This window comes from Oceanimonas smirnovii ATCC BAA-899, assembly GCF_000381965.1.
GTDB lineage: Bacteria > Pseudomonadota > Gammaproteobacteria > Enterobacterales > Aeromonadaceae > Oceanimonas > Oceanimonas smirnovii.
The window spans coordinates 57,672-105,217 of sequence record NZ_KB908465.1; the positions used below are offsets into that span (position 1 = coordinate 57,672).

42 protein-coding genes (1 of these 42 only partly in view) are annotated in these 47,546 nt (G+C 56.7%); 23 read left to right on the forward strand and 19 right to left on the reverse strand.

Annotated elements, in window-relative coordinates:
- The 4 genes from nagZ to G364_RS0112470 all read left to right on the forward strand — a co-directional run.
- A protein-coding gene (gene nagZ / locus G364_RS0112455) for a beta-N-acetylhexosaminidase (RefSeq protein ID WP_019935480.1) crosses the window boundary here: on the forward strand, nucleotides 1-615 show its 3' portion. Its footprint begins 375 nt before the window's first position; 615 of the gene's 990 nt are visible here — the last part of the coding sequence; the start codon falls outside the window, past its left edge; the stop codon is at nucleotides 613-615.
- Nucleotides 616-758: 143 nt separating this feature from the next.
- Nucleotides 759-2,051, forward strand: a complete 1,293-nt coding sequence (locus G364_RS0112460) for an NAD(P)/FAD-dependent oxidoreductase (protein ID WP_019935481.1) — start codon at nucleotides 759-761, stop codon at nucleotides 2,049-2,051.
- A 12-nt stretch (nucleotides 2,052-2,063) separates the two neighbouring features.
- Nucleotides 2,064-2,681, forward strand: coding sequence for a cob(I)yrinic acid a,c-diamide adenosyltransferase (gene cobO / locus G364_RS0112465; protein WP_019935482.1), 618 nt, complete (start codon nucleotides 2,064-2,066; stop codon nucleotides 2,679-2,681).
- Between the two features lie 8 nt (nucleotides 2,682-2,689).
- Nucleotides 2,690-3,184, forward strand: a complete 495-nt coding sequence (locus tag G364_RS0112470; RefSeq protein ID WP_019935483.1) for a TIGR00645 family protein — start codon at nucleotides 2,690-2,692, stop codon at nucleotides 3,182-3,184.
- Between the two features lie 14 nt (nucleotides 3,185-3,198).
- Here the strand turns inward: G364_RS0112470 and G364_RS0112475 are convergent, their stop codons facing one another.
- The 3 genes from G364_RS0112475 to G364_RS0112485 all read right to left on the reverse strand — a co-directional run bounded on the left by G364_RS0112475 (nucleotide 3,199) and on the right by G364_RS0112485 (nucleotide 4,852).
- The gene (locus G364_RS0112475; protein ID WP_019935484.1) at nucleotides 3,199-3,426 is read right to left on the reverse strand and encodes a hypothetical protein; all 228 of its coding nucleotides are present in this window, start codon (nucleotides 3,424-3,426) and stop codon (nucleotides 3,199-3,201) included.
- Nucleotides 3,427-3,494: 68 nt separating this feature from the next.
- The gene (locus G364_RS0112480) at nucleotides 3,495-3,965 is read right to left on the reverse strand and encodes an HIT family protein (RefSeq protein ID WP_019935485.1); all 471 of its coding nucleotides are present in this window, start codon (nucleotides 3,963-3,965) and stop codon (nucleotides 3,495-3,497) included.
- Complete coding sequence (locus G364_RS0112485) at nucleotides 3,965-4,852, reverse strand: LysR family transcriptional regulator (RefSeq protein ID WP_019935486.1); 888 nt, start codon at nucleotides 4,850-4,852, stop codon at nucleotides 3,965-3,967. The genes G364_RS0112480 and G364_RS0112485 overlap by 1 nt, the downstream gene beginning before the upstream one ends.
- Nucleotides 4,853-4,947: 95 nt before the next feature.
- On the opposite strand from G364_RS0112485, the gene G364_RS0112490 reads away from it, so the two are divergent.
- Nucleotides 4,948-5,448, forward strand: a complete 501-nt coding sequence (locus G364_RS0112490) for a lactoylglutathione lyase family protein (RefSeq protein ID WP_019935487.1) — start codon at nucleotides 4,948-4,950, stop codon at nucleotides 5,446-5,448.
- Between the two features lie 32 nt (nucleotides 5,449-5,480).
- Here the strand turns inward: G364_RS0112490 and G364_RS0112495 are convergent, their stop codons facing one another.
- From G364_RS0112495 to G364_RS0112530, 8 genes are all read right to left on the reverse strand, one after another.
- On the reverse strand, nucleotides 5,481-6,029 hold the full coding sequence (locus G364_RS0112495; protein ID WP_019935488.1) for an NADPH-dependent FMN reductase: 549 nt from the start codon (nucleotides 6,027-6,029) through the stop codon (nucleotides 5,481-5,483).
- A gap of 71 nt (nucleotides 6,030-6,100) precedes the next feature.
- Complete coding sequence (locus G364_RS16565; RefSeq protein ID WP_019935489.1) at nucleotides 6,101-6,280, reverse strand: hypothetical protein; 180 nt, start codon at nucleotides 6,278-6,280, stop codon at nucleotides 6,101-6,103.
- 31 nt (nucleotides 6,281-6,311) lie between these two features.
- Nucleotides 6,312-6,665: a potassium channel family protein gene (locus G364_RS0112505; RefSeq protein WP_019935490.1), complete on the reverse strand. Its 354-nt coding sequence runs from the start codon at nucleotides 6,663-6,665 to the stop codon at nucleotides 6,312-6,314.
- A 19-nt stretch (nucleotides 6,666-6,684) separates the two neighbouring features.
- Nucleotides 6,685-6,984, reverse strand: a complete 300-nt coding sequence (locus G364_RS17560) for a DUF6868 family protein (protein ID WP_425411222.1) — start codon at nucleotides 6,982-6,984, stop codon at nucleotides 6,685-6,687.
- Between the two features lie 285 nt (nucleotides 6,985-7,269).
- Entirely contained in the window at nucleotides 7,270-8,514 is a 1,245-nt protein-coding gene (locus tag G364_RS0112515; protein WP_019935492.1) for a DUF3422 family protein, read from the reverse strand.
- A gap of 178 nt (nucleotides 8,515-8,692) precedes the next feature.
- Entirely contained in the window at nucleotides 8,693-10,141 is a 1,449-nt protein-coding gene (locus tag G364_RS0112520) for an FAD-dependent oxidoreductase (protein ID WP_019935493.1), read from the reverse strand.
- 78 nt (nucleotides 10,142-10,219) lie between these two features.
- Nucleotides 10,220-13,657 (reverse strand): transcription-repair coupling factor, encoded by a 3,438-nt coding sequence (gene mfd, locus G364_RS0112525; RefSeq protein WP_019935494.1) that lies wholly within the window; start codon nucleotides 13,655-13,657, stop codon nucleotides 10,220-10,222.
- The gene (locus tag G364_RS0112530; protein WP_019935495.1) at nucleotides 13,654-14,226 is read right to left on the reverse strand and encodes a PilZ domain-containing protein; all 573 of its coding nucleotides are present in this window, start codon (nucleotides 14,224-14,226) and stop codon (nucleotides 13,654-13,656) included. Before G364_RS0112530 ends, mfd begins: the two co-directional genes overlap by 4 nt.
- A 93-nt stretch (nucleotides 14,227-14,319) precedes the next feature.
- On the opposite strand from G364_RS0112530, the gene G364_RS0112535 reads away from it, so the two are divergent.
- From G364_RS0112535 to lolE, 3 genes are read left to right on the forward strand one after another with little or no spacing between them, the layout of a single operon-like run.
- The gene (locus G364_RS0112535) at nucleotides 14,320-15,531 is read left to right on the forward strand and encodes a lipoprotein-releasing ABC transporter permease subunit (protein ID WP_026344889.1); all 1,212 of its coding nucleotides are present in this window, start codon (nucleotides 14,320-14,322) and stop codon (nucleotides 15,529-15,531) included.
- Nucleotides 15,524-16,204 carry a lipoprotein-releasing ABC transporter ATP-binding protein LolD gene (gene lolD / locus G364_RS0112540; RefSeq protein ID WP_019935497.1) on the forward strand — a complete coding sequence of 227 codons (681 nt, stop codon included), beginning with the start codon at nucleotides 15,524-15,526 and terminating at the stop codon, nucleotides 16,202-16,204. The genes G364_RS0112535 and lolD overlap by 8 nt, the downstream gene beginning before the upstream one ends.
- Nucleotides 16,204-17,445, forward strand: a complete 1,242-nt coding sequence (gene lolE, locus G364_RS0112545) for a lipoprotein-releasing ABC transporter permease subunit LolE (protein ID WP_019935498.1) — start codon at nucleotides 16,204-16,206, stop codon at nucleotides 17,443-17,445. The genes lolD and lolE overlap by 1 nt, the downstream gene beginning before the upstream one ends.
- 48 nt (nucleotides 17,446-17,493) lie before the next feature.
- Here the strand turns inward: lolE and G364_RS0112550 are convergent, their stop codons facing one another.
- A complete protein-coding gene (locus G364_RS0112550; RefSeq protein WP_019935499.1) occupies nucleotides 17,494-18,003 on the reverse strand; it encodes a DUF2062 domain-containing protein in 510 nt (169 codons plus the stop codon).
- Nucleotides 18,003-18,515, reverse strand: coding sequence for a DUF2062 domain-containing protein (locus G364_RS0112555; protein WP_026344890.1), 513 nt, complete (start codon nucleotides 18,513-18,515; stop codon nucleotides 18,003-18,005). Before G364_RS0112555 ends, G364_RS0112550 begins: the two co-directional genes overlap by 1 nt.
- Before the next feature lie 27 nt (nucleotides 18,516-18,542).
- On the opposite strand from G364_RS0112555, the gene G364_RS16570 reads away from it, so the two are divergent.
- The 6 genes from G364_RS16570 (at nucleotide 18,543) to fbp (ending at nucleotide 25,485) form a co-directional block, all read left to right on the forward strand.
- Nucleotides 18,543-20,741: a DNA internalization-related competence protein ComEC/Rec2 gene (locus G364_RS16570; protein WP_019935501.1), complete on the forward strand. Its 2,199-nt coding sequence runs from the start codon at nucleotides 18,543-18,545 to the stop codon at nucleotides 20,739-20,741.
- 27 nt (nucleotides 20,742-20,768) lie between these two features.
- On the forward strand, nucleotides 20,769-22,520 hold the full coding sequence (gene msbA, locus G364_RS0112565; RefSeq protein ID WP_019935502.1) for a lipid A ABC transporter ATP-binding protein/permease MsbA: 1,752 nt from the start codon (nucleotides 20,769-20,771) through the stop codon (nucleotides 22,518-22,520).
- Nucleotides 22,520-23,482 carry a tetraacyldisaccharide 4'-kinase gene (gene lpxK, locus G364_RS0112570; protein ID WP_019935503.1) on the forward strand — a complete coding sequence of 321 codons (963 nt, stop codon included), beginning with the start codon at nucleotides 22,520-22,522 and terminating at the stop codon, nucleotides 23,480-23,482. Before msbA ends, lpxK begins: the two co-directional genes overlap by 1 nt.
- Nucleotides 23,472-23,660: a Trm112 family protein gene (locus G364_RS0112575; protein ID WP_014292329.1), complete on the forward strand. Its 189-nt coding sequence runs from the start codon at nucleotides 23,472-23,474 to the stop codon at nucleotides 23,658-23,660. Before lpxK ends, G364_RS0112575 begins: the two co-directional genes overlap by 11 nt.
- Complete coding sequence (gene kdsB, locus G364_RS0112580; RefSeq protein WP_019935504.1) at nucleotides 23,657-24,409, forward strand: 3-deoxy-manno-octulosonate cytidylyltransferase; 753 nt, start codon at nucleotides 23,657-23,659, stop codon at nucleotides 24,407-24,409. The genes G364_RS0112575 and kdsB overlap by 4 nt, the downstream gene beginning before the upstream one ends.
- Before the next feature lie 62 nt (nucleotides 24,410-24,471).
- Nucleotides 24,472-25,485, forward strand: coding sequence for a class 1 fructose-bisphosphatase (fbp, locus tag G364_RS0112585; protein ID WP_026344891.1), 1,014 nt, complete (start codon nucleotides 24,472-24,474; stop codon nucleotides 25,483-25,485).
- 135 nt (nucleotides 25,486-25,620) lie between these two features.
- On the opposite strand, the gene G364_RS0112590 is transcribed toward fbp, so the two are convergent.
- Nucleotides 25,621-26,910, reverse strand: coding sequence for a citrate synthase (locus G364_RS0112590; protein WP_019935506.1), 1,290 nt, complete (start codon nucleotides 26,908-26,910; stop codon nucleotides 25,621-25,623).
- 409 nt (nucleotides 26,911-27,319) lie between these two features.
- Between G364_RS0112590 and sdhC the strand changes: the two genes are divergently transcribed.
- From sdhC to G364_RS0112635, 9 genes are all read left to right on the forward strand, one after another.
- Complete coding sequence (sdhC, locus tag G364_RS0112595) at nucleotides 27,320-27,709, forward strand: succinate dehydrogenase cytochrome b556 subunit (protein ID WP_019935507.1); 390 nt, start codon at nucleotides 27,320-27,322, stop codon at nucleotides 27,707-27,709.
- Nucleotides 27,703-28,047 carry a succinate dehydrogenase, hydrophobic membrane anchor protein gene (gene sdhD, locus G364_RS0112600; RefSeq protein WP_019935508.1) on the forward strand — a complete coding sequence of 115 codons (345 nt, stop codon included), beginning with the start codon at nucleotides 27,703-27,705 and terminating at the stop codon, nucleotides 28,045-28,047. Before sdhC ends, sdhD begins: the two co-directional genes overlap by 7 nt.
- Before the next feature lies 1 nt (nucleotide 28,048).
- Complete coding sequence (gene sdhA, locus G364_RS0112605) at nucleotides 28,049-29,815, forward strand: succinate dehydrogenase flavoprotein subunit (RefSeq protein ID WP_026344892.1); 1,767 nt, start codon at nucleotides 28,049-28,051, stop codon at nucleotides 29,813-29,815.
- A gap of 12 nt (nucleotides 29,816-29,827) precedes the next feature.
- Entirely contained in the window at nucleotides 29,828-30,544 is a 717-nt protein-coding gene (locus G364_RS0112610; RefSeq protein WP_019935510.1) for a succinate dehydrogenase iron-sulfur subunit, read from the forward strand.
- Between the two features lie 93 nt (nucleotides 30,545-30,637).
- Entirely contained in the window at nucleotides 30,638-33,448 is a 2,811-nt protein-coding gene (gene sucA, locus G364_RS0112615) for a 2-oxoglutarate dehydrogenase E1 component (protein WP_019935511.1), read from the forward strand.
- An 18-nt stretch (nucleotides 33,449-33,466) separates the two neighbouring features.
- Nucleotides 33,467-34,675: a 2-oxoglutarate dehydrogenase complex dihydrolipoyllysine-residue succinyltransferase gene (gene odhB / locus G364_RS0112620; RefSeq protein ID WP_019935512.1), complete on the forward strand. Its 1,209-nt coding sequence runs from the start codon at nucleotides 33,467-33,469 to the stop codon at nucleotides 34,673-34,675.
- Between the two features lie 70 nt (nucleotides 34,676-34,745).
- Nucleotides 34,746-35,912 carry an ADP-forming succinate--CoA ligase subunit beta gene (gene sucC, locus G364_RS0112625; RefSeq protein ID WP_019935513.1) on the forward strand — a complete coding sequence of 389 codons (1,167 nt, stop codon included), beginning with the start codon at nucleotides 34,746-34,748 and terminating at the stop codon, nucleotides 35,910-35,912.
- A gap of 4 nt (nucleotides 35,913-35,916) precedes the next feature.
- Nucleotides 35,917-36,789, forward strand: coding sequence for a succinate--CoA ligase subunit alpha (gene sucD / locus G364_RS0112630; protein ID WP_019935514.1), 873 nt, complete (start codon nucleotides 35,917-35,919; stop codon nucleotides 36,787-36,789).
- Between the two features lie 268 nt (nucleotides 36,790-37,057).
- Entirely contained in the window at nucleotides 37,058-38,722 is a 1,665-nt protein-coding gene (locus G364_RS0112635; protein WP_019935515.1) for a methyl-accepting chemotaxis protein, read from the forward strand.
- 76 nt (nucleotides 38,723-38,798) lie between these two features.
- Here G364_RS0112635 and G364_RS0112640 read toward each other — a convergent pair whose 3' ends face one another.
- The 5 genes from G364_RS0112640 to G364_RS16580 form a co-directional block, all read right to left on the reverse strand.
- Entirely contained in the window at nucleotides 38,799-39,854 is a 1,056-nt protein-coding gene (locus G364_RS0112640; RefSeq protein ID WP_019935516.1) for a transporter substrate-binding domain-containing protein, read from the reverse strand.
- 86 nt (nucleotides 39,855-39,940) lie between these two features.
- Nucleotides 39,941-40,909, reverse strand: a complete 969-nt coding sequence (locus tag G364_RS16880) for a hypothetical protein (RefSeq protein ID WP_019935517.1) — start codon at nucleotides 40,907-40,909, stop codon at nucleotides 39,941-39,943.
- A 35-nt stretch (nucleotides 40,910-40,944) separates the two neighbouring features.
- Nucleotides 40,945-44,640: a toxin VasX gene (locus tag G364_RS0112650; RefSeq protein ID WP_156816510.1), complete on the reverse strand. Its 3,696-nt coding sequence runs from the start codon at nucleotides 44,638-44,640 to the stop codon at nucleotides 40,945-40,947.
- The gene (locus G364_RS0112655; protein WP_040614639.1) at nucleotides 44,630-45,484 is read right to left on the reverse strand and encodes a DUF4123 domain-containing protein; all 855 of its coding nucleotides are present in this window, start codon (nucleotides 45,482-45,484) and stop codon (nucleotides 44,630-44,632) included. The genes G364_RS0112650 and G364_RS0112655 overlap by 11 nt, the downstream gene beginning before the upstream one ends.
- A 1-nt stretch (nucleotide 45,485) precedes the next feature.
- The coding region (locus G364_RS16580) for a type VI secretion system Vgr family protein (protein ID WP_019935520.1) at nucleotides 45,486-47,546 on the reverse strand (2,061 nt) is incomplete at its 5' end.

Sequence of the window (47,546 nt, forward strand, 5' to 3'; positions counted from 1 at the left end):
GAAGTGATTGGGGATCGCAGTTTTGGCCGGGATCCGCAACCGGTGATTGAACATGCCGCGGCTTATATTGCCGGCATGAAAGAAGCCGGTATGGCGGCGGTGGCCAAGCACTTTCCCGGCCATGGCAGTGTGCGTGCCGACTCCCACAAAGAAAGCCCGGTAGACGAGCGCGCGCTTGCCGACATAGAGCAGGCCGACATGGTGCCGTTCAAAACCCTGATTGCACAAGGTGCCATTCAGGGCGTGATGCCGGCCCATGTGATTTATGCACAGGTGAATGACAAGCCTGCCGGTTTTTCCGGGTTCTGGCTGCAACAGGTACTGCGCCGTCAGCTTGGTTTTAACGGACTCATTTTCAGTGACGACCTCACCATGGAAGGGGCTGCCGTGGCCGGCGGCTATGCCGAGCGCGCCGCCCAGGCGCTGGCGGCGGGCTGCGATCTGCTGCTGGCCTGCAACAACCGGGCGGGAGCAATCAGCATTATTGACAGTCTGCCGCATCAGCTGCAGCGGGATCTGTCTTCATTGCGCAAGAAAGACAATGCCGGCCCTGCTCACCTCTATTCCAGCCGGCGCTGGCGCGAGGCCACCGACCGGCTGCAGCGCATTCAGTAATAGTTATTTTTATGTAAAAATAAAGTTGTGGATTCAGCGACAGCTTTTACAATGGTGCACGCCTCGGCCGGGGCGTCACCTGTAAGAATCTTCCGCTATGGCTCTGGCATAGCAGCAGGTTTTTATCTTCACGAGGTTAACGAATGAAACGCATCATAGTAGTGGGCGGCGGTGCCGGCGGGCTGGAGCTGGTGACCAAACTGGGCCGCCAGCTTGGCCGCAAGGGCAAGGCAGAAGTGATTCTGGTAGACCGCAACCGTACCCATTTGTGGAAACCCCTGTTGCACGAAGTGGCCACCGGTGCCATGGACACCGGTATGGACGGCCTCAGCTATCGCTCTCAGGCTCATAACCATGGTTTCAGTTTTCATCTGGGCACACTGACCGATATTGACCGTGACGCAAAGCTGATCAAGCTGGCTCCGTTGTATGACGATCACGGCAAGCAGGTAGTGGGGGAACGCACCCTGAATTACGACACGCTGGTGATGGCGCTGGGATCCGTGTCCAATGACTTTGGCACCAAAGGGGTGAGCGAGCACTGTATTTTCCTCGACAGCCCCCAGCAGGCAGAGCGTTTTCACGATGAGCTGATGAACCGCTTTCTGCAATATGCCGAAAGCGACACCGTGGATGAAAAAGTGGATATTGCCATTGTAGGCGGCGGTGCCACCGGGGTGGAGCTGTCTGCCGAGCTGTTTAATGCGGTGGAGCACCTGAGTGCCTACGGCTTTAAAAAACTGAACCGCAACTGCCTGCGGCTGACCCTGGTGGAAGCGGGCCCGCGCATTCTGCCGGCACTGCCCGAGCGTATTTCTGCCATGGCACATAAAGAGCTGCGCGAGCTGGGGGTGGACGTAAGAGTGGGCACCATGGTGGTGGAAGCCACCAACAAGGGGCTGAAAACCAAAACCGACGAGCTGATCCCGGCCGATTTGATGGTGTGGGCCGCGGGCATTAAAGCGCCGGACTTTATGAAAGACATTGCCGGGCTGGAAACCAACCGCATCAATCAGCTGGCGGTAAAAGACACCCTGCAAACCACCCGGGATGACAGCATTTTTGTGATTGGTGACTGTGCCTTTTGCCTGCAGGCCGACGGCAAGCCGGTGCCGCCTCGGGCCCAGTCTGCCCATCAGATGGCCAGCCTGGCCTATGACAATATTATCGCCAGCCTGAACGGCAAGCCGCTCAAGCCTTATGTGTATAAAGATCACGGCTCTCTGGTTAACCTGAGCCGTTACAGCACGGTAGGCTCCCTGATGGGCAACCTGATGCGCGGCTCCATGATGGTAGAAGGCCGCATTGCCCGCACTGTGTATGTGTCGCTTTATCGTATGCACCAGGTTGCCTTGCACGGTTACACCCGCACCGGCCTGATGATGCTGGTGGGCCGTATTAACCGTTTTTTGCGGCCACGGCTGAAGCTGCACTAAGGAAACCGATTAATGAGTAATGAGCAACATCGCGAACAAGTAAAAGCCGAGCGCCATCAGCAACGGCAGCAAAAAGTAAAAGAAGCAGTGGATGCCAAAGTGGCCGCCGCCACCGACGAGCGGGGTGTGCTGATGGTGATCACCGGCAACGGCAAGGGCAAGAGCACTGCCGGCTTTGGCACAGTGGCGCGGGCCGTAGGACATGGCAAAAAAGCCGCCGTGGTACAGTTTATTAAAGGTGGCTGGGACTGCGGTGAGCGCAATCTGCTGCAACAGGCGGGTGTGCCCTTTGTGGTCATGAACACCGGCTTTACCTGGGAAACCCAGAACCGGGAACAGGATATAGCCGCCTGTGAGCAAACCTGGGAGCCGGCAGAAAAAATGCTGGCCGACCCAGGTATTGATCTAGTGCTGCTGGACGAGCTGACCTATATGGTGGCTTATCACTACCTTGATCTGGACCGGGTGCTGACAGCGTTAAAAAACCGGCCTGCGCATCAGCATGTGGTGATCACCGGCAGGGGCTGCCACAGAGCCATTATTGAACTGGCCGATACGGTCAGCGAGGTGCAGTCGGTCAAGCACGCCTTTGAAGCCGGCGTAAAAGCACAGGCAGGATTTGATTACTGAGAGTAAACATGGAAAAACTATTTGAAAAGTTAATGTATGCCTCCCGGTGGATTATGGCCCCCATTTATCTGGGGCTGAGCCTGGTGTTACTGGCTCTGGGTATTAAATTTTTCCAGGAAATATTTCATATTCTGCCCAATGTGCTGGAAATGAAAGAAGTGGACCTGGTGCTGGTGACCTTGTCGCTGATCGATATAACCCTGGTGGGTGGATTAATCATCATGGTGATGTTTTCGGGCTACGAAAACTTCGTGTCACAGCTTGATGTGGATGAAGACGACGACAAGCTGGGCTGGCTGGGAAAGCTGGACGCAGGATCGCTCAAGAATAAAGTCGCAGCTTCTATCGTAGCTATTTCATCTATTCATCTGCTGAAGGTGTTTATGAATACCGAAAATATTGCCAACGATAAAATACAGTGGTATCTGCTTATTCATATTACGTTTGTGCTGTCTGCTTTTGCCATGGGATATCTCGATAAATTAACCCGCAAAGACAAGTAAATATCATCTGCCGCTCAGGATGAGCGGCTATTTTCCCGCTTCATCAGCACAAAGGTGAGGTACATTTTGGTGGGCAGAGACAGGATCATGCCAAAGGCTACACAGCCGGCGCTGATCAGAATACCGGTGATACCAAGCTGCTCCATATAATGACTGTTATGCAGATATATGCCTGTCAGGATCAGGCAAACACCAATGATCATGGCAGTTTTCAGCACTCTGATTAATCGTTTGTCGGTCATACCGGCTCCTGCATCTGGCTGTTACCTTACAGCCTAGTACACAGCAGCCGGTATGAGCTTGATGCAGATCAGCCGATGGTTTTTGCCACACTGCGAATATGCGTGGCCAGAGCCGCGAGTTCGTCGTCGTTGGCCCTGTGGCTGTCGTGAGAAGACAAATACCCTTCATATTGCTCAAAGTACTTTTCCCGCACCGACTCTATGGCCTGAAACGCCGAACTGCTGCCGGTGCCATGCATGGGAAACAGTTTGCTGTGCAGATGATCCACGCCATAACCTTCAAAAAACAGGCCGGTACGGGCCACATCATCAAAGGATTGATCCAGCAGCCTGGCCACTTTTTTGGTGGCGATAATCAGCTTGCTCAGCACCTCATCAGGGGCATCAAAGGCATAGCTGGGGTGATGGGCCTTGGGGATCACCACGGTAAAGCCTTTGGTATTGGGAAAAATAGATAAGAACGCCAGATGTTCGTCGTCTTCCCATACTTTATGGCAGGGTGCCTTGCCGGCAACGATATCGCAGAAAATGCAGCTCATTATAACTCCTTGGGTTGGGTTAACAGGGTGTCGGCCACCTGCATCACTGTCTTTACCCGGCTGGGAGCCGGTTTATGGCGATGGGTGGCCGCATAAATGGTTTCGCTGACCGGATGAGGCAGGGCATGGGCTTTAATCCGCCCAGGTTGTGAAAAGGCCGCCACCGCATGGGCCGGCAGCACGGTAAAGCCCAGCCCCATGCTGACCGGCGTCAGAATAAGCCCGATCTGGTTGGAAAAGCCGCTCTTGTTAAACTGCCCCACATGCTCAAACTCGCCATAGTTGGCCCCCAGCAGCAGGGCAGCGTGGTGCGCCGCATCGGGATGATCAATAAAACCCAGTTCAAGCAGGGTGGTCCAGTCCGGCTCGGCCACGGCAGCCGGCGTGACCAGCAACAGGGCTTCTACGGCCATGGCCCGGCACTGTACCGCCTCATGAGAAGAAGGCCGGGTCATCAGCCCCAGATCCACCGCATTACCGGCCACGGCCTGCTCCACACTGGCGTTGGGAGCAAAGCGGTAATCGATAACCAGCTCCCGGTGCCGGTGCTGCAGCGCCAGCAGACGGGGATAGAGCTTGAGGCCTACGCTGCCCGGCGACATCACCCGCACCAGCCCTGCACAGGGGTCGTCCTGCCCTACCTGCTGCTCCAGTCCTGCCAGCGACTGCAGAATATGCCGGGACCCGGCATACAGCCGCTCACCGGCATCGGTGAGGGTAAAGCCCTTGCCCTGGCGCACCAGCAGCGGCACGCCAAAATGCACTTCCAGTTTGCGCACCTGCTGGCTCACCCCCGACTGAGTCATGTGTAGCCGCTCGGCGGTGCGGGTGAAGTGGCCCACTTCCACCAGGGTACAGAAACTGCGCAGCCACACCGGATTGATCATTTCAAAAATTACTCACAATGATAAAAAACGATAATTTTTAATGATTAAAACATCGGCGTAAGCTTATCTCAACCACAACACAAGAGGTGAGCGTGATGAGCAAGGTATATCCGAGAAATTTCTCCCATATTGGCATTTCGGTGCCGGATCTCGACAAGGCGGTGGCGTTCTACACCGAGGTGATGGGCTGGTATCTGATTATGAAGCCCACCGAGATAGTGGAAGACGACAGCCCCATCGGGGAGATGTGTAGCGATGTGTTCGGCCCGAACTGGGGTCGATTCCGTATTGCCCATTTGTCTACCGGCGATCGGGTAGGGGTAGAGCTGTTCCAGTTTGAAGGCCAGCAAAATCCTGACAACAACTTTGAATATTGGAAAACCGGTGTGTTTCACTTCTGTGTGCAGGATCCGGACGTGGAAGGCCTGGCCGAGCGCATTGTGGCTGCCGGCGGCAAGGCGCGCATGGCTAAACCGCGCTACTACTATCCGGGCAAAAAGCCCTACCGCATGATTTATATGGAAGATCCGTTTGGCAACATTCTGGAGATTTACAGCCACAGCTACGAGCTGATCTACAGCGAAGGGGCTTATTAAGCAAAACAGGCCGGAATCCGGCCTGTATGTCATCAGCTCTGTTTTTTAAGCCAGCTCAGGTAGCCGCGCATAAACTGCTCAAGCCGCTGTTGATGATCGGCGCTTTTCAGTTCGCCGTCGTCGTTGAAAGCGGTATGAGCCGCTGCCAGCAGGTAGTCGGGTTCCAGATATACCGGCGACAGAGTGGCGGCCAGCACACTGCGCAGGTGCATCTGTGCTCTTGCTCCGCCAAGGGCACTCATGGAGGCGCTGAGCACGGCGCAGGGCTTGTGGGTCAGCACGGAATTGAAGGCCGGCCGCGAGGCCCAGTCAAGGGTGTTTTTCAGCACACCGGAAATGCTGTAGTTATATTCCGGTGTGGCCAGCACCAGGCCGTCGGCCTGTGCAATGGCATCCAGCAGCGCCTGCACTGCTGCGGGCTTGACGTCACCGTCCAGATCACCGTTATAGAGCGGCACCTCAGAAATATCGAACAGCGTGAGCTCAACACCTTCGTTTGCTGCTACCCCGGCCGCTACCTTCAACAGTTGTGTGTTCAGTGAACCGGCCCGCAGACTGCCGCTTATGCCTAATAGTTTCATGGTTTTCTCCTGCTATTTTATGAGTAAATCGAATGCACAGTGATAAGCGTAGACAGTAACAGGGTAACGAATCAATAGCGATTCATGCCATGAAAGATGCCACCAAACACAGCACCCAGAATGGCAAATATGATGGAAAGAATAATAAATGCAGGAATGGAAGCAATGGCAAATTTAACCATAAATACCACCATTGACATAAAGGGCATTTTAATGTCTGTAACAATAATTTCCTGCTTGTTGTTTTCCATTCTTTTCTCCTTTTATAAAAACGATATGACGTTAGCCAAGTTCCTGAGTGACCCGTTTGAGCGTATCAGGATTAATATGCAGTTTGAATGAATTTGAAGCAGCTTCTACGGTCACTGCCACTACAATGCCGGCAAGCATGATTCCCAATATGGCAATAACTATCGAAATAAAGCGAGAGGTGCCATGTTGTGGCCGCACGTCACCATAACCCACGGTTAACGCAGTAATAAAAGCCCAGTATAACGCTTCCGATTTTCGCCAGCCTTCCAGCCGGCTGGTGATCAGCGCAAGTAATATGATAATAAGAAATAATAAAAGAATAACCGGCCCAAGGAAGTAAAGGCCCAATGAAAGCATCTTGATAAAGCTGATGGAAAGTTCCAATGTTAACCTTGAGCTGGTTTCAATTAATCATTTTTAACGCGATATATGGTGCAAGATTAAATGTTAAAATTGCGATTTTATAGAGCGCTAAATACTGAAAGTACAGGCGAGGCAGGCCTGATTCTGACACTCCCATTATCCTGCTGTGAATATGGGAGATCTGCGTTCTGAACAAGATGAGCAGCAGTGATGTAGCCGTCAGGAAACCGATATTAATGACAGAGCACCAAGCCAAAAATGATACTAGCTGTTCAATTGACATAAACCCGGCCCTCAACCTTGCCTGTCTGCTTAAGCAACGGTGTATACATAATAGCATTCACCCACGCTACCGCCCGGACGTTTCAGGTCGCCATATCCTGCACCCACAGTGTTCAAACGTGTCCATTCTGGCCGTTGGGAGAAAGAAGGGCAATCGCAAAAAGGAAAAAGTGCGGTGCAAAACGCTTGGGTGGTGGTTTTGTGGGCGGTTGGGGTTGTATGTGAAGTCTGGCCGGAGCCTCCAGGGAGGGATTCACGGCGTGTCGCTGGAGTGGTTACGGTGCCCGACGATTTTGCACGGATTGTCAGACACCTTGCTGTGCTTCAGGTTACGGCGTGGTAATCAGTCTTCGCCCACACCGCGCAGCAGGCGGCGAATATAGAGCCAGAGCAGCAGGGCGATAAAGGGCACGGATATGCTTAAACCGGCTTCCATCAGATGGCGGTGCTCTTCGTTTTCTACCAGGTTACGCAGGGTGCGATCAATCAGATCAAAGGCATAGTAGGTGACCACGATAATGGAGAAGCTTTCCAGTTTGGCCTGCAGCCGCAGTTGTTCGCCGGCGCGTTTGGTGAGGCTGCTGAGCATGTCGCGGTTTTGCTGCTCTACCGACAGATCCACCTGAGAACGCACCAGTTGGGTGGTGCGGGCCAGCCGGCGGGAAAGCTGCTCGATGCGCTGGCCGGCAGCGCGGCAGGTGCGGGTGGCGGGGTCCAGCCGCCGATCCATAAACTGCTCCACGGTCTGGCGGCCTTCTATGCGGGTTTCCCGTAGCTCGGCAATGCGCTTGTTCACCAGGGTAAAGTAGGCCTCCGCCGCCGAGAAGCGGTTGGAGGTCTGGGCCGACAGGGTTTCCAGCCGCTCGGCCAGATCCATTAATTGAGGCAGCAGCACGGAAGGCTCTTCTGAAGACACCCGGGTCGACAGCTCCACCAGCTCGGTTTCCAGCTGGTTAATATCGGGCACTACCTTGTTGGCCAGCGGCAGTGCCAGCAGCGCAACGTGGCGGTAGGTTTCAATTTCGCAAATGCGCTGCAGCAGGCGACCGGCCTGGCGCAATTGCAGGCCGCGGTCTTCCACCAGCACTCTGACCATGCCGGTATCTTCCCGTGGGTAGAAGTCGGTCCAGATCTGGCCCACCTTCGACATGACCATGGAGCTGTTGACCTGATTTTCGCCAAAGTGCTGCTCCAGCCAGGCGTTTTCGTCCGCATTGGTCTCGTGATCCCGGAACAGGATGTCAGCACCACATAAAAAATGCCCGGGGGCGGTTTCCAGCCAGTCTGCGGGCAGCTGGGGCAGTTTCAGGCTGTTAAGCGCGGTGAGCGTCAGGGTATAAAACTCATGGTGGGCTTCAAAGCGCAGCGCCAGCTGTTCGTTTTCTCCCTGCCAGAAGCGGGATTTACTGATGGTTTCAGTCAGCTTGAGCTGTTGGGTGAGCTGATGAATGCTGTCTCTCAGTGCTTCCAGCGGCGTGTCGTCATACATCACCGCCAGGTGGCGCATCGCCAGCGGCGCCTGCAACATCTGAAAGGGCCGGGCGTGTACCTCGGCAATAATCTGCTCCCGCAAAGGGTGACTGCGCATTAATACTCCTTTATGTGCTGTCAGTCTTGTGGAGCGTAATTTAACAGAATTTTGTGACAGGGCTCTGGTTTTTTGGGCATTAACCCCACCCCAGCCCTCCCCTTAAAAAGGGGAGGGAGCCACTTATACGCTCCTCCCCCTTTTTAAGGGGGAGGCCGGGAGGGGGTTGGCCCATTCCCTACTCCCTAAAGTTTTCAGCCAGCTCTCTGGGGTAGCCCCGGGCTTCGGCGAGTTGTATGGCAGTGGCCTCTACTTCGGCGGCAGTTTGCCGGCTGACCAGTGTAATTTCCGGGTTCAGCGGGCCTGTGTGGTTCAGCCAGCACAGTTCGGTGAGCTTGCTGACGATGCGGTCGGCGGCGGTGAGTGCCGAGCTTGCCTTTACAATTTCTACCCGGGCGTAGTGGTGCCCTTCAAAGGACACATCGGCGGCGCGCAGTCTGGGATCGCTGCCCGGAATTTGCTGAGCACCAAACAGCGGTTTGCCGGCGGGGGTGGCGCGGGCAAAGTCGGGCAGCAGTCGCGCCATATGCTCAATGGCACGCTGGGTGCGTGTTCGGGCTTCATCGGCGTTCCAGCCTTCATTCAGTTGCTGGCGATAGGCCTCCGGCAGGCGCGGCTGGGCGCTGTGCGCGGGGTTAGCCACCAGACCGTTCTTGAACAGAGTAATGGCGTCGGTCATGCCGTGCAGCTGAAACAGGCCATTGGGGTAGGGGGTTAACTGGGCCATGCCCTGAGGCGTGCCGCGCTCGCCGTGAAAAATCACCTCGGGCCAGTGGGCAGACACAGGCCAGCGGGCCAGATAGGCGGCCTTGTATTCCACCAGCCGCTCACGACGATAGCCGGCCATATCATCCACCAGACCGGTACGAAAGCCGCAGGCGTTTACCAGAAAGTCCACTTCATCCATGCATTCGCCCTTTGGCCCCACGCTTTGCACCAGCCAGCTGCATTCACGCTGCTCAAGCCGAGTGGCACGGGTATTCAGGCGCAGATCACACAGAGGGGAACGGGTTAACGCAAGAGTGGCAGTGGCGGCCATGCGAAACAGGCTCCAGCCGTATTCCTGCACCAGAATAAGCGGAAACTTGAGGGTGTCGGCATTCAGCTGGTGCGCCAGCGGGATCATCCAGTCGTCATGGCACTCGGCACGGACCGGCAGAGGCCGCTTTGCCAGCGCTTCGAATTCTTCGCGCTCATAGCAGCGGTAATAATCACCGGGCTCGCCCAGCATCTTGTTAGCCGGGTTTTCAGTGACCAGCCGCTGATATTCCCGCGCCACCTGGCGCAGCCGGGGCAGCAGGGCGTTCGGGTTGCCGGCATCGGTCACCGGCACCGCAATCACGGTGGGGCGGCGGTTAATGCTGTGAGGATAGGCCCGCACCGAGTCGATGGACTGGCGCAGCAGGGTCAGACACTGCTGATCGCTGATCTCCCGGTACAGGTTGCCCCCTGCATGCAAATGGCAGAACGGCGGCCCGTTTACCAGGCCGGTGCTGCTTTCCAGCAGCAGGGTGTGAATGCCCATATCGGTGAGGCGCAGTGCCACTGTGGCACCGGCAATGCCGCCACCCAGAATGCCCACCCGAAGCGGGCGCTGGGCATAAGCGGCGCAGGATTCTGTGTTCATTTGGTCTCGGTCAGGATCAGAATATAGCGCCGGTGCAGCCGGCGCTGTTGTTGTACGTCCCGTCCGTGGGAGTGCGCATCAGATCCGATGCGCGGCAAATTCATTAAGCATGTCGTCCACCAGCGCCAGCCGGGCTTTGGCGTCATTGCTGGGAATGGCAAAGCGCAGCCTGGTGGGGCCCTCCATTTTGTAGATGCGGGGCTGACTTTGCAACAGGCCCACCAGATAGCCGGGGTCGACTTTGGCGTCTTCACCAAAATTAATGGTCCCTCCTTGCGGACCGGCATCAATCTTCTCGATGCCAAGCTCGCTTGCCTTTGTTTTGAGTGCAGACAGCGCAATCAGGTTTTTGCCCGGCTCCGGCAGCAGGCCAAAGCGGTCAATCAGCTCCACCTGCAACTCGCGCAGAGCAGCATCGTTCTCGGCAGCGGCAATGCGCTTGTACATGGACAGGCGCATGTTCACATCGGGAATATAATCGTCCGGCAGCAGGGCGGGCAGACGCAGCTCAATCTCGGTCTGGCTGGCCAGCAGCTTGTCCAGCGCCGGCTCCTTGCCGGACTGCAGGGCTTTTACTGCCTGCTCCAGCATTTCCATATACAGGCTGAAGCCAATGGCAGTGATCTGGCCGCTCTGCTCGTCGCCCAGCAGCTCGCCGGCACCGCGAATTTCGAGATCATGGGTGGCCAGGGCAAAGCCGGCACCCAGATCTTCCAGTGCAGCAATGGCCTCAAGCCGCTTTTTGGCGTCTGTGGTCATGCGTTTGGGATGGGGCGTGAGCAAATAGGCATAGGCCTGATGATGGGAACGGCCTACCCGGCCCCGCAACTGGTGCAGCTGGGCCAGGCCCAGCTTGTCGGCGCGGTCCATGATAATGGTGTTGGCACTGGGCACATCGATGCCGGTTTCGATGATGGTGGAGCACAGCAGCACGTTAAAGCGCTGGTGATAGAAGTCCGACATCACCTTTTCCAGCTCGCGCTCGCGCATCTGACCGTGGGCAATGCCAATGCGGGCCTCGGGCACCAGGGTGCGCAGGGCATCCAGGCTGTTTTCTATGGTCTGCACCTCGTTGTGCAGATAATAGACCTGACCGCCGCGTTTCAGCTCCCGCAAAATGGCCTCACGCACCACGGTCGGATCCGACTCGCGCACAAAGGTCTTTACCGCCAGCCGCTTGGCTGGCGGCGTGGCAATAATGGAGAGATCGCGCATACCGCCCATGGCCATGTTCAGGGTGCGCGGAATGGGGGTGGCAGTAAGAGTGAGAATGTCCACGTCGGCACGCAGCGCCTTGATCTTGTCTTTCTGGCGCACACCAAAGCGGTGCTCTTCGTCCACAATCAGCAGGCCCAGATCTTTAAAACGCACATCCTGGCTGAGCAGCTTGTGAGTGCCAATCACAATATCAATGCTGCCGTCTGCCAGCCCTTCCAGGGCCTTGTCCTGCTCCTTGCCGGTCTTGAAGCGACTAATCAGCTCCACCTTGACCGGCCAGTTGGCAAAGCGGTCACGAAAGTTGTCGTAATGCTGCTGCGCCAGCAGGGTGGTGGGCACCAATACCGCCACCTGCTTGCCGCCGTGCACCGCCACAAAGGCGGCGCGCATGGCCACTTCGGTTTTGCCAAAGCCCACGTCGCCGCACACCAGCCGGTCCATGGCCTTGGGTTGGGTCATGTCGGTGAGCACGGCACTGATGGCCTTGAGCTGATCGTCGGTTTCCTCAAAGGGAAAGGCATCACAGAACTGGCGGTAGGCGTTCTTGTCGTGGGCAATGGCCTGGCCCGGCTGGGCGGCCCGGCGGGCATACACATCCAGCAGCTCGGCGGCCACGTCCCGCACTTTTTCGGCGGCCTTGCGCTTGGCCTTGGCCCAGGCGTCGTTGCCAAGGCGGTTCAGGGTGGGCTCGTCGGCACCGCTGTAGCGGCCTACCAGATGCAGGGCGGTCACCGGCACATAGAGCTTGTCACCGCCGGCGTATTCCAGGGTCAGATATTCCGACTTCATGCCGCCGGCGTCCAGGCTTTGCAGGCCCAGGTAGCGGCCCACGCCGTGATCCAGATGCACTACCGGCTGACCGATGGACAACTCAGCCAGGTTACGAATAAGGGTGTCGGGGCTGAGGCTGGCGGACTTTTCCCGCCGGCGGCGCTGGATCACCCGGCCACCAAGCAGGTCCCCTTCGCACACCAGCGCAAAGCTGTCGTTCAGCACAAAGCCCTGTGCCAGCGGGCCCACCAGCAGGCCCAGTTTATCGCTGCCGGCGGCAAAGTCGTTCAGGCTCTCCACCGGTGTGAGCTTAAGGGGAGAGCCTGCCAGCAGCTCGGTCAGCGCCTCGCGCCGGCCGGCGCTTTCCACCGAAAACAGAATGCGCCCGGCAAAGGACTGACAGAAATTCAGCAGTCGCGCCAGGGGCTCGGTTTTCTGGTGCTCTACCTCAAGCAGGGGCAGGGCAGACACAGGCGCATTTACCCGATCGCCTTTTTCCGGTACCGGATCCTGACTCAGTTGCAGCCGCGGCCAGTGATTCAGTTGCTGCATCAGGGCATCGGGTTTTAAATACAACTCGTCGGGTGCCAGCAAGGGGCGCAGCATGTCGTGACGGCGGTCTTCGTAACGCTCGTTTACATCGCGCCAGAAAGTCTGTGCGGTGGGCTCTATATCACCCACTGCCAGCACCTGCATGGACTCGGGCAGGGCATCAAACAGTGTATTGGTCTGCTCAAAAAACAGCGGAAAATAATACTCAATGCCCGGCGGCAGCTGACCCTGGCTGACACGGTGATAAAGCGACTCCGGCTCATTGCGCAGGGCAAAGCGCTCTCTGTACTGGCCGCGAAATCGCTCTATGGCCCCGCTGTCGGTAGGAAACTCCCGGGCCGGCAGCAGCCGCACTTCGTTTATCTTGTCGCGGGAGCGCTGACTGTCGGGATCAAAGGGGCGCAGGGTATCAATTTCATCATCAAAAAAGTCGATGCGCACCGGCTCTGCCGCCCCCATGGGGAACAGATCCAGCAGCGCTCCCCGGGCGGCAAACTCACCATGCTCCAGCACCTGCTCCACGGCACGGTAGCCGGCTTGCTCCAGCCGCTGGCGCAAATGGTGCATATCCTGCCGGTCGCCCACTTTAAGCAGCAGGCTGTTTCGCTCCAGCCAGTCCCGGGGCGGCGTGCGCAGCATCAGAGTGGTCACCGGCACTATCAGCAGACCCCGGCTTAATGCCGGCAGACCATAGAGGGTTTCCAGCCGCTGGGAGATAATGTCCTGATGGGGTGAAAACTGATCATAGGGCAGGGTTTCCCAGTCGGGCAGCAGCTGCACCGGCAAGGTGGCATCATTCAGCAGATGGCGCACTTCCTGCTCCAGCCGCAGGGCGGTGGGGGTGTCGGGCACCACCAGCAACATACGCTGGTGGTGCTGTTTCACCTGATGAGCAATGGCCAGAGCCAGGCTGCTGCCAATCAAACCGCCCAGGCTGGCTCTGGGTTTGGGCGTGGGGCTGGAAATATTAATCATGAGGCAGGTTTGTCATTCTGTTGGGCGCGCTGCTCGGCGCGGGCTTTAAGTTGTTTGGCCTGTAGCTGCAGGCTGGCGCGAATAAGGGCGTCTCTGTCCTGCTCGCGAATACAGGTAAAGCGGCAGTGGCAGCGGTTGGCATCGGGGCCGTTATGCACTTCACCATAGGCAAAGACCGCCACCGAATATTCCGGCAAAAACAGTTTAATGCGCACCGCCTGGCCGTCGGTCATGGGGTGTCGCGGGGTAAAGTCAAAACCGCCGCCGCCCAGGGTCAGGGTGTAGCTGCGGCAGTCCGGGTCGTCCTGCTCTGCTAATACATGACTCAGCACCAGGTCGATTTTGCGGGACTGCTGATTAATCACCTCCACCAGATCACTGGCGTGATCGTCCAGGTTACGCAGCAGCCGGGCCTGATGGGTGTCAATGCGGGTGACTTCGCTGATCAGCCGGAAAGGACCGGGAATGTCGGCCTCCAGTTGTTCCACATCGGGCACGGTTTCGCCTTGCTCCAGAGGAATAAGATTCACCCGGGCACGATACTCCACACTGAAATAAGGATCTGTCATGCTTCGCTGCTCTTGTTGCGCCTGTCACAAGCCTTTATTATTCCGCAACTTGCGGGTGACGTAAAACCCTTTGAAAAAACGGAAGATTATGCCATGTTTCAACCCCTGACGCTGATGCTGGGCCTGCGCTATGCCGGTGCCCGTGGCCGGCGCAGCTTTGCCTCCTTTGTTTCCGGTTTTTCCACCATTGGCATTTTGCTGGGGGTGGCGGCACTGATGCTGGTGTCGTCGGTGATGAACGGCTTTGAGCAGCAGCTCAAAACCAACCTGCTGGGGGTCATTCCCCATGCGCTGGTCACCAACGACGCCCGCCGGCTGAGCGACCCCGAGGCACAGGCCGGGCGCTTTGCCGGCGTGCCCGGTGTGCTGGCAAGCAGCCCCTTTATCAGCGCCGAGGCCATGGTGCAGGGGCCGGCGGCACTGACCGGTGCCGAGCTGTACGGCGTGGATCCAGATAATGCTTCAGACCGGCTGCTGAGCCAGCTGGATGAACAAACCCTGGGTTATTTTCGCGACCTGCCCTATGGCGTGGTGCTGGGTGCCGGTCTGGCCCGCGAGCTGGGCGTCACTCCGGGTGACAAGGTGCGTCTTACCGTGACCGAAGGCAGTCGTTTTACGCCGCTGGGCCGGGTGCCCAGCCAGCGGCTGTTTACTCTGGTGGGTACCTTTGCCACCGGCCAGGATGTGGACCGTCAGCTGGCCCTGACCCGGCTGGAAGACGCCGGCCGGCTGCTGCGTTACCGCCCGGGACAGGTATCCGGCCTGCGGCTGTGGCTGGCGGATCCGTTTGAGGTGAGTGAGCTGCCGGCACTGGATTCCGGCCTTAAGTACGAAACCTGGCAGCACAGCCGGGGCGAGCTGTTTCAGGCGGTGGCCATGGAAAAACGGCTGATGAGCCTGATGCTGGCGCTGATTATTCTGGTGGCGGCCTTTAATATTCTCTCTGCCATGGTGATGGTGGTGACCGACAAGGAAGCCGAAATTGCCATGCTGCAGACCCTGGGGCTGAGCCGTAACCGCGTGATGGCGGTATTTATGATTCAGGGCGGCTTCAGCGGTGTGCTGGGCAGTTTGCTGGGCTTTGCGCTGGGGCTGCTGCTCACCCTTAATCTGGATGCGGTGCTTAACGCCCTGGGCATTAACTTTTATTCCTCTGCCGGCGGCAGTCAGCTGCCGGTGCTGCTGCTGCCGGCTCAGCTTGTGACCATTTTGTTTTCCACCCTTGCCCTGTGTGTGCTGGCCAGCCTGTATCCGGCCTGGCGGGCGTCCCGGGTGCAACCTGCCGAGGCCCTGCGCTATGAGTAATTCGTTGTTGACGGTTGAAAACCTGACCAAAACCCACCGCGACGGCGAGCGCTCGGTGAGCATTTTGCATGGCGTGAGCCTGGGCCTGAACGCCGGCGAGAGTTTGGCGGTGGTGGGCAGCTCCGGCTCGGGCAAAAGTACCCTGCTGCATTTGCTGGGCAGCCTCGACACGCCCACGTCGGGCCGGGTGCTGGTGGAAGGGGAAGATCTGCACCGGCTGCCCAACCGGGCTCAGGCCCGTTTTCGTAACCAGAAAATGGGCTTTGTGTATCAGTTTCATCATCTGCTGGGGGAGTTCAGCGCCCTGGAAAACGCCGCCATGCCACTGCTGATTGCCGGCCGGCCGGTGGCCGAAGCCAAAGCGCGGGCTGAAATCCTGCTGGGCCGAGTGGGGCTGGCGCACCGGCTGGATCACCGCCCGGCTCAGCTTTCCGGTGGTGAGCGCCAGCGGGTGGCCATTGCCCGGGCGCTGGTGAACAAGCCGCGGCTGGTGCTGGCCGACGAGCCCACCGGTAACCTGGACGCGCACAGCGCAGCGGATGTGTTTGCGCTGCTGGCAGAGCTGCAAAGCGAGCTGGGCACCGGTCTGGTGGTGGTCACTCACGATCTGGCGCTGGCGGGGCGGCTCAACCGTCAGGCCCGGCTGGTGGACGGCCATCTGGAGGAACAGTAATGTTTCGGCCATTACCGGTTTATCTGGGCTGGCGTTTCAGCCGGGCCAAACGGCGCAACCGTTTTATTTCCTTTATTTCGGTGGCCTCCATTCTGGGCATTGCCATTGGCGTGAGTGCGCTGATCTTGGGGCTGTCGGCCATGAACGGCTTTCAGCGTGAGCTGGAAAACCGCATTCTGTCTGTGCTGCCCCATGGCCAGCTTTATACTGCCGACGGCCCTGTGGCCAACTGGCAGCCCATGCAGGCCAGTCTGGAGCGGGCGAAGGGCATAGAGGCGGTGGCTCCCTTTGTGCCGCTGGAAGGGCTGCTCAGCAAGGGCAGCATGCTGAAGGCGGTGCAGTTGCAGGGGGTGGACCCAGAGCGGGAAATGCGCATCTCGGCGCTGGGGCCCTATCTGGACGGCGGTAACCTGGACGCGCTTAAGCCCGGTGAGCGGGGCATTATTCTGGGCCAGGCCATTGCCGATAAGCTCAAGCTTGAAACCGGCGACAAGGTCTCTTTATTACTGCCATCTCCCGATGAGCAGGGCTTTGGTTCACCCCGCCGCCATGCCTTTACCCTGGTAGGGGTGCTGCGCCTCGGCGGTCAGCTCGACACAGTGCTGGGCTATACCCATATTCAGGACGCTCAGGAGCTGAAAGGCATGGACGACAGCGTGATGGGCTTTCATCTTAAGGTGAATGAGGTGCTGGCTGCCGATCGCATCAGCTTTGATGCGGCCATGGGGCTGCCCGCGGGCTTTTATGTAACCAGCTGGATGAACAGCCAGGGCAATATCTACCGGGATATTCAGCTGGTGCGCACCCTGATGATAGTGGTGCTGCTGCTGGTGATGGCAGTGGCCAGCTTTAATATTGTGTCTACCCTGGTGATGGCGGTAAACGAGAAAAAAGGCGACATTGCCATTCTCAAAACCATGGGTGCCGGGCCCTGGCAGATTCGGGGTGCCTTTGTGGTGCAGGGCATGCTCAATGGCGTGACCGGCGTGCTGGCCGGCGGCCTGCTGGGAGCCTTTCTGGCCAGCCGGCTGTCGGAGCTGGTGGCCGGTGTCGAGCGGCTGACCGGCCACAGCGTGCTGAACCCGGATGTGTATTTTATTGACTTTATTCCTACCGAGTTTCACTGGGCAGATTTGTGGCTGGTCACCGGCTCGGCACTGGTGCTGATCTTTATCGCCACTCTCTATCCTGCCTGGCGGGCGGGACGGCTGCTGCCAAGGCAGCTGTTGGGAGAAGGGTAAAACATAGCTGGAAGCTTGAAGCTGGAAGTAAAACATGCCAGCTTCCAGCTACGGCTCGCGTCGTGCGCGCCGGCGCAGCAGCGCCAGCTGCACTTTCCAGCGCCAGCCCAGGCGGGTGAGCAGCCAGCCCAGCGCCGCCGAGGCAAGGGCCAGCAGCAGGCTGCCGGCAAACAGGGGAGCGGCCACTGCCAGCGCTTCGTGCTCCAGTGAGAAGCCGGCGCTGAACTGCACCTCGGGCTGGTTCAGCAATGTTAAACCCAGCTCATAGGCAAGATAAAACATGGGAGCTATGGTAAGCGGATTGTTTACCCACACCATGGCAATGGCCAGAGGCAGGTAGCCGCGCATCAGCACTGCCAGAGCAATGGCTACCAGGGTATGCATGGGCAAGGGCAGCCAGGCGGCAAAGAGCCCGGCCGCTACCGCCACGGCGGCAGAATGCCGGTTACAAAACCAGTAGTCCGGATCCAGAAGGCGATCACCAAAAAGCCGTAACACTTTGTGCTGACGCAGTGCCTCCTGGCTGGGCATTCTGTTGCGAACCCACTGGCGCAGCATCAGCGCTCCCGCCGTCGTCGTTTCCACTGGCGTGACACTGACCAGCGCCACAAGCCGTGAATAAACATATACCCAATGGCCGAACTCACCAGCGCCAGCACCAGGCTGCCCAGTAAAAAAGGCGGGCCTGCGGTGCTCATGGCACCGGCCAGCCAGCTCAGACTCACTTCAAAGTGCTCGTAATGGTGGGGCCGGTTCAGCAGGAAAGAGCCCAGGCGATAGGCAAAATAAAACATGGGGGCCATGGTTAACGGGTTGGTCAGCCATACCAGTACCGCCGACAGCGGCAGATTAACCCGAAACAGCATGGCACCGCCGGCGGCGACCACCATCTGAAAGGGAATGGGCAGCCAGGCACAAAATAACCCCACTGCAAAGGCACCGGCAGCGGAATGACGGTTCAGGTGCCACAGGTTGGTGTCGTGCAACCGGTTGCCAAACAGGCTCAGGTATTTGTTGTTTCTGATGGTACCTTGCTCGGGCATCAGACGTTTCAGGATCTTTCTTGGCATTTGCTCCAGGTCCGCAATACTTACCGGATGGACAAGCGGCTGTTTTTCTTTTGTGCTGGCATTGCCAGTTGCCTGTGGTGGCCCTGGCTGCCGGCCCGGGAACTATGGATACCACTGGCGATATTAAGTGTTGCCGGTGGGCAGACCCGCCCCGCTGCAGCCGCTTTTATGCTGGGGGTAGTGTGGGTGTTATGTTTCAGCCACTGGCAGCTGAGCTGGCTGCAAACCACCGATGCCATGGATCGCAGTCAAATCATGACGGCCCGTGTACTGGAGGTTCAGCCCCGCCAGGATGGCGTCAGCCGGCTGATTGTCGGCCTGACTCACCTGCAGGGTCAAGCACTTTCACCCAGGCCCCGCGTTCTGCTGAGCTGGTATGGCGAAAATCCGTCCCCTCAGCCCGGCGATCGCTTCAGTGCCATCACTCAGCTGTCACCCCCCCATTCGTTGCTGAATCCCGGCAGTTTTAACAGTGCCCGCTGGCTGCTGGGGCAGGGTATCACTGCCAGAGGTTATATTACCGGCACGCTTGCTATCAGTCCGGCCCGCACCGGGTTAAGGCAGCAGTTGTTGCATCGGTTTAATCTCAGCACGCATTCCCTGGCGTCGCAAGCCTGGCTCAGGGCGCTGAGCTTTGGTGAGCGCAGCGGACTGACCAGCGACGACTGGACCATGCTGCGTGCCCTTGGTGTCAGCCATTTGTTTGCCATTTCGGGGCTGCATATTGGTCTGGTAGCGGGACTGGGCTGGCTGGCCGGACGACTCACCGGCCATTACACCACGGGCCTGGTGGCTGCGTTGTTGCTGGCTGCCGGCTATGCCTGGCTGGCCGGGTTTGGGGTAGCCACCCAGCGGGCGCTGCTGATGCTGGCATTATGGCTGGGCTTGCTGTGGTGGGGCCGGTTCTGGAGCGGGCGGCGTATTTTGCTCAGCACCATGGCCTTGTTGCTGGCAGTCAACCCCTGGCTGGTGCTGAATCTGGGGTTCTGGATGTCAGTGCTGGCGGTCGCTGCCCTGCTGGCGCTGGCCGGCGGACGGCGCAGCCTGTGGCGTTTGCAGCTGGGGCTGGGACTGTTGTTATTGCCGCTGGTGATGCTGCTGTTTGGTGGTGTCAGCAGTTTATCGGTGCCGGTGAATCTGATACTGATCCCCTTGTTTTCCCTGCTGTTGATACCGCTGCTACTGGTGGCGTGCTGTTTGCTGCTGTTATGGCCGCCACTGGCTGCTCCGGTGTTTTCGCTGCTGAACAGTCTGTTTACGCCCTTGATGAGTGCGCTGCACTGGCTGGCGGCTTATCTCTCTCCCTGGGCAGAATTATCAGCCTTTGCTCAGGGTATGATACTACTGCTGATGTTGCTGTCGCTGGCACTGTTACTGCCCGCCGGGCGCTGGCTGGCGCTGCCGCTGGTGTGGCTGGCCGGATTGTTGTTATGGCCTGGTCCGTCCTGGCAGGTGCGGTTGCTGGATGTGGGGCAGGGGTTGTCGGTGCTGGTGACCCAGGGAGAACGGGCGCTGCTGTATGACACAGGTAACCGGTTTCCGTCGGGTTTTAATATGGCCGATGGCGTTATTTTGCCCTTGCTGGCCCGGCTGGGAATAAGCAAACTCGACTACCTGATAATAAGCCATGAAGACAGTGATCACAGTGCCAACCGCCACTATCTGGCCAGCCGGTTGCCGGTAGCAAAACGGTGGGGAGCCTGGCCTCACGGCATGCCCTGCCGGGCGGGGCAGCTGCGACAATGGGGCAGGCTGCAGCTGGAAATGCACTGGCCGGTCAGTCCAAGTGGCCATCGTAATAATGACTCCTGCGTATTGCGCATTACCGATGGCAGGCTGGCAGTCTTGCTGACCGGTGATATTGAACGCCGGGCTGAGCAGGTGCTGATCAGCCGGAAAACACGATTGCAGGCGCAGCTGCTGTTAAGTCCGCACCATGGCAGCGGCAGCTCTTCCAGTGCGGCGTTAATTGAAGCCGTATCACCGGCCTGGGTGGTACACACTGCCGGCTTTGGTAACCGCTGGGGTTTTCCTGCCGAGGAGGTGCTGGCCCGTTATCAGGCCGCCGGGGTGTATCAGTTGATCACAGGGCAAGACGGCATGATCCACTTTGCCGCCAGTGGTGATCAATGGCGCAGAGTGGGGCAAGGGCGGCCCGGCCCCTGGTATCAGCAGCTGGCCGCCTGGCGTGAAACTGGCAGAAATGCGGTGGGGCCGTTAGAATAGCGCCTCGTTTTCCACGGCAGAGTTTTTATGTCTACAGATGTACACTCCTCGTCCTGGCCTGTGCTCAAGCGCCTGCTGGCTTATGTAAAGGAGCGCAAGCTCGGCCTGGTGGCTGCCATTATTGGCATGGCTGGCTATGCCGCCGTTGACACTACCTTTGTGTATTCCATCAAACCGCTGATCGACGAAGGCCTGACCGGTGATAATCCTGCAGTGCTGAAGTGGATGCCGTTTTTTGTAATCGGTATCGTCTTTTTACGCGGCCTTTGTACCTTTTTGTCGGGTTACTGCATGGCCTGGGTGGGTAACCATGTGGTGATGTCGCTGCAGCAGCAGGTGTTTGACAAGCTGATGGCCATGCCGGTGGCATTTTTTGATAAACACAATACCGGTAATTTGCTGTCAAAGGTCACTTACGATGCGTCTCAGGTATCTTCTGCCGCCAGCTCCACCCTGGTCACCCTGGTGCGTGAAGGGGCTACCGTCATTGGCCTGCTGGGGCTGATGTTTTATCACTCCTGGCAGCTGTCACTGATTTTCTTTGTGGTGGGGCCGGTAGTAGGCATCATGATAGCGGTGATCAGCCGTCGTTTTCGCCGCATCAGCAAGGGTATGCAGGCAGCCATGGGCAACATCACCAGCAGCACCGAACAAATGCTCAAAGGCCATAAAGAAGTGCTGATGTTTAACGGCCAGAAGGTAGAAAGTGGTCGTTTCTTCAAGGTGAGCAACAAGGTTCGCCAGCAGAACATGAAAATGGTGGCCGCCGATGCGGTGGGCACGCCGCTGGTGCAGGTGATTGCTTCTACTGCACTGGCCATTCTGCTTTATGTGGCCAGCTTTGACGGTATGCAGGAGCAGCTGACTCCGGGTACCTTCACCGTGATAGTGACCTCTATGATGATGCTGATGCGCCCGCTGAAGAGTCTCACCCAGATCAATGGCCCTTATCAGCGCGGCATTGCCGCCTGTCAGAGCCTGTTTGAACTGCTCGACAGTGACGCCGAAACCGATAAAGGCACTCAGCCACTGGAACGGGCCGAAGGCCATATTGAGTTTGACAAGGTGACCTTCTGTTATCCCACCAAAGAAACGCCGGCTCTGAAAAACATGAGCTTTACCCTGGAGCCGGGCAAAACCGTTGCGCTGGTGGGCCGCTCCGGCTCGGGCAAAAGTACCATTGCCAGCCTGCTGACCCGTTTCTACGACATTAATGACGGCGAAATTCGTCTCGACGGCGTTAATATTCAGGATTATAAACTCAGCGATTTGCGCCGGCAGTTTGCGCTGGTGTCCCAGCACGTGCACCTGTTCAACGACACCATTGCCAACAACATTGCTTACGCTGCCGAAGGACGTTACAGCCGTGAGCAAATAGAAGCCGCCGCCAAACTGGCCTATGCCGATGAGTTTATCAATAAGCTGGATCAGGGTTACGACACCGTGATTGGTGAAAACGGGGCCAGTCTGTCCGGTGGTCAGCGTCAGCGTATTGCCATTGCCCGGGCCCTGCTGCGCAATGCGCCGCTGTTAATTCTGGATGAAGCCACCTCGGCGCTGGATACCGAGTCGGAGCGTCATATTCAGGCCGCTCTCGACGAGTTGCGTAAAGACAGAACCGCGCTGGTGATTGCGCACCGGTTGTCCACCATTGAAAATGCCGATGAAATTCTGGTGATTGATGAAGGCCGCATTGTAGAGCGTGGCAGCCATGCCGAACTGATGGCTCATCATGGCGCTTATGCCCAGCTCAGAACCATTCAGTTCGGCGAACACTGATGCGAGCCTGGTACCGGGGGGCGCGCTGGTTGTGGCTGCTGTGGCCACTGAGCCTGTTGTTCGCGCTGATAAGTCACCTGCGCCGGCAACTGTTTGCGCTTGGTCTTAAGCGAGTTTACCGTGCGCCGGTGCCGGTGCTGGTGGTGGGTAACCTCACCGTGGGTGGCAACGGCAAAACGCCTGTGGTGGTATGGCTGGTGGAATGGCTGCGTGCTCAGGGTTACCGCCCGGGCGTGATCAGCCGGGGCTATGGCGGCAAAAGCGAGCAATATCCGCTGGTGCTTAATGACAATACGCCAGCCGCTCAGGCCGGTGATGAGCCGGTATTGATTTACCGGCGCACCGGTTGTCCGGTGGTGGTGGGGCCAGGGCGGGCCGATGCTGCAGCACGGCTGGCGGCGCTGGGCGTCGACATTATTATCAGCGACGACGGCCTGCAGCACTATGCGCTGGCACGCGACCTGGAGCTGGTGGTGGTGGACGGCCAGCGCCGCTTTGGCAATGGCCGGCTGCTGCCCATGGGGCCGCTGCGGGAAGGCAAGTGGCGGCTTAATAGCGTTGATGCGGTGATCAATAATGGCGGCCCTGTCCAGTCCGGTGAATATCTGATGACGCTGGCACCCGGCGAGCTGCGGCCGGTAAGCGGCGAGGGTAAAACGCCGGCGTCCGGCACCACAGTGCATGCGCTGGCGGGCATCGGCCATCCGCCGCGGTTTTTTAACACCCTGCAGGGCCTTGGCTTTATACTGGATAAACAAATAGCACTGGCAGATCATGAGCCCATGCGGCCGGCTGAGCTGGTATCGCTTGCGGACAAGCCTTTGCTGATAACGGAAAAAGACGCGGTTAAATGGTCCGGCGGCCATGATGACTGCTGGTATTTGCCGGTGCAGGCCTGCCTGCCGGCGGAGTTTGAACAGATGCTGTCGAAACGACTAAAGGAGCTGAATCATGGCAATTGATGCCAAACTGGTGGAAATTATTGCCTGCCCGGTATGCAAGGGCAAGCTGCAACTGGACCGGGAGCACAATGAGCTGGTGTGTCGTTTTGACCGTCTGGCCTATCCTATTACCGAAAACATTCCGGTGCTGCTGGAAAGCCGGGCTCGCCGGCTCGATCTGGATGAGCTGCCGGGATGAGTTATACCGTTGTTATTCCTGCCCGCATGCAGTCTACCCGGCTGCCGGGCAAGCCCCTGGCAGATATTCACGGCAAACCCATGATCGAGCGGGTGGCAGAGCAGGCGCTGAAAAGCGGCGCGGGGCGGGTGGTGGTAGCCACCGACGACCAGCGTATTGCTGATGCTCTGGCCCATACCAGTGTTGAGATATGCCTGACCGGCAGCCATCATGAGTCCGGCACCGAGCGACTGGCAGAAGTCGTTGAACAGCTTCAGCTGGCCCCCGATGAAATAGTGGTGAATGTACAGGGCGATGAGCCCCTGCTGCCGCCGGTCCTGATAGATGAAGTGGCGGCACTGCTCGCCAATGACAATGCGCCTATGGCCACTTTGGCCACGCCACTGCTGCATACTGATGAACTTACCGATCCTAATGTAGTGAAGGTGGTACACAGCCTGCAGGGCAGGGCACTTTACTTCAGCCGCGCCGCCATTCCCTTTGACCGCGATAATACCAATGCCCGCCTGGATCATTGCCTGCGCCATATTGGTATCTATGCCTACCGTGCCGGTTTTATCAGCCGCTATGTGGCCCTGCCTGCCGGCCCTCTGGAACAACTGGAAAAGCTTGAGCAACTGCGCGTGCTCTGGCATGGCGAGCACATCGCGCTGGGAGTTGCCAGTGAAATACCCCCTGCTGGTGTGGACACACCCGCCGATCTGGAGACAGTACGCCGCTTGCTGGCCACTTGTACCCATAAGGTTTAATTCGTATCTGCCGGCAACAGCCGATGCTGCCGCATAATTTAAAGCAAATATCTGAGGACATTATGATTACCCTGGGTGAATACATAGTAAAAACACAGTCTGAATACCCCAGCGCCACCGGCGAGCTATCGTCGCTGCTGTCGTCCATTCGTCGTGCTGCCAAAATTGTAAACCGTGAAATTAACCGTGCCGGTCTGGCAACCGACATCATCGGTGGCAGCAATGGCAGCCAGAATGTACAGGGTGAGGTTCAGCAAAAACTGGATGTATTCGCCAATGACAAGTTCAAGGCGGCGCTGGAAGCCCGTGGCGAAGTGTGCGGCATTGCCTCCGAAGAAGAAGACTATTTCGTCTGTTTCGACAGCGCCAAGCGCAGCGACGCCAAATACGTGGTGCTGATGGATCCGCTGGACGGCTCCTCCAACATAGACGTGAACGTGTCTGTGGGCACTATCTTCTCCATTTACCGGCGGGTCAGTGAGCCGGGCACGCCGGTGGTGATGGAAGACTTTCTGCAGCCGGGCGTGAATCAGGTGGCCGCCGGCTATGTGGTATACGGCTCCTCCACCATGCTGGTGTACACCACCGGCAACGGCGTGCACGGCTTTACCTACGATCCGTCCCTGGGATCTTTCTGCCTGTCTCACGAAAACATTCGTATTCCCGAGCAGGGCACCATTTATTCCGTAAACGAAGGCAATTACATCAAGTTTCCGGAAGGCGTGAAGAAATACATCAAATACTGCCAGGAGCAGGACGAAACCACCAAACGCCCTTATACCTCCCGCTATATCGGTTCACTGGTATCCGATTTTCACCGCAACATGCTGAAAGGCGGTATTTACATTTACCCGTCCGGCACCAGCGCCCCCAACGGCAAGCTGCGCCTGCTCTATGAGTGCAACCCGCTGGCATTCCTGGCCGAGCAGGCCGGTGGCAAGGCATCTGACGGTTATCAGCGCATTATGGAAATCAAACCCACCGAGCTGCACCAGCGCACCCCTTACTTTGTGGGCTCCACCGCCATGGTGGAAAAAGCCGAAGGTTTTATGAGTGAGTTCTCAGCGGCCAAGTAAGCCCGAATTTATTCGTGCAAACCGGCCATCCTGCATCACGGTGCCCCGTTGAAACGGGGCCTACGGCAAAGGCCGGAATAACAAACACAAAAAAAGGCCGGCAAATTTGCCGGCCTTTTTATTGCTGTGCTGAAGTTACTTGTCGGTGACATCAGTCTTGAACTGACGCTCCGGCGCACCGGTATACAGCTGGCGCGGACGACCGATCTTCTGCTTGGGATCAGACATCATTTCGTTCCAGTGCGACATCCAGCCCACGGTGCGGGCCAGGGCAAAGATAACGGTGAACATGCTGGTAGGAATGCCAATGGCTTTCAGAATGATACCGGAGTAGAAGTCGACGTTCGGATACAGCTTACGCTCTACAAAGTATTCATCAGACAGCGCAATGCGCTCCAGCTCCATGGCCACGTCCAGCAGTGGATCTTCAATTTTCAGATCATCCAGTACTTCGTGACATGTTTCACGCATGACCTTGGCGCGGGGGTCAAAGTTTTTGTACACCCGGTGGCCAAAGCCCATCAGACGGAAAGGATCATCCTTGTCTTTGGCGCGGGCAATAAATTCCGGAATGCGGTCAACCGAGCCGATTTCTTCCAGCATCAGCAGGCAGGCCTCGTTGGCACCACCGTGAGCCGGTCCCCACAGAGAGGCAATGCCGGCGGCAATACAGGCGAAGGGGTTGGCACCACTGGAGCCGGCCAGGCGCACGGTAGATGTAGAGGCGTTCTGCTCATGATCCGCATGCAGGGTAAAGATGCGGTCCATGGCTTTTTCTACTACCGGGTTTACCTTGTAGTCTTCGCAGGGCACGGCAAACATCATTTGCAGGAAGTTGCCGGCATAGCCCAGGTCGTTGCGCGGGTAGACGAACGGCTGACCCACGGAATATTTATACGCCATGGCGGCAATGGTCGGCATTTTGGCGATCAGGCGCTGTGCGGCCAGTTCGCGATGCACGGGATCATTGATGTCCATGGGGTCATGATAGAAAGCAGACAGACCGGCGATCACACCACATACGATGGACATGGGGTGTGCGTCACGGCGGTAGCCCTTGAAGAAGGAAGACAGCTGCTCGTGCACCATGGTGTGGCGCATGATGTTCCGGCGGAATTGATCATACTGCTTGGCAGTGGGGGCCTCGCCGTACAACAGCAAATAACAGACTTCCAGGTAGCTGGCATCCTGAGCCAGTTGTTCAATGGGGTAACCGCGGTGCAGCAGAATCCCTTTGTCACCGTCAATGTAGGTGATATCGGACTGGCAGGATGCAGTTGCCAGGAAGCCGGGATCATAAGTGAAGTAGCCGTGTGAGCCGAGAGAACTGATATCGATCACATCATAGCCAGCGGTGCCAGAAGCAATCGGAAGCTCAACGGGTTCCTTGCCTGGCAGATGCAGAGTGGCCTTTTGGTCAGCCATAGCACGTCTCCTTTGCTTTTTATAATAGGTCCACGAGTAAGCGCATTTTCGCACAGAAAGCTTAAGTTTTTCAGCATTTCTGCTTCCCGTGGTGCCGGCATATTGAAAACAAAGCAGGGTTCAATGTCAATTTTACTGGAGGCTCGCAACAGCCTATTAACGCCGTTGTGCGATCAACTTTACAGAATTCGCAATTGATTCAGGTGCTTCGTTGTATTTGCCGATTCCCTCCTTATACTGTTTTTCCGAGGGTATAGGACGCAGTTGTGGCCATGCCGCAGTCACACTGCTTCTGCTATCTCAGCCAGTCTGGTGACATAGTAAAAGCAGCTTGTTCTCGGTAGGGTTCGCAGTCCATATATCCGGGTAATGTCTGTCAAAACAATAACTAACGTGCTCAATGGAGCTAGTGGGCAAGACCGTGACTAAAAAACAGAGACCTGTAAACCTCGACCTGCGGACTATTCGCCAGCCCGTCGCCGCCATTTCATCCATCCTGCACCGGATTTCCGGCGTGATCACCCTGTTCGCGCTGGCCATTCTGCTGTGGCTGCTCAGTGAATCCCTCGCTTCCGAGCAGGGCTTCAATGCAGTAGTGGATATTATGGATGGTTTTTTTGTCGGCCTCATCCTCTGGGGTGTGCTGACCGCACTGGCCTATCACATTGTAGGCGGCATTCGCCACCTCATCATGGATCTGGGCTATTGCGAAGAGATTGAATCCGGTGCCAAGAGTGCCAAGATAGCATTCGGCGTCACCATTGTTCTGTCACTGCTGGCGGGAGTACTGGTATGGTAAGCAATTCTGCAACATTTGGCCGCAGCGGTGTGCACGACTTTATGCTGCTTCGTGCAACGGCTGTCATTCTGACGCTTTATACCCTTTATCTGGTTGGCTTTATTGCCTTCAACGACATCACCTATCAGGTATGGACGGGCTTTTTTGATCGCACCTTTACCAAGGTGTTCACCCTGCTGGCGCTGTTCAGTGTGCTGATGCACGGCTGGATTGGTGCCTGGCAGGTACTGTCCGACTATGTAAAACCTGCGCTGTGGCGCGGCATTGCCCAGTTTGCCGTGGTAGTAATGCTGCTGTCCTATCTGCTGACCGGTATCGTTGTATTGTGGGGTGTTTAAGGTGACTATTGCTATTCGAGAATTCGACGCCGTGGTAATCGGCGCCGGCGGTGCCGGCATGCGTGCCGCCCTTCAGATTGCCGAGTCGGGCAAAAGCTGTGCGCTCTTGTCCAAGGTATTTCCAACCCGTTCTCATACCGTATCTGCTCAAGGAGGCATTACGGTCGCGCTGGGCAACGCCCACGACGATAACTGGGAATGGCACATGTATGACACCGTCAAGGGCTCCGACTATATCGGTGACCAGGACGCCATCGAGTTTATGTGTCAGACCGGTCCCGAGGCTATCCTTGAGCTGGAAAAAATGGGCCTGCCGTTCTCCCGCTTTGATAACGGCAAAGTCTATCAACGGCCTTTTGGCGGCCAGTCCAAGGCCTTTGGCGGCGAGCAGGCGGCCCGCACGGCGGCGGCGTCTGACCGTACCGGCCATGCGCTGCTGCATACCCTGTATCAGCAGAACGTTAAGCACAAAACCACTGTGTTCTCCGAGTGGTATGCGCTGGATCTGGTAAAAAACCAGGACGGTGACGTGGTAGGCTGTACTGCCATCGACATCGAAACCGGCGAAGTGGTTTACTTCAAGGCCAAAGCCACCGTGCTGGCCACCGGTGGTGCCGGCCGTATCTTCCAGTCCACTACCAACGCCCATATCAACACCGGTGACGGTGTCGGCATGGCGCTGCGTGCCGGTGTGCCGGTACAGGACATGGAAATGTGGCAGTTCCACCCCACAGGCATTGCCGGTGCCGGCACCCTGGTAACCGAAGGTTGCCGTGGTGAAGGTGGTTATCTGCTGAACAAGGACGGCGAACGCTTTATGGAGCGTTATGCTCCCAACGCCAAAGATCTGGCCGGCCGTGATGTGGTTGCCCGCTCCATGATGATCGAAATTCGTGAAGGTCGTGGCTGCGATGGTCCCTGGGGTCCGCACATTAAACTCAAGCTGGATCATCTGGGCAAAGAGGTGCTGGAAAGCCGTCTGCCGGGCATCTGTGAGCTGTCACGCACCTTTGCTCACGTGGATCCGGTAAAAGAGCCGATTCCGGTGATTCCTACCTGTCACTATATGATGGGTGGTATTCCCACCAACGTGAAAGGCCAGGCCCTGAAGCAGGATGCCAACGGCAACGACGTGCCGGTGAAAGGTCTGTTTGCGGTAGGTGAAATTGCCTGTGTATCGGTGCACGGTGCCAACCGTCTGGGCGGTAACTCGCTGCTGGACCTGGTGGTATTTGGCCGTGCTGTGGGTCGTCATCTGACCGAAGCCCTGAACGAGCTGGGTGACAGCCGTGCCGCTTCCGAGTCTGATCTTGAGGCGTCTCTGAGCCGCTATAACCGCTGGGAAAGCACCCGCAGTGGTGAAGATCCGGTTCAAATCAAGAAAGATCTGCAAAGCTGCATGCAAAACAACTTCTCGGTATTCCGGGAAGGCGACGCCATGGCTGCCGGTCTGGCTGAACTGAAGGAGATTCGTGAGCGACTGAAAAATGCCCGTCTGGACGACACCAGCCGCGATTTCAATACGCAGCGAATTGAATGTCTGGAACTGGACAACCTGATGGAAACGGCCTATGCCACTGCCGTGGCGGCCAACTTCCGTACTGAGTCACGGGGTGCTCATTCCCGCTTTGACTATCCGGAGCGTGATGACGAGAACTGGCTGTGCCACTCCTTGTACTGCCCCGAGTCAGAGTCCATGTCCCGTCGTTCCGTGAATATGTCACCGGTCACCCGTGACGCATTCCCGCCCAAAGCACGTACCTACTAAGGGGAGGCGATAATGCAAGTTACTATCTCTGTTTATCGGTATAACCCGGAAACCGATGCCAAGCCCTACATGAAAGACTATCAGCTGGACGTGGCTGAAGGCTCCGACATGATGGTGCTGGATGCTCTGCTGCAGCTGAAAGAAAAAGATCCGAGTCTGGCGTTTCGTCGTTCCTGTCGTGAAGGTGTATGCGGTTCCGACGGTGTAAACATGAACGGCAAGAACGGTCTGGCCTGTATCACACCGTTGTCTGATCTGCTGGGCAAGACCAACAAGCTGGTGGTTCGCCCGCTGCCCGGTCTGCCGGTGATCCGCGACCTGGTGGTCGACATGAGTCAGTTCTACACCCAGTGGGAGAAGATTAAGCCCTTCCTCATTGCCGACGACAAACAACCGCCGGCGCGTGAGCGCCTGCAGTCTCCGGAAGAGCGGTCCAAGCTGGATGGGCTGTATGAGTGCATTCTGTGCGCCTGCTGCTCCACCTCTTGTCCGTCTTTCTGGTGGAACCCGGACAAGTTCATTGGCCCGGCCGGCCTGCTGGCCGCCTATCGCTGGCTGGCTGACAGTCGCGATACTGCCACCGATGAGCGCTTGTCCAATCTGGACGATGCCTTCAGCGTATTCCGCTGTCACGGTATCATGAACTGTGTGAACGTGTGTCCCAAGGGCCTGAATCCCACCAAGGCCATTGGTAACATCAAGTCCATGCTGCTGAAACGGGCAGTGTAACCGTCCCGAATAATAAGCTGCCGCCCGTCAGGGCGGCATTGACTCGACGACCAAACGACAGTAGCCCTGTCGCGAAGTGACAAAGGGATAAAAATGCACAATGGCGTAATGCAAGCCTGGCTGGATTCTTCTCACCTCGCCGGTGCCAATGCGACCTATGTAGAAGACTTGTACGAAACCTATCTTGCTGATCCCGACTCTGTTCCCGAAGAATGGCGCACCGTGTTTGACGGCTTGCCCTCCGGCGAAGAGCCCGCGCAGGATCAGCCTCACTCTCAGGTGAGGGATTATTTCCGCCGCCTCGCCAAAGATACTTCACGCTATGCTACCCCGGTCAGCGATCCGCACACCGATGCCAAACAGGTAAAGGTGCTGCAGCTGATCAACGCGTATCGTTTCCGCGGTCACCAGAATGCCAACCTGGACCCGCTTAATTTATGGAACCGCAAAGAAGTTGCTGAACTTGATCCGGCCTTTCATAACCTGACCGGTGCTGATCTTGATGCCACTTTCAACGTGGGCTCCTATGCCATTGGCAGCGAGACCATGAAGCTGAAAGATCTGGTCTCAGCCCTGAAAAAAACCTATTGCGGCTCTGTGGGTGCAGAATATATGCACATCACCAGCACCCGCGAAAAACGCTGGATCCAGAGCCGGCTTGAGCCGGTGGTAGGCGCTCCCCAATACACCGATGAAGACAAGGTGCGCTTTCTTGACAGCCTGACCGCCGCCGAAGGCCTGGAAAAATACCTGGGTGCCAAATTCCCCGGTGCCAAGCGTTTCTCCCTGGAAGGGGGCGATGCCCTTATTCCCATGACCAAAGAGCTGATCCGCCGTTTTGGTGAAAAAGGTGGTCGTGAAGTGGTGATCGGCATGGCTCACCGTGGTCGTCTGAACATGCTGGTCAACGTGCTGGGCAAGCGCCCGCAAGACTTGTTTGACGCTTTTGCCGGCAAATACGACACTCAAAGCTCCGGTGACGTTAAATACCACATGGGCTTCAGCTCCGACTTTGACACTCCCGGTGGTCCGGTGCACCTGGCGCTGGCATTTAACCCGTCTCACCTGGAAATTGTTAACCCTGTGGTCATTGGCTCGGTCCGTGCCCGCATGGATCGTCTCGATAATCCCGACGGGCGTCAGGTGCTGCCGGTTACCATTCACGGTGACTCCGCCTTTGCCGGTCAGGGTGTGGTAGCCGAAACCTTTAACATGTCACTCACCCGGGGCTACGGGGTGGGCGGCACTGTGCGTATCGTGATCAACAACCAGGTTGGCTTTACTACCTCCAATCCGCGCGATACCCGCTCTACCGAATATTGCACCGACATTGCCAAAATGGTGCAGGCACCTATCTTCCACGTGAATGCCGATGATCCGGAAGCCGTGGTGCAGGTCACTCAGCTGGCGCTGGACTTCCGTAATGAGTTCGGCCGCGATGTGGTGATCGATCTGGTGTGCTACCGCCGCCATGGTCACAACGAAGCCGACGAGCCGAGTGCGACCCAGCCGCTGATGTATCAGAAGATCAAGAAGCACCCGACCCCGCGCAAGATCTACGCTGACCAGCTGATCGAGAACAAAACGGTCTCGGCGGAGCAGGTGACCACCATGATCAACGAATACCGCGATGCGTTGGATCAGGGTGAGTGTGTGGTTAAGGAATGGCGGCCGATGCAGAAGCACTCGGTAGACTGGTCCCCCTATCTGGGTCACGAGTGGGATATGCCATACGACTCCACTTATGATCTCGACCAGCTCAAGGAGCTGGCCGGGCGCATGATTCGCTATCCCGAGACCCATGAGCTGCAGCGTCAGGTGGCCAAGATTTATGCCGATCGCAAGCTGATGGCCGAGGGTGAAAAGCTCGTGGACTGGGGTTTTGCTGAGACCCTTGCCTATGCCACGCTGTGTGACAACGGCTATGAAGTGCGTCTGACCGGTCAGGATTCCGGCCGCGGCACCTTCTTCCACCGTCATGCGGTGCTGCACAACCAGAACGACGCCAGCATTTACACCCCGCTGTGCTACCTGTCTGAAGAGCAGGGCCAGTTCCAGGTGTATGACTCGGTACTGAGTGAAGAAGCGGTCATGGCCTTTGAATACGGCTATGCCACTGCCGAGCCTGTGGGCCTGACCATCTGGGAAGCCCAGTTCGGTGACTTTGCCAACGGCGCTCAGGTGGTGATTGACCAGTTCCTCAGCTCCGGTGAGCAGAAGTGGGGCCGTATGTGTGGTCTGACCCTGTTGTTACCCCATGGTTATGAAGGGCAGGGGCCCGAGCACTCCAGTGCCCGCCTTGAGCGTTATCTGCAGCTGTGCGCCGAGCACAATATGCAGGTGTGCGTGCCCACCACGCCGGCGCAGGTATTCCACATGCTGCGTCGTCAGGTGCTGCGTCCCATGCGTCGTCCGCTGGTAGTCATGACGCCCAAGTCACTGCTGCGCCATCCGCTGGCGGTTTCCGAGCTGGAAACCCTGGCCCAGGGCACATTCCAGAACGCGATTGGCGAAATTGATGATCTGGATCCCAAAGGCGTGACACGTGTGATTCTTTGTGCCGGCAAGGTGTATTACGATTTGCTCGAAGCCCGTCGCAAGAACGAACAAACAGATGTGGCCATTATTCGGATTGAGCAGCTTTACCCCTTCCCGCAGGAAGAAGTGGCCGCCATTCTGGCTGATTATCAGCACGTTACCGATTTTGTCTGGTGCCAGGAAGAGCCGCAAAACCAGGGTGCCTGGTACTGCAGCCAGCATCATTTCCGGGCCGCCATTCCGGATGGCGCCAAACTGAGCTACGCCGGCCGTGAAGCCTCGGCCTCACCGGCAGTGGGTTACACCTCGGTTCACTTACAACAACAAAAAGCGTTGGTGGAAGATGCACTGACGCCCAAAGCTTAACGCACTAAGGACATATTGATGAGCATCGAAATCAAGGTTCCCGACCTCCCAGAATCCGTTGCCGACGCCACCATCGCCACCTGGCACAAACAGCCCGGCGATCGCGTAGAGCGCGACGAAGTGATCGTCGATATTGAAACCGACAAGGTAGTGCTGGAAGTGCCGGCACCGGAAGCCGGCGTGCTGGAATCCATTGTTGAGGACGCCGGTGCCACCGTGCTGGGTCAGCAGGTCATTGGCAAGCTGAAAAAAGGTGCCGTGGCCGGTGAAGAAACCAAAGAAAAGCCGGCTTCCAGCGAGGATGCCAAAGCCGACGCCAAAGCAGAAAACGACGATCTGAGCCCGGCAGTTCGCCGGCTGGTTGCCGAGCACAATATTGACGTGAGCAAGGTCTCCGGCTCCGGCAAGGGCGGGCGCATTACCAAGGAAGACGTGGAAGCGGTTATCAAGGATGGTGGCAAGGCCAAAACCGCCGACAAGCCGGCCGCGGCCAAGACCCAGGATCTGGAGCTGGTTCGCCCCGACGAGCGTGATGAAAAGCGCGTGCCCATGACCCGTCTGCGCAAGCGTGTGGCCGAGCGTCTGCTGGAAGCGAAAAACACCACCGCCATGCTGACCACCTTCAACGAAGTCAACATGAAGCCGATCATGGAGCTGCGCAAGCAGTATCAGGACATTTTCGAGAAGCGTCACGGCATTCGCCTGGGCTTTATGTCCTTCTATGTGAAGGCGGTGGTGGAATCGCTCAAGCGTTTCCCGGAAGTCAACGCCTCCATCGACGGCGAAGACATTGTTTATCACAACTTCTTTGATGTCAGCATTGCCGTATCCACCCCCCGTGGTCTGGTCACCCCGGTGCTGCGCGACTGCGATCGCCTGAGCCTGGCCGACATCGAGAAGGGCATCAAAGAGCTGGCCATCAAGGGCCGTGACGGCAAGCTGACCGTGGACGAGCTGTCTGGCGGTAACTTCACCATCACCAATGGCGGCGTGTTCGGCTCCCTGATGTCTACCCCCATCATCAACCCGCCGCAGAGCGCTATTCTGGGTATGCACAAAATCCAGGACAGACCCATGGCGGTAGACGGCAAAGTAGAAATTTTGCCCATGATGTACTTGGCGCTGTCTTACGATCACCGTTTGATCGACGGCCGCGAATCGGTCAGCTTCCTGGTCTCCATCAAGGAGCTGCTGGAAGATCCGACTCGTCTGCTGCTGGACGTATAAGCCAACAATAACAAGAGGGCGGGCCCGATCCCGCCCCATGCCCTGAACCCTACAACAACGGAAACACAACATGAATTTGCATGAATATCAGGCAAAACAGCTGTTCGCCGAATACGGTCTGCCCGTATCCGAAGGCTACGCATGTGATAACCCGCAGGAAGCGGTAGAAGCGGCCAGTAAAATTGGCGGTGACATGTGGGTAGTAAAGTGTCAGGTCCACGCAGGTGGCCGTGGTAAAGCCGGCGGCGTCAAGCTTGCCAAAACCAAGGAAGAAATCCGGGAATTCGCCGAAAACTGGCTGGGCAAAAATCTGGTAACTTACCAGACTGATGCCAATGGTCAGCCGGTGGCCAAAATTCTGGTGGAGTCGTGCACCGACATCGACAAGGAACTTTACCTGGGCGCGGTAGTAGATCGTGCGACCCGTCGTGTAGTGTTCATGGCATCCACTGAAGGTGGTGTTGAGATTGAAAAGGTGGCGGAAGAGACCCCTGAACTCATTCACAAAGCTGCCATTGATCCGCTGGTGGGTCCGCAGGCCTATCAGGGGCGTGAACTGGCATTTAAACTGGGCCTGAAAGGCGACCAGATTAAGCAGTTCACCAAAATTTTTCTCGGTCTGGGACAAATGTTCCTGGACTATGATTTCGCCCTGCTCGAAATCAACCCCCTGGTGATCACCAGTGAAGGCAACCTGCACTGCCTGGACGGCAAGATCAACATTGACTCCAACGCCATGTACCGTCAGCCCAAGCTGCGCGACATGCACGATCCGTCTCAGGACGATGCCCGCGAAGCGCACGCAGCCAAGTGGGAGCTGAACTATGTGGCGCTGGATGGCAACATCGGCTGCATGGTGAACGGTGCCGGTCTGGCCATGGGCACCATGGACATCGTTAACCTGCACGGCGGCTCTCCCGCCAACTTCCTGGATGTGGGCGGTGGTGCCACCAAGGAGCGGGTGACCGAAGCGTTCAAGATTATTCTCTCCGACAGCAATGTAAAAGCGGTACTGGTAAACATTTTCGGCGGCATTGTGCGCTGTGACATGATTGCCGAAGGCATTATCGGTGCGGTGAAAGAAGTGGGCGTAAAAGTGCCCGTGGTGGTTCGTCTGGAAGGCAACAATGCCGAAGCCGGCACTGCCAAGCTGGATGAATCCGGCCTTAACATCATCGCCGCCACCAGCCTGACCGACGCTGCCGTTCAGGTCGTTAACGCCGCCAAGGGGAAATAACAGCATGAGCATTCTGATCAATAAAGACACCAAGGTTATCTGCCAGGGCTTCACCGGCGGCCAGGGTACCTTTCACTCCGAGCAAGCCATTGAATACGGCACCCAAATGGTAGGTGGCGTGTCTCCGGGCAAGGGCGGCACAACTCATCTGGGCCTGCCGGTGTTTAACACGGTACGTGAAGCGGTAGAAGCCACCGGTGCTACCGCCACCGTGATTTATGTGCCGGCTCCATTCTGTAAAGACGCCATTCTGGAAGCCATCGACGCCGGCATTGAGCTGATCGTGACCATCACTGAGGGCATTCCTACCCTCGACATGCTGGACGTAAAAGTGAAGCTGGATGAAACCGGCGTGCGCATGATTGGACCCAACTGCCCGGGCGTGATCACTCCCGACGAGTGCAAGATCGGCATTATGCCCGGTCATATTCACAAGAAGGGCAAGGTGGGCATCGTGTCCCGCTCCGGCACCCTGACCTATGAAGCGGTGAAGCAGACCACAGACGAAGGCTTTGGTCAGTCCAGCTGCATCGGTATTGGCGGTGACCCGATTCCCGGCTCCAACTTCATTGATATTCTGAAGCTGTTCCAGGACGATCCGGAAACCGAAGCCATTGTGATGATTGGTGAAATCGGCGGCACCGCCGAAGAAGAAGCCGCTGCTTTCATCAAGGAAAACGTCACCAAGCCAGTAGTGTCTTATATCGCTGGTGTGACTGCGCCTCCGGGCAAACGCATGGGCCATGCCGGTGCCATTATCTCCGGTGGCAAGGGCACTGCAGACGAGAAATTTGCCGCTCTGCAGGACGCCGGCGTGAAAACCGTACGCTCCCTGGCCGACATCGGCTCCGCCCTGCGGGAAGTGACCGGCTGGTAACGTAGAGCTGAAAGCTGGAAGAAGAAAGGAGCCGTAAGGCTCCTTTTTAATGACTAAAACAAACCTCACCCTGACCCTCCCCTTGAAAAGGGGAGGGAGCCGCTTTCTATCACAGTCCCTTAAGTATAGTGCTCATGGCTCAGCCGGCGCAGGACGTGACCTCTGCTCGAACTTGATCCAGATCAACGACAGCAGCGAATGACATTTCTTTACCGCGTTATTACTCTAGAATGGTCTTCTTTCGGACTCATTCAGAGGCCCACAAGGAATGCGCAATCTGTCTCTCAACTGGAAAATATTTTTACCGCTGCTGGTGATTTTTGTGTTGGTCTTTGCCCTCTGTTATGGCATTTCCACTCAGCTGCAACGCGGTCTGGCCCTGCATCTGGCCGAAGAGAAAATTGACACCACTGCCAACCTCTATATGGATCAGCTTAATGTGCTGATGGTAAACGGGGCCATTCATCAGCGTGGTCTGGTGCAAAGCAAAATTCAGGAAGAAAAAGGCATAGAGCAGGCACGGGTGATCCGTGCACCGGCGGTGACCAAACTATTTGGCCCGGGCGCACCGGATCAGGCCATTCAGGATGAGCTGGACCGGCGTGCCATTGAGCAGGGTGAAACCGTGCTGGAAATGCACCTGGAAGACGACATTCCCAACCTGACACTGATCAAGCCGTTCAAAGCCTACAAGGAATATCGCGGCACCGCCTGTCTGCAATGTCATCAGGTGCCTGAAGGCACCGTGATGGGCGCGGTGCGCATCAGTTATGATCTGAGTGACACCTTCAGCCAGATCCAGCGCAATAACCTGCGTCTGGCGGCTGTGCTGATTGGCGTGTTTCTGGTGGCCTTTATTGTGCTCTGGCTGGTACAGAACCATTATCTCAAGCGGCCTATTCTCAATATCAGCCAGCGGGTACAGCGGGTGGCTGCCGAGCGGGATCTGTCTGTTCGTCTTGAGCCCATGGGCAATGACGAGCTGGGCGGCCTGACCAAGGCAGTTAACGGCCTGCTGAGCAGCTTTCAGAGCAGCCTGACAGAAGTGCGCCGGGTGACCGGGCATATTCATAATGCCGCCGGTGACATTCAGCACACCGCCCAGCAAACCGACAGCTCGGTAAAGGCGCAAGACAGCGAAACGGCCCTGATTGCCACTGCCATTAATGAAATGGAAGCCTCTGCCCGGGAAGTGCGGGAAAATGCCCGCCTGACTGCAGAAACCTCGGAGCAGAGCCACGCTTTTGCATTAACCGCCAACGATCAGGCCCGGGTAGCGGTGGAAGGCATACAGCTGTTAAACGGCGAGATAAACCGTATCGACAAAGTAATACGCGAGCTTGACGGCCGCTGTGATCAGGTCGACAAGGTGCTCGACATGATCAAGGGTATTGCCGAGCAGACCAATCTGCTGGCACTGAATGCCGCTATTGAAGCGGCCAGGGCAGGGGAGTCGGGCCGGGGCTTTGCGGTGGTGGCCGATGAAGTACGCACCCTGGCACTGCGCACGCAGCAGTCGGCAGAAGAAATTACCGGCATGATTCGGCTGTTGCAGAACGAGGCCAAGGATGCAGTGCAGGCCATTGAAAAAGCAGAAGGCCAGGCCGCCGACAGTGTGGCGCGCACTCAGGACGCCATGGACTCGCTGCAGGCCATTATTGACCAGGTGGCGCGCATTAATGAACTCAATGCTCAGGTGTCTGCTTCGGCCGACGAACAAAGTGCCGTTTGCTCCGAGGTGAGCCGCAACATTACCCGGGTGCGGGATGCATCGGGCGATACTCTGTCTCAGGCAGAAGCCGCCGCCACCGCCAGCCTGCAACTGGTGGAAGAGTGCAAGGTGCTGGAACAGATGATTGCTCATTACCGGCTGCAGCAGCCACACCGCCATGATGAGCTGCCAGCCGACACCGGCCTGGTGCCGGTGCGCTGACAACAAAAAAGGCTGCTTGCGCAGCCTTTTTTACTCTCCCAGACACTCAAGGAACAAGTGTTTAATCTGCTTGGTCTTACTCCTTGCCCAGATAAGAAGCGCGCACATCCGCCCAATTATCCGCTTCGGTCACTCTCAGCACCTGCTCCGAAATCGGCGCGCGCAGCGGGCTGCCGTCGGGCAGGGCCAGGGCATACAGCTGCTGGGCAAACACGCCGGGCAACACTGTCAGTTTTTGCTGGCCCAGCTGCAGATTGCGGTATTGCAGCAAAGCGCGGTCATACACAATGGCATCGGTCTCGCCGTTCAGCACCGACTCCATGGCCGCGGTCAGGTTTGGATAAGTCTGATAACGAATGCGTTCGTCTTCCAGATAACGCTGGCTGGCGGTGTTGTTAATGGTGGCCACCACCTTGCCGGGCAAGTCACTCACTCCCTGAATACCGGTACGCAGATTATTGACGGTGAGTGACGAGGTAATGGCGGCGGTAAAGCTGGCCACCATGATCATGCCGGCAAACATCCATATCAGACCCACCAGGCGACCGGCAAAGGTGACCGGTGCCTTGTCGCCATAACCCACGGTTGTCATGGTAACGGCAGCCCACCAGAAGCTGGCCCCAATGCCTTCTGCCGCCGAGCCGCCAAACTGCTCGGCATTGCGGCGACGTTCCACCAGCCAGAGCACAAAGCCCACCGCCAGCAGCAGCGCCGCCAGCCCCAGCACCACACTCAAAAACTGCCAGCTGAGCAATGCCTTCAGGCTGGCAAGCAGGCTCTGCTCCGGCACCAGCGGCACCGCAATGGACAATCCGGTCTGATAAAAAGGATGACTGAAGTCAAAGCGGGCATCACGGTCGGCGGTCATGGTCAGGGCACCCACGGCCACGTCTACATCACCGGCCTCTACCGCATCCAGCAGTTTACCAAATGGCATGGGTACCAGCTCATAGTCCTGCTCCATGCCGCCGGCAATGTCTTCCCACAAATCAATGCTAATGCCTTCCCAGCGGCCGTCTTCGGTTTCCATCACAAAGGGCGGTACCTGAGTTATGCCCACTTTCAATGTTTCCTGCTGGGCCTGTGCCAAGGGGCTGAGTAATAACAAACAAAACAAAAATTTTCTTAACATAACGTAATCCGGCCTTGCTGTGGCGTGGTTCCTTGTTGATGTGTAAGCAAACATTGTAGAGGCAAACGAAGCCGGGTGCGACCGGGCTACCGCAGGCCGTCTCGTTTAAGTGCTTTGCGTTGCTCGGCGTCTTGTTGATGAATAATACGCTCGTATTCTTCGTCGCTCATATCACGCCAATAGCGCTCGGGCCGGCCGGTGGCGGCATCATGGGCTTTAGTGGTGGGGTCCAGCTGCCGATAGGGCTCGAGAAACAGCATGTCGGGCAGGGGGCGGGTGACGTCCATATATTGCTGGATCATGGGCCAGAGGGTGTAGATGTTGTCTTCCCGATAAATGCGTGAGGTTAGATCGCTCAGACCACAGGCGCGGTCATATTGATGATAGCGGTGCACCAGGTTCATAAAGTAATGGGGAGAGCCCTGATGGTCGGCCAGGGTGCCGAGATAGGCATCAAACTCAACAAAAGGATGACTGTAATATAACTTTCCTTTACGGTACACAGTGACCATGCCGGTGCGGCGATTAAGTTCAAATATGGGGAATGCGTTGAGCTTTATATTTAATCGGGGAAGGACTTCGCCGATAATATAAGCAGGGAGTGCGCAAGTAAATGCTATTAAAATAAAAGTTATGGTAACTTGAAATGTTTTGATGGACAGAGTGTTATACTTGTCAACATTAGGAAGCATATTTAAAGAATATATTGTGGTTTCTACTAAGAACATAACAATTATTATTGGTCCAATACCCCAGCGAGCAAACTTTTCCAGAAAAATAATCAGCCTGAACCAGAAGGGCGGCTGTACGGTACTGATCCGCTCATGAGTACAGAAATTATCCAGCATGGATGAGGCAGGCTCTTGCTCCTGAGCCCTGATCTCGGACGGCTTCCAGCGCAGCGCCAGATCGGTCTGTAACACCTCCTTGTTGTTGTATTGAAGCTTGCGGCCTGCACGCAAGCCCATCTGGGCCCAGAAGCCGCTGTTACCGGCCGGTGGCGGGGGCAGGTCGGGAATATTATCGGAACGATAGGCGGTGTCTGAGTAATACATGGTGTTGCTACCTTAATAAATAAGTTGGTTATTAATTAGCTGTGTATTTTATGCTGCTTGAACTGAGAGAGACTGTCGTCTGTGCCATGGTTAATCTCGTCTGCCCAGTAAGGGGTTGGCTCTGTTGGTGTTTTAAACACCGGCTTGCTGAAGTCTTCAGGTTTATTTTTTGCTACTTCATGCAAGAGAGGCCGGGGCCAGACAAACTCACGATTACTTTTATCAGCCTGCAGGCTTACAGTGTCTGGTAACAGTCTAAGTTGGGCACGTACTGCGAGGTAATGAGTTCGTCTGGTCACAGCGCCATAATAAGATTGTTGCTGCTCTTTATGCTGCTTGCGACTGGTACGATAAAAAAACATTCTCCCTCCCGAGTGCTCTACAATGAATCCATTCTTCAGGTTGGGAGACTCCAGATTAAGCAGGGAGCTGGTGATTTCTGAGTTGCCATTGTTGAAGTTAGCGTAGTGGGTGCATTTTTTAATGGCTTCTCGTGCATATATTTTCACTGTGTCGATCCCTTCCAGGCCGAAAGGCAGGTTATATTCAACACTCACACAAGTATCCAGTCTTTTGTTATTGACAATCTTTTTATCCTTTGGCGTTAACCCCTGCAGTTGGTCGGTGGGGATCACGCGAATTCTCAGGTTTATCAGCAGGCCTGCAAGGTGGGCGTATGCCTGCTCGGGCTCATTGTGTAGCCAGTCATAGGCTTCGCCGTCCTCTTTAGGGTCGGTACCAAACACACCGTGCTTCAGCAGTTGCTCTATTTCTGCATCTTCGGTAAAGATAAGGGCAATGCCTCCGGCTACAGCAAGGGCAATGCCGGCGGTGAGCCAGGCGATGGGCCCCAGCCCAAGCAAGGTAGCGTTGGCGGCAATCAGGCTGCTGGTGGTCATCATGGTAGTGCCGGCGGCCAGCACGCCATAGGCAATGGCGGCGTCATGATCATTTCTGCGTAATGCATAATAAACATCCCATGCTGCGAGTGCGGTTGTTAGTGCACCGGCACTCACGGCGGCGAAATTTAACCGGCTCATGGTGGCTTTCATCCACTTCCGCTTGGGGTCAAACAGATCCACGGTTTTGGTATAGTCCTTCGTGTCTTTAGCAAAATACTTAGTAATAAAATTTTCCTGAATGCTAGAAAATTCATAAAGCTTAGCTAGAGCAACACTTAAATCAATGGTAGCGCTACCTATGCCTGCTACTGTTCTTGCTGCTCCCTTCTCATAAGCAGTTTTACTGAAATTTCTACGTTCCAGATCAAAGTTAATAAACTCAATAATTGGAATGACTAATGGCAACTTAAGTCGTTTTCCTGCTTCTGCCATTTTCTCCATGCGTACGATAAGGCGGACCAGTTTCGAGTTCTGCTTGTTATCTTCCAGTATGCCCAGCTTTACAAGAGAATAGGTTTTTTCAACTGGCTTATTTAAACGCTTTTTATTGGTGCTGTAGGGGGCTTCTGCTACTCCAGCGGGGATCACATCCCCATAACTGCTTTTGAAGTGATGATATTTTACTCTGGGAGTATCGGCAGTGGGCGCTGTGCCGGAGGTTTTTTTCACACTTGTGTCAGCAGGAGCATCGGTCTGAAGTTCTGCACCAGTCACAATATATCGGTTACTGTATTGCTTGCTTACCGCCTCAAAATTAAAAATCTTGAACTGCTCACCTACAGAACGGTTGATGAGATCACTAATACCATCGTTGATTGCGTGCAGTTTTTTTATTTCAAGGTTTTCACTTAAGGATGCCGCTTCTTGAGTGAGTGCAAGGGCACTGGCGCTTAAGTTGGAGATTAGACCATCAAAGTAATGTATCAGCCGGCGTGCGTTGGGGAATTGGCTGGATTCAACCTTACCGTTTTCCAACATTATGCCTAACTCGCTGTCGTCTGTTTTCAGCAGATTTTCCAGCATAAGCTTCAATTCAAGGCACTGAAGCTTGTCAGGATCAGGTAGCTTGTTGTTCGGTGCCCAGTCGCGAATACACGCTGGGGTAAGCTCTGTGATCAAACTTCCAGCATCAGGCTGGCTCTGCATGGACTCTGTCACAACGAACAGGCTGCTATAAAGTGGGTGTTTTGCATCTTTACTTAAGATGCTGGTCACATAGTTTTGCGCCTCGGCAGTGACCTCACTGTTTTTATCATGTGAGAGGTAGTCTATTTTCTTGCTCTCGATAAGTAATGCTGATGCTGTTTTTCCTACCAAAAGGTGTAGGCCCGCTTTATCCGGGCCGGTGAGGCCTGAAAAGTCTTTTAATGTGTTCGAGGTGGAGGTTTTCTGCAGTAAGGCTAATAATGATTTTTTTACTTTTTCAATGTGAGAGTGAATGTTGATTCTTTCAATTTCACGAATGGCTCGTTTGAATTTTCCGCCCAGGTAGCCATCAACGCAGGATGCAGCTTTGTAGAAGGGGTTTTCACTGCCGGCCAGTTGCTCCGGCATAATCACTTGCTGAATAAGAGTGGCATGTTTTCCATGTTTTTGACTGTTGGTCAGTTGCAATATCAACTTAAGGTAATGATAAAGATCATTCAGCTGTTGTACTGCATGCCGTATGCTGAAAACCGGATCCTGAAGAATCAAGGTAACAATTTTTCGCTCGCAGGGAGAAGCAATTAAATCCTTTGCGGCAAGATCTTTTGTAAAAGTGCCTTCGTCAGTTTTTGACTTGGTGCTCTGTGGAAGCAGCTCTTTTTCAAGGGCGTATTCTCTCAATGCGTCATGGCGGGCATTGCTATCCAGGCCCAGTTTGCTGAAGTCTTCATGTTGGCCAAACTCTTGTATGCTGGCACTGCCACCGGCCTCAAGATTGTTGCGCTCTTTGGTAGCCGCCTCCCTCAGTTCGGAGAGATAGGAACCACTCAAATCGCGGGCAAAGTAGAGGGGATCGGCCAGGTTTAATTCGCGAAGCGGCTCACGTTCGCGCAGCGGGAATAAGTGGGTGAGGGAGCGCATATTGCCCATTCGCTGAGAGAATGCCGGTTGCCATTTGCTTAGTTCAGCCACCGGCTCCAGGCGTTCGGCCGCCTTGCCCGCGTTATTTTCAAAATGAGCCAGATATGCCGCACTCCACTGCACTTCAGAGAATGCCACCAGCAGTTCACTGGCACTCCCCTTGCCGGTATCGGCTTTTGCAGGCAGCCAGACTTCTTCCAGCGCTTTACCACTGGCAGAACGGCGGCTTTCGGTAAAACCATCGCTGTTGCGAAAAGCGCTCAGGTCAACATCTGTAAACTCATAACCGTTTTCGCCGGTGTCTACCCGAATCTCTCGCCAGGCTTTACCCTGATAAAACAGATAAAGATAACCACTGCGGCAGGCACCAATGGCGTTATCCGCTTCGGCCTGACGATAGCAGGGCAGCCATGTCAGAGGAACAATGGGCACCACCAGGTTGTGCTGCGCTTGTTCGATGGGGCCAAGTTCACTGCCACGCAACCGCTGAAACAGCGGCAAGCTCAGGGAGCCACCGCCGGCCTCTATGCCAAGGGCAATATCATAAGTTCGATGGGGTTTGTATTCCCATGAGTAAATAACGCTGTCATCCAGGGTGCGCTTTTCCAGCGTGGCCTCTAGGTCGGTCAGGCGTTTGTCGGTGCCGGCCTCAAAAATCTGAAAGTGTTGCCCGGCGGGGTGGTTAAGGCCAGCCAGCTGAATATGCAGTTTGGGTTTTTCGCAGGCGGCGCCATTGTCCATTGAACGTGCTTTAGTATTCATGCTCAAACTCTTTTTCTTGCGTCATCAGCCAATGCTTCAGGCTGGTCAGTTTATTTTGTTCGTCGCCGTTAAGCTTCAGCCCGGCCTGGCTTGCTTGCTGCAGCGGCGCTTGCAGAGTGCTTCGCCGGCACAGGGCGAGGTAGTCAAGCAGGCCGGTTTCGCTATAAATGTTGTGTGCTTCGGCATGCTGAATGTGGGCATGCTGCTGTTGCCACCAGTGTAAAGGCTGAGGTGGCAGTTGCTGCTCATGAATAAAGCGGGTCAACAGCTTATCCAGCTGGCAGCGTTCAAGTGCCTGCTGCATGGAAGGCAACAACTGCTCGGTGCAAGCCGCGGTGTGGTCAGGTGTCTGGCGCGTGTGCCAGCCGGGGGCTTCATCCTGCCAGAAAGGAGTGCTGAACCAATATACGCGGTCAAAGTCGCCCATCCAGCTGGCAAAGTCGGCATCACTGCAGTAGCGAAACAGGTAGTCGCTGATGACGGGGGCGTAATAGCGCAATAGGCCTTTTCGGCCGCCGTTATATTGCACTTGCAGACGAGTGAATAATTGCTCTTGTGCGCGGTGTTCGGTAATGGGGCCGGCCAACAGACAAAAGTGCCAGCCACCCGCCTGTGCCGCCTGCCATAGTTGTTCAACATGAGTGTTGTCTGGCAGCAGAGTCAGGTGTGGCCCCTGATGCGCTACTGCTTCAAGCTCGCTGTTGAGCATTAACGGCCAGGTTTCGCAGTGAGGCAGCAGTCGATAAATATCTGCCAAAAACGACGCTTTATTTTCTGCCAGCAAGAAAAGTCGATGCTCAATGTGATGATGCTGACGAAGCAGCGTGTCTATTGTCTGCTGCATATCAATTTCCACCCTGATATTTTCCGCAAGGGCAGTCTGTGAGAGGGCAGGTCCCGTCGGTCTGCTCCTGGCAAAGCTGTACCATGGGCAGGTTCAGGGCGCTGGCTTCGTGCATTTTAAGCCCCAGCAGTTTTTGCAGAGGTCTGGCAGGGGGAGTTTGCTCGGCTCCACCTGGCAAGAGAGCAGACTTCACCGCAGCTCCTGCTCCTTGTCCCGGGCTGCCACCGGAATTCATCTTGATGCTGGGGCCGAGCAGGGTAATGCCGGACGGATCCAGTTTGATCATGCTGCCGCCGGCCTTGAGGGTGAGCTCGGCACCGGCGTCCAGCACTACCTTGTGGCCGGAGGAGAGGTGTATCTCTCTGCCGGCTTTCAGCAATTCCTGGCTGCCCAGCTCGGTGTGGCGGCTGCCGCCCACCTGCTCGTGGCGGTCGCCGTCGGTACGGCTGTGGTGAGTACCGTTCACCGTGTGGTGGTGGTCGCCCCGCGTGCGGCCGTAGTGAGTGCCGTGGGTGTCGGTGTGCCGGTCGTTGAGCACCTCGGTCTTTTTGTTGTGGTCGATGAGCTGGTCGTAGTCCTTGGCCGCATGCAGGTAAATTTGCTCCTGGCCGGCCTTGTCTTCAAAGCGCAGCTCGTTGGCGTTGGCGCTGCCGGGGCTGGAGGCGGTTTTAAAGGTGGAGCGGGTTTTGTGCTCGGGCAGCGCATAGGGCACCCGGTTGGCCCCGTTATACAAACAGCCGGTAATAATGGGCCGGTCCGGGTCACCGTCGATAAAGCTCACCAGCACTTCCATGCCCACTCGGGGCAGCATGAACTGGCCATAGCCGTTGCCGGCCCAGCCCTGACTGACCCGCAGCCAGGTGCTGGTGTTTTCATCACCCCGGCCCTGGCGGTCCCAGTAGAACTGCACTTTGACCCGGCCGTATTCATCACAGTAAATCTCTTCGCCTTGCGGGCCGGTGACCATGGCGCTTTGCTGGCCGGGCACCCGGGGTTTGGGTGGGCACGGGGGCCGATACACACTGGCTTCGGGCAGGGCGGTAAACTCACAGTGAAATTCACTCTGGCCGTCGGTCAGCTCGCCCAGCACCTGGGGTTGTTTGCCGTGGTAACGGAGTTGAGTAATCAGCCACAGCTGGTTGTGCTCGGGGTTGGGGTGGTCTTCCAGCGGCTGGTAGTGGCCGGCCATCAGTTGCGGGCTGTCGCTTTCGCCGGTCACTGTGATGTGGTTATGGCGGTGACGAGCCAGGCTCAGGTCGGTGAGTTGCTGGCCCCGGGCCTGGCTGAGAAAGGTGCCGGGCCAGCGGTAGTCTTCCAGCGGTTGCTCGTCGGCGTGGTCGGGCCCGGGCAGGTGCTGGCTGTGGGGCTGCAGTGGCAGCGCCGGACGGGTGAAGTCGTAGTCCCGCAGGCTGACCTTGCCGGTGCGCACCCCGGGGCCGGCGGTGAGGCGGGTAATGGCATGGGTGCGGTGTGCCATGCCGGTGTCGGCCTTGAACGGCAACGCCGGCAGCAGGTCCAGGCCTTCGGGGCCGTCGGCCAGCACCAGCAGGGTGTCTTCGGCCCGGTGCACAAAGTGGTAGTGAATGCCTTCTTCGGCCAGCAGGCGCTCAATAAAGGCCAGCTCGGTTTCGTTATATTGCACGCAGTAGTCACGGGGGGCGTAGTTGCGGTTCAGCCGCCATTCCCGGGTGTCGGCGCTGAGGCCGGCCTCGGTAAGCAGGCGCTCAACAATGTCGGGCACGGTCTGGCCCTGAAAGATGCGCACGCCCCGGCGCAGGTCAAGCAGCGCCAGCGGCGGCACCAGGGTGAGCCGGTAGCGCACATGGCGGGGGCTGCGGTCGAGCTCGGTGAGGTCAAACACCAGGCCGTGCACATAGCGCCGGGTACCTTTTGGGCTGTGCAGTTCCAGGGTGGCCGGTTGCTGCAGCAGGGTGGTCAGGGGCGGCAGCGGCGAACGGCACACCAGGGTGACCGAGAGCGAAAAGCAGCGGCTGAGGGCCTCTTTGCCGTGCCAGTCATACACCGGCTGCGGCCCCAGCTCTCCCAGCTGCAGCCGGGCCTG

Bases quoted from the DNA above. Each gene is read 5' to 3' on its own strand.
- kdsB (WP_019935504.1), top strand. From the start codon at position 23,657: ATGAGTTATACCGTTGTTATTCCTGCCCGCATGCAGTCTACCCGGCTG.
- G364_RS0112635 (WP_019935515.1), top strand. From the start codon at position 37,058: ATGCGCAATCTGTCTCTCAACTGGAAAATATTTTTACCGCTGCTGGTG.
- G364_RS0112610 (WP_019935510.1), top strand. From the start codon at position 29,828: ATGCAAGTTACTATCTCTGTTTATCGGTATAACCCGGAAACCGATGCC.
- G364_RS0112575 (WP_014292329.1), top strand. From the start codon at position 23,472: ATGGCAATTGATGCCAAACTGGTGGAAATTATTGCCTGCCCGGTATGC.
- sdhD (WP_019935508.1), top strand. From the start codon at position 27,703: ATGGTAAGCAATTCTGCAACATTTGGCCGCAGCGGTGTGCACGACTTT.
- lpxK (WP_019935503.1), top strand. From the start codon at position 22,520: ATGCGAGCCTGGTACCGGGGGGCGCGCTGGTTGTGGCTGCTGTGGCCA.
- G364_RS0112550 (WP_019935499.1), bottom strand. From the start codon at position 18,003: ATGCTGCGCCAGTGGGTTCGCAACAGAATGCCCAGCCAGGAGGCACTG.
- lolE (WP_019935498.1), top strand. From the start codon at position 16,204: ATGTTTCGGCCATTACCGGTTTATCTGGGCTGGCGTTTCAGCCGGGCC.
- G364_RS16570 (WP_019935501.1), top strand. From the start codon at position 18,543: ATGGACAAGCGGCTGTTTTTCTTTTGTGCTGGCATTGCCAGTTGCCTG.
- odhB (WP_019935512.1), top strand. From the start codon at position 33,467: ATGAGCATCGAAATCAAGGTTCCCGACCTCCCAGAATCCGTTGCCGAC.
- G364_RS0112495 (WP_019935488.1), bottom strand. From the start codon at position 6,029: ATGAAACTATTAGGCATAAGCGGCAGTCTGCGGGCCGGTTCACTGAAC.
- G364_RS16565 (WP_019935489.1), bottom strand. From the start codon at position 6,280: ATGGAAAACAACAAGCAGGAAATTATTGTTACAGACATTAAAATGCCC.
- G364_RS0112460 (WP_019935481.1), top strand. From the start codon at position 759: ATGAAACGCATCATAGTAGTGGGCGGCGGTGCCGGCGGGCTGGAGCTG.
- G364_RS16880 (WP_019935517.1), bottom strand. From the start codon at position 40,909: ATGTATTACTCAGACACCGCCTATCGTTCCGATAATATTCCCGACCTG.
- G364_RS0112535 (WP_026344889.1), top strand. From the start codon at position 14,320: ATGTTTCAACCCCTGACGCTGATGCTGGGCCTGCGCTATGCCGGTGCC.
- G364_RS0112530 (WP_019935495.1), bottom strand. From the start codon at position 14,226: ATGACAGATCCTTATTTCAGTGTGGAGTATCGTGCCCGGGTGAATCTT.
- G364_RS0112590 (WP_019935506.1), bottom strand. From the start codon at position 26,910: ATGGCTGACCAAAAGGCCACTCTGCATCTGCCAGGCAAGGAACCCGTT.
- msbA (WP_019935502.1), top strand. From the start codon at position 20,769: ATGTCTACAGATGTACACTCCTCGTCCTGGCCTGTGCTCAAGCGCCTG.
- G364_RS0112490 (WP_019935487.1), top strand. From the start codon at position 4,948: ATGAGCAAGGTATATCCGAGAAATTTCTCCCATATTGGCATTTCGGTG.
- G364_RS0112480 (WP_019935485.1), bottom strand. From the start codon at position 3,965: ATGAGCTGCATTTTCTGCGATATCGTTGCCGGCAAGGCACCCTGCCAT.
- cobO (WP_019935482.1), top strand. From the start codon at position 2,064: ATGAGTAATGAGCAACATCGCGAACAAGTAAAAGCCGAGCGCCATCAG.
- G364_RS0112475 (WP_019935484.1), bottom strand. From the start codon at position 3,426: ATGACCGACAAACGATTAATCAGAGTGCTGAAAACTGCCATGATCATT.
- G364_RS0112515 (WP_019935492.1), bottom strand. From the start codon at position 8,514: ATGCGCAGTCACCCTTTGCGGGAGCAGATTATTGCCGAGGTACACGCC.
- G364_RS0112520 (WP_019935493.1), bottom strand. From the start codon at position 10,141: ATGAACACAGAATCCTGCGCCGCTTATGCCCAGCGCCCGCTTCGGGTG.
- G364_RS0112650 (WP_156816510.1), bottom strand. From the start codon at position 44,640: ATGAATACTAAAGCACGTTCAATGGACAATGGCGCCGCCTGCGAAAAA.
- fbp (WP_026344891.1), top strand. From the start codon at position 24,472: ATGATTACCCTGGGTGAATACATAGTAAAAACACAGTCTGAATACCCC.
- G364_RS0112470 (WP_019935483.1), top strand. From the start codon at position 2,690: ATGGAAAAACTATTTGAAAAGTTAATGTATGCCTCCCGGTGGATTATG.
- G364_RS0112555 (WP_026344890.1), bottom strand. From the start codon at position 18,515: ATGCCAAGAAAGATCCTGAAACGTCTGATGCCCGAGCAAGGTACCATC.
- lolD (WP_019935497.1), top strand. From the start codon at position 15,524: ATGAGTAATTCGTTGTTGACGGTTGAAAACCTGACCAAAACCCACCGC.
- G364_RS0112655 (WP_040614639.1), bottom strand. From the start codon at position 45,484: ATGCAGCAGACAATAGACACGCTGCTTCGTCAGCATCATCACATTGAG.
- G364_RS0112640 (WP_019935516.1), bottom strand. From the start codon at position 39,854: ATGTTAAGAAAATTTTTGTTTTGTTTGTTATTACTCAGCCCCTTGGCA.
- sucC (WP_019935513.1), top strand. From the start codon at position 34,746: ATGAATTTGCATGAATATCAGGCAAAACAGCTGTTCGCCGAATACGGT.
- sucD (WP_019935514.1), top strand. From the start codon at position 35,917: ATGAGCATTCTGATCAATAAAGACACCAAGGTTATCTGCCAGGGCTTC.
- sucA (WP_019935511.1), top strand. From the start codon at position 30,638: ATGCACAATGGCGTAATGCAAGCCTGGCTGGATTCTTCTCACCTCGCC.
- mfd (WP_019935494.1), bottom strand. From the start codon at position 13,657: ATGATTAATATTTCCAGCCCCACGCCCAAACCCAGAGCCAGCCTGGGC.
- G364_RS0112485 (WP_019935486.1), bottom strand. From the start codon at position 4,852: ATGATCAATCCGGTGTGGCTGCGCAGTTTCTGTACCCTGGTGGAAGTG.
- G364_RS17560 (WP_425411222.1), bottom strand. From the start codon at position 6,984: ATGCTATTATGTATACACCGTTGCTTAAGCAGACAGGCAAGGTTGAGG.